At 65.3% G+C, this 50,095-nt stretch carries 42 protein-coding genes and 2 pseudogenes; 32 read left to right on the top strand and 12 right to left on the bottom strand.

The genetic code is table 11. The annotated features are described in order from the left end of the window. Positions 1-60: 60 nt before the first annotated feature. From G3N64_RS19140 to G3N64_RS39795, 5 genes and pseudogenes are all read left to right on the top strand, one after another. A complete protein-coding gene (locus G3N64_RS19140) occupies positions 61-273 on the top strand; it encodes a DUF1656 domain-containing protein (RefSeq protein WP_011350409.1) in 213 nt (70 codons plus the stop codon). Between the two features lies 1 nt (position 274). After that, positions 275-1,270: an HlyD family secretion protein gene (locus G3N64_RS19135; protein ID WP_205785337.1), complete on the top strand. Its 996-nt coding sequence runs from the start codon at positions 275-277 to the stop codon at positions 1,268-1,270. Further along, complete coding sequence (locus G3N64_RS19130) at positions 1,267-2,766, top strand: efflux transporter outer membrane subunit (protein ID WP_205785336.1); 1,500 nt, start codon at positions 1,267-1,269, stop codon at positions 2,764-2,766. The genes G3N64_RS19135 and G3N64_RS19130 overlap by 4 nt, the downstream gene beginning before the upstream one ends. Positions 2,767-2,955: 189 nt before the next feature. After that, positions 2,956-3,381, top strand: coding sequence for a TOBE domain-containing protein (locus G3N64_RS19125; protein WP_205785335.1), 426 nt, complete (start codon positions 2,956-2,958; stop codon positions 3,379-3,381). A gap of 84 nt (positions 3,382-3,465) precedes the next feature. Further along, positions 3,466-3,693, top strand: a pseudogene (locus G3N64_RS39795) (nitrogen fixation protein NifQ); the annotation flags it as partial. A gap of 101 nt (positions 3,694-3,794) precedes the next feature. Here the strand turns inward: G3N64_RS39795 and G3N64_RS19115 are convergent. Beyond that, positions 3,795-4,856, bottom strand: coding sequence for a DMT family transporter (locus G3N64_RS19115; protein ID WP_205785333.1), 1,062 nt, complete (start codon positions 4,854-4,856; stop codon positions 3,795-3,797). A 500-nt stretch (positions 4,857-5,356) separates the two neighbouring features. Beyond that, positions 5,357-6,019 carry a ProQ/FinO family protein gene (locus G3N64_RS19110; RefSeq protein WP_205785332.1) on the bottom strand — a complete coding sequence of 221 codons (663 nt, stop codon included), beginning with the start codon at positions 6,017-6,019 and terminating at the stop codon, positions 5,357-5,359. A gap of 743 nt (positions 6,020-6,762) precedes the next feature. Between G3N64_RS19110 and G3N64_RS19105 the strand changes: the two genes are divergently transcribed. Continuing rightward, the gene (locus tag G3N64_RS19105) at positions 6,763-7,347 is read left to right on the top strand and encodes a DUF2889 domain-containing protein (protein ID WP_205785331.1); all 585 of its coding nucleotides are present in this window, start codon (positions 6,763-6,765) and stop codon (positions 7,345-7,347) included. Positions 7,348-7,458: 111 nt separating this feature from the next. Here the strand turns inward: G3N64_RS19105 and G3N64_RS19100 are convergent, their stop codons facing one another. Both G3N64_RS19100 and G3N64_RS19095 read right to left on the bottom strand, forming a co-directional pair. Further along, entirely contained in the window at positions 7,459-7,950 is a 492-nt protein-coding gene (locus G3N64_RS19100) for an NAD(P)H-dependent oxidoreductase (RefSeq protein ID WP_205785330.1), read from the bottom strand. Positions 7,951-8,260: 310 nt separating this feature from the next. Next, on the bottom strand, positions 8,261-8,914 hold the full coding sequence (locus tag G3N64_RS19095) for a TetR/AcrR family transcriptional regulator (RefSeq protein ID WP_205785329.1): 654 nt from the start codon (positions 8,912-8,914) through the stop codon (positions 8,261-8,263). An 83-nt stretch (positions 8,915-8,997) separates the two neighbouring features. Here G3N64_RS19095 and G3N64_RS19090 point away from each other — a divergent pair, with 83 nt between their 5' ends. The 4 genes from G3N64_RS19090 to G3N64_RS19075 all read left to right on the top strand — a co-directional run bounded on the left by G3N64_RS19090 (position 8,998) and on the right by G3N64_RS19075 (position 14,803). After that, on the top strand, positions 8,998-10,122 hold the full coding sequence (locus tag G3N64_RS19090; RefSeq protein WP_205785328.1) for an MBL fold metallo-hydrolase: 1,125 nt from the start codon (positions 8,998-9,000) through the stop codon (positions 10,120-10,122). Between the two features lie 126 nt (positions 10,123-10,248). After that, positions 10,249-11,265: an AraC family transcriptional regulator gene (locus G3N64_RS19085; protein ID WP_205785327.1), complete on the top strand. Its 1,017-nt coding sequence runs from the start codon at positions 10,249-10,251 to the stop codon at positions 11,263-11,265. A 1,818-nt stretch (positions 11,266-13,083) separates the two neighbouring features. Then, entirely contained in the window at positions 13,084-13,779 is a 696-nt protein-coding gene (locus G3N64_RS19080) for a ParA family protein (RefSeq protein ID WP_085042974.1), read from the top strand. After that, the gene (locus tag G3N64_RS19075) at positions 13,772-14,803 is read left to right on the top strand and encodes a ParB/RepB/Spo0J family partition protein (RefSeq protein ID WP_205785326.1); all 1,032 of its coding nucleotides are present in this window, start codon (positions 13,772-13,774) and stop codon (positions 14,801-14,803) included. Before G3N64_RS19080 ends, G3N64_RS19075 begins: the two co-directional genes overlap by 8 nt. A 94-nt stretch (positions 14,804-14,897) precedes the next feature. Here G3N64_RS19075 and G3N64_RS19070 read toward each other — a convergent pair whose 3' ends face one another. Continuing rightward, on the bottom strand, positions 14,898-16,214 hold the full coding sequence (locus tag G3N64_RS19070) for a replication initiation protein (RefSeq protein ID WP_021163671.1): 1,317 nt from the start codon (positions 16,212-16,214) through the stop codon (positions 14,898-14,900). A gap of 1,643 nt (positions 16,215-17,857) precedes the next feature. On the opposite strand from G3N64_RS19070, the gene G3N64_RS19065 reads away from it, so the two are divergent. Together G3N64_RS19065 and G3N64_RS19060 are read left to right on the top strand one after the other, a co-directional pair. After that, positions 17,858-18,004 (top strand): hypothetical protein, encoded by a 147-nt coding sequence (locus tag G3N64_RS19065; protein ID WP_205785325.1) that lies wholly within the window; start codon positions 17,858-17,860, stop codon positions 18,002-18,004. Between the two features lie 814 nt (positions 18,005-18,818). Continuing rightward, positions 18,819-19,127 carry a hypothetical protein gene (locus tag G3N64_RS19060; protein WP_069258116.1) on the top strand — a complete coding sequence of 103 codons (309 nt, stop codon included), beginning with the start codon at positions 18,819-18,821 and terminating at the stop codon, positions 19,125-19,127. 182 nt (positions 19,128-19,309) lie between these two features. Here G3N64_RS19060 and gcvA read toward each other — a convergent pair whose 3' ends face one another. Next, a complete protein-coding gene (gene gcvA / locus G3N64_RS19055) occupies positions 19,310-20,215 on the bottom strand; it encodes a transcriptional regulator GcvA (RefSeq protein WP_205785324.1) in 906 nt (301 codons plus the stop codon). 140 nt (positions 20,216-20,355) lie between these two features. Here gcvA and G3N64_RS19050 point away from each other — a divergent pair, with 140 nt between their 5' ends. The 3 genes from G3N64_RS19050 to G3N64_RS19040 all read left to right on the top strand — a co-directional run bounded on the left by G3N64_RS19050 (position 20,356) and on the right by G3N64_RS19040 (position 24,146). After that, positions 20,356-21,654 (top strand): adenylosuccinate synthase, encoded by a 1,299-nt coding sequence (locus G3N64_RS19050; RefSeq protein ID WP_205785323.1) that lies wholly within the window; start codon positions 20,356-20,358, stop codon positions 21,652-21,654. 299 nt (positions 21,655-21,953) lie between these two features. Further along, positions 21,954-22,895 (top strand): LysR family transcriptional regulator, encoded by a 942-nt coding sequence (locus G3N64_RS19045; RefSeq protein ID WP_205785322.1) that lies wholly within the window; start codon positions 21,954-21,956, stop codon positions 22,893-22,895. A gap of 282 nt (positions 22,896-23,177) precedes the next feature. Beyond that, on the top strand, positions 23,178-24,146 hold the full coding sequence (locus tag G3N64_RS19040) for an aliphatic sulfonate ABC transporter substrate-binding protein (protein ID WP_205785321.1): 969 nt from the start codon (positions 23,178-23,180) through the stop codon (positions 24,144-24,146). A gap of 178 nt (positions 24,147-24,324) precedes the next feature. Here the strand turns inward: G3N64_RS19040 and G3N64_RS19035 are convergent, their stop codons facing one another. Next, positions 24,325-25,293 carry an AraC family transcriptional regulator gene (locus tag G3N64_RS19035; protein ID WP_205785320.1) on the bottom strand — a complete coding sequence of 323 codons (969 nt, stop codon included), beginning with the start codon at positions 25,291-25,293 and terminating at the stop codon, positions 24,325-24,327. 597 nt (positions 25,294-25,890) lie between these two features. On the opposite strand from G3N64_RS19035, the gene G3N64_RS19030 reads away from it, so the two are divergent. The 4 genes from G3N64_RS19030 (at position 25,891) to G3N64_RS19015 (ending at position 32,971) form a co-directional block, all read left to right on the top strand. Further along, a complete protein-coding gene (locus tag G3N64_RS19030) occupies positions 25,891-26,775 on the top strand; it encodes a LysR family transcriptional regulator (protein ID WP_205785319.1) in 885 nt (294 codons plus the stop codon). Positions 26,776-27,005: 230 nt separating this feature from the next. Beyond that, positions 27,006-28,244, top strand: a complete 1,239-nt coding sequence (locus G3N64_RS19025; protein ID WP_205785318.1) for an efflux RND transporter periplasmic adaptor subunit — start codon at positions 27,006-27,008, stop codon at positions 28,242-28,244. 15 nt (positions 28,245-28,259) lie between these two features. Further along, positions 28,260-31,448 carry an efflux RND transporter permease subunit gene (locus G3N64_RS19020; RefSeq protein WP_205785317.1) on the top strand — a complete coding sequence of 1,063 codons (3,189 nt, stop codon included), beginning with the start codon at positions 28,260-28,262 and terminating at the stop codon, positions 31,446-31,448. 2 nt (positions 31,449-31,450) lie between these two features. Next, positions 31,451-32,971, top strand: a complete 1,521-nt coding sequence (locus G3N64_RS19015) for an efflux transporter outer membrane subunit (protein WP_205785316.1) — start codon at positions 31,451-31,453, stop codon at positions 32,969-32,971. A gap of 132 nt (positions 32,972-33,103) precedes the next feature. Here the strand turns inward: G3N64_RS19015 and G3N64_RS19010 are convergent, their stop codons facing one another. From G3N64_RS19010 to G3N64_RS19000, 3 genes are all read right to left on the bottom strand, one after another. After that, on the bottom strand, positions 33,104-33,817 hold the full coding sequence (locus G3N64_RS19010) for a dienelactone hydrolase family protein (RefSeq protein WP_205785315.1): 714 nt from the start codon (positions 33,815-33,817) through the stop codon (positions 33,104-33,106). A gap of 323 nt (positions 33,818-34,140) precedes the next feature. Continuing rightward, positions 34,141-34,452 (bottom strand): DUF4148 domain-containing protein, encoded by a 312-nt coding sequence (locus G3N64_RS19005; protein WP_241021092.1) that lies wholly within the window; start codon positions 34,450-34,452, stop codon positions 34,141-34,143. Positions 34,453-34,762: 310 nt separating this feature from the next. Beyond that, positions 34,763-35,728 carry a GlxA family transcriptional regulator gene (locus G3N64_RS19000; RefSeq protein ID WP_205785314.1) on the bottom strand — a complete coding sequence of 322 codons (966 nt, stop codon included), beginning with the start codon at positions 35,726-35,728 and terminating at the stop codon, positions 34,763-34,765. A 213-nt stretch (positions 35,729-35,941) separates the two neighbouring features. Here G3N64_RS19000 and G3N64_RS18995 point away from each other — a divergent pair, with 213 nt between their 5' ends. The 5 genes and pseudogenes from G3N64_RS18995 to G3N64_RS18980 all read left to right on the top strand — a co-directional run bounded on the left by G3N64_RS18995 (position 35,942) and on the right by G3N64_RS18980 (position 38,706). Further along, positions 35,942-36,583, top strand: coding sequence for an HD domain-containing protein (locus tag G3N64_RS18995; protein WP_011349307.1), 642 nt, complete (start codon positions 35,942-35,944; stop codon positions 36,581-36,583). Positions 36,584-36,745: 162 nt separating this feature from the next. Then, positions 36,746-36,993: pseudogene (locus tag G3N64_RS39790) on the top strand (catalase); the annotation flags it as partial. Positions 36,994-37,248: 255 nt separating this feature from the next. After that, positions 37,249-37,452 (top strand): DUF1289 domain-containing protein, encoded by a 204-nt coding sequence (locus G3N64_RS18990; RefSeq protein ID WP_205785313.1) that lies wholly within the window; start codon positions 37,249-37,251, stop codon positions 37,450-37,452. 322 nt (positions 37,453-37,774) lie between these two features. Beyond that, positions 37,775-38,230, top strand: coding sequence for an antitoxin Xre/MbcA/ParS toxin-binding domain-containing protein (locus G3N64_RS18985; RefSeq protein WP_205785312.1), 456 nt, complete (start codon positions 37,775-37,777; stop codon positions 38,228-38,230). After that, complete coding sequence (locus G3N64_RS18980) at positions 38,227-38,706, top strand: RES family NAD+ phosphorylase (RefSeq protein WP_205785311.1); 480 nt, start codon at positions 38,227-38,229, stop codon at positions 38,704-38,706. The genes G3N64_RS18985 and G3N64_RS18980 overlap by 4 nt, the downstream gene beginning before the upstream one ends. A gap of 36 nt (positions 38,707-38,742) precedes the next feature. On the opposite strand, the gene G3N64_RS18975 is transcribed toward G3N64_RS18980, so the two are convergent. After that, positions 38,743-39,681: a site-specific integrase gene (locus G3N64_RS18975; RefSeq protein ID WP_205785310.1), complete on the bottom strand. Its 939-nt coding sequence runs from the start codon at positions 39,679-39,681 to the stop codon at positions 38,743-38,745. A gap of 81 nt (positions 39,682-39,762) precedes the next feature. Beyond that, complete coding sequence (locus G3N64_RS18970) at positions 39,763-40,275, bottom strand: DUF2165 domain-containing protein (protein WP_205785309.1); 513 nt, start codon at positions 40,273-40,275, stop codon at positions 39,763-39,765. Positions 40,276-40,773: 498 nt separating this feature from the next. On the opposite strand from G3N64_RS18970, the gene G3N64_RS18965 reads away from it, so the two are divergent. The 8 genes from G3N64_RS18965 to G3N64_RS18930 form a co-directional block, all read left to right on the top strand. Beyond that, positions 40,774-42,759 (top strand): gamma-glutamyltransferase family protein, encoded by a 1,986-nt coding sequence (locus G3N64_RS18965; protein WP_205785308.1) that lies wholly within the window; start codon positions 40,774-40,776, stop codon positions 42,757-42,759. A 103-nt stretch (positions 42,760-42,862) separates the two neighbouring features. After that, positions 42,863-43,207 (top strand): hypothetical protein, encoded by a 345-nt coding sequence (locus G3N64_RS18960; protein ID WP_241021090.1) that lies wholly within the window; start codon positions 42,863-42,865, stop codon positions 43,205-43,207. A 310-nt stretch (positions 43,208-43,517) separates the two neighbouring features. Then, positions 43,518-44,060, top strand: coding sequence for a hypothetical protein (locus G3N64_RS18955; protein ID WP_205785307.1), 543 nt, complete (start codon positions 43,518-43,520; stop codon positions 44,058-44,060). A 392-nt stretch (positions 44,061-44,452) separates the two neighbouring features. Then, positions 44,453-45,220, top strand: a complete 768-nt coding sequence (locus tag G3N64_RS18950) for a hypothetical protein (RefSeq protein ID WP_205785306.1) — start codon at positions 44,453-44,455, stop codon at positions 45,218-45,220. A gap of 124 nt (positions 45,221-45,344) precedes the next feature. Continuing rightward, complete coding sequence (locus G3N64_RS18945) at positions 45,345-45,953, top strand: hypothetical protein (RefSeq protein ID WP_205785305.1); 609 nt, start codon at positions 45,345-45,347, stop codon at positions 45,951-45,953. 78 nt (positions 45,954-46,031) lie between these two features. Then, positions 46,032-46,574 (top strand): CbrC family protein, encoded by a 543-nt coding sequence (locus tag G3N64_RS18940; RefSeq protein WP_205785304.1) that lies wholly within the window; start codon positions 46,032-46,034, stop codon positions 46,572-46,574. Positions 46,575-46,638: 64 nt separating this feature from the next. After that, complete coding sequence (locus G3N64_RS18935) at positions 46,639-47,889, top strand: DNA repair exonuclease (RefSeq protein WP_205785303.1); 1,251 nt, start codon at positions 46,639-46,641, stop codon at positions 47,887-47,889. Positions 47,890-47,892: 3 nt separating this feature from the next. After that, positions 47,893-50,095 (top strand): YhaN family protein (locus tag G3N64_RS18930; RefSeq protein ID WP_205785302.1); only part of this gene is annotated, 2,203 nt, incomplete at its 3' end.

Raw genomic sequence — 50,095 nt, 5'->3', positions numbered from 1 at the left:
GAGCACGCGCATGAGCCCGCGCATGAGCCCGCTTTCCCATCCGTCTTTCCGACCGCGACCATGATCGGCGAAATCGACATCTTCGGCGTATTCGTGCCGGCCCCGCTCGTGCTGATGCTGATCGCCTACCTGATCAACATCGTCGTGCGCGCCGTGCTCGAGCGCGTCGGCTTCTACCGCCTCGTCTGGCACCGTTCGATCTTCGACCTCGGCATCTACGTGTTCGTGTTTGCCGCCGTCGTGATCGTTTCCCACCATCTCGTGGCTACCTAACGTGAAAAAAACCTGGCTCTCGGCAGGGCAAATCCTGCTCACCCTGATCGTCGTCGTCGTGGCGGCCGTCGTGCTGTGGCGCATCGTCAACTACTACATGTTCTCGCCGTGGACCCGCGATGGTCACGTGCGCGCCGACGTGATCCAGGTCGCGCCGGACGTGGCGGGCCTCATCACGTCGGTTCAGGTTGCCGACAACCAGGAGGTCAAGCGCGGCCAGGTGCTGTTCGTGATCGACCAGGCGCGCTACACGCTCGCGGAACGGCTTGCCGAAGCCACGCTCGCGCAGCGTCGCGCGACGCTCGCCCAGGCGAAGCGCGAATACGCCCGCAACCTGCAGCTCGGCAACCTGGTCGCGAGCGAGCAGGTCGAGGAAAGCCGCACGCGTGTCGAACAGGGCGAAGCCGCCGTCGCCGATGCGCAGGTGTCGCTCGACACCGCGAAACTGAACCTGCAGCGCACGACGATCGTCAGTCCCGTAGACGGCTACCTGAACGACCGCGCGCCGCGCGTCGGCGAATACGTGCCGGCCGGCCGCGCGGTGCTGTCGGTCGTCGACCGCAATTCGTTCCGCGTCGACGGCTACTTCGAGGAAACCAAGCTGCGCGGCATTCACATCGGCCAGCCGGTCGACATCATCGTGATGGGCGAGCCGCATGCGCTGCGCGGCCATGTGCAGAGCATCGTCGCCGCGATCGAGGATCGCGACCGCACGCAGGGCGCGAACCTGCTGCCGAACGTGAATCCGGCATTCAGCTGGGTGCGGCTCGCGCAGCGCGTGCCGGTGCGCGTCGTGCTCGACGAGGTGCCCGACGATTTCCGGATGATCGCGGGCCGCACCGCGACCGTCTCGATGCGCGAAGCCAACACGCGCCGCAACGACAACGGGAAAGCGGCAGCCGGCGCGTCGGCAGCGACCGTTAGCACGGCGTCCGCCGTCACGCCGGTGTCGACGGCTGCCGGTAAGGCCGCCAGCGCAGCGGGAGCATCGCAATGAAACGGCACGGTCTGCACCTCGCCGCGACGCTCGCGCCGCTTGCGCTCGCACTCGGCGCATGCAAGTCCGTCGGCCCCGATTACACGCTGCCGCAACAGGCTTACGTGAATGCGCCGCTCGCGAACCATGCGCTCGACGATGCGAACGGTACGCTCGTGTCGCGCGACGCCGTGCCCGGCAACTGGTGGCAGCTCTACGACGACCCCGTGCTCAACGGGCTCGTGCGCGATGCACTGAAGTCGAACACCGACCTGCGCGTCGCCGCGGCCAACCTCGCGCGCTCGCGCGCGGCGCTGGAAGTCGCGAGCCAGCAGGGCGGCTTCTCGGGCGGCGCGGAAGCCGCCGTGCAGCGTGCGCAGGAATCGGCCGAGCAATACCTGCTCGAGAACAAGCTGCCGGTCGTCAACGAAGGCACGGTCGGCATCAACGTGTCGTACGAGATCGACCTGTTCGGCAAGCTGCGGCGCGGCGTCGAAGCCGCGCGCGCGGACAGCGAGGCCGTCAGGGCCGCCGGCGACCTGGCGCGCATCACGGTCGTCGCCGACGTCGTGCGCGCCTACGTCGAATCGTGTTCGTCCGGCGACGAGCTGGCCGTCGCGAAGCAGTCGCTCGCGCTGCAGCAGCAGCGCGTGAAGCTGTCGCAACGGCTGCGCGATGCCGGGCGCGGCAACCAGACCGACGTGACGCGCGGCGTGACGCAGGTGCGCACGCTCGCCGCCGATATCCCGCGCTTCGAAGGCCGCCGCAAGATCGCGCAATACCAGCTCGCCGCGCTGCTCGCGCGCGCGCCGGCCGATCTGCCGAAGGCCGTCGCCGAATGCGAGCGCCTGCCGAAGCTGCGCCAGCCGATTCCGATCGGCGACGGCGCCGCGCTGCTGCGCCGCCGCCCCGACGTGCGCGAAGCCGAGCGGCAACTCGCCGCCGCGACCGCGCGGATTGGCGTGGCGACCGCCGCGCTGTATCCGTCGATCAGCATCGGCGCATCGGCCGGCTCGGTCGGTGTCGCCGCCGACCTGTTCTCGTCCACGACGAATCGCTGGTCGTTCGGCCCGCTGATCAGCTGGTCGTTCCCCGTCAACGGCCAGCGTGCGCGCGTGCGCGAAGCCGAAGCCGCAACGGGCGGCGCGCTCGCGCACTTCGACGGCGTCGTGCTGAACGCGCTGCGCGAAACGCAATCGAGCCTCGCGACCTATGCGGCCGACGTGCAGCGCACGGAGGCGCTGCGCACGGCTTACGAATCGGCACGCAATTCCGCCGATGAAACGCATCGTCTCTATCTGGCCGGCCGCGAATCGTTCATCTCCGATCTCGACGCGACGCGCACGCTGACGAGCGTGCAGGCGCAAGTGGCGGCAGCCGAAGGCCAGGTCGCGGCTGACCAGGTGCGGCTCTTCCTCGCGCTCGGCGGCGGGTGGGAATCCGACCGTACCGCGACGGCACCCGATACCCAGCCCGCTGCGACACGGGCCGCCGCGACACCCGCGTCCAGTGAATAATCGCAGCAGCGACATCACCGTCCGGACATAACCTTTGCCTGGCGGAATGCCCGGTGGCGGCGGGATTTCCAGATTCGCGCCATAGCATCCCGAGGACGACGTGCCCCCTCGTCGACGGTAAACTGGTCGACGCATTTCCATTCATCTTCCGCTGCCGAACCGGCAGCGGCATCCATCCGGAGATCCATCATGCGAACCAGCGCCCGCAACCATTTCGCCGGCCAGGTCAGCGCCGTCAAGGCCGGTGCCGTCAACGACGAAATCACGCTCCGCACGCAGGACGGCCTCGACATCGTCGCCGTGATCACCCACGGCAGTGCGGCTTCGCTGGGCCTCGCGGCCGGCTCGAAGGCGTTCGCGCTCGTGAAGGCGTCGTCGGTCATCGTGATGGTCGATGTCGACAGCAGCAAGGTGTCGGCCCGCAACTGCGTCTCGGGCACGGTAGCGTCGGTCACGAAGGGCGCGGTCAATTCGGAAGTCGTGGTCAAGGCCGCGGGCGGCGCCGAGATCGTCGCGATCGTCACCAACGACAGCGTCGATCGCCTCGGCCTCGCGAGCGGCGCGGCTGCGTCCGCGATCTTCAAGGCGTCGAGCGTGATCGTCGGCGTCGAGTGAACGCGTGACGATCGCGATGGCAATCCGTTTGGCACGGCGCACTCACGCGGATCGCGCGGTGCGGCTGTCAGGCCGATGCACGCGATGACAGCCGCGTTCGATCACGTTCGACAACGCGCGCTGCAGGCGTTGCTGTCCGCAGCGGCCAACGCCGACACACCCGATGCACGCCTGTTCGGCGCGCTCGTTGCGGCACGCGCGCGCCGCAGCGAACTCGGGCTGCTCGGTCTGTCTCATGCACGGTTGGCCGGCCTGCTGGCACGGCAGTTTTCGTGCCTGCCGGTGGCCGATACCACGGCACTCATGCCGACGACCGCGATCGGCCGGCACAGCAAACCGATGCGCGCGCGATGCGGCGCACGCCCCATAAACGGTCACCTTGCGATCCGTTTCGTCCACCGCTCACGTCGCGGTCAATGCCGGTGCCGGTGATGAATGTCCGGAAAATGCGCATGGCTGTGCGTGATCGGCAGATGCACGTGCGGATGCGCGTGCGGCTCGTTGCCGTCGTACGCAAAATCGTGCGCATGCTGGTGATGTTCATCGTGCCGATGCCGGTGCGTGTGCTCGAGCCGCTCGTGTGTATGCGCATGCTCATGCCGTTCGCGAACGTGCAGCCAGATGCCGAGCGCCATCAGCGCGGCAGCGATCCAGAACGTCGCGGGCGGCAGCGCGGGCCAGATCAGCAGCGACAGCACGACGCCGAACAGCGGCGCGATCGAGAAATACGCGCCCGTGCGCGCGCTGCCGAGATGACGCAGCGCGACGACGAACAGCACGAGGCTGATCCCGTAGCCGCCGAGCCCCGTCAGCATCGCGGCGGCCGTGACCGGGACCGCCGGCAGCGTCGCGCCGGTCGCCAGCGCGATGCCGATGTTCACCGGTCCGGCGATCAGCCCCTTCGCGCACGCGATGATCATCGCGTCGTTCGCGGCAACCTTGTGAGTCAGGTTGTTGTCGATCGCCCAGCACAGGCATGCGCCGACGATCAGCATCGCGCCGACCGGCACGCCGGCCCGGCCTGGCGTCCACGACAAAAGCGTGCCGCCGGCGACGATCGCGACCATCCCGAGGAACACCTGCGCATCCACGTTCTCGCGAAACACGACCCACGCGATGACGGCCGTCAGCACGCCTTCGAGATTGAGCAGCAACGCGCTCGTCGCGGCGGGCGTGCTCGACAGCCCGAGCATCAGCAAAGCCGGGCCGGCCACCCCGCCCGCCGCGATCGCGCCGGCCAGCCACGGCAGATCGGCGCGCTGCAGCGGCGCAGCGTCTGAGGCCGGTGCGCGGCGGTTGTGCAGGCGGCGAAGCAGGATTCCGATACCGAGCCCGACGCCGCTGCCGAGATAGAACAGCCCGGCGACCATGAACGGCGACATCGCACCGACCAGCGCCTTGGCGAGGGGTGTCGCGGCGCCGAACAGCGCGGCAGCGGTGAGCGCGACGAAAATCGCGGAATGTCTCGGGTTCATGATCCGGTTTGAATTGACGTTGAAAGGTGTGGGCCGTGGCTTCGGGTCGTGTCGCAACTGGCTTTCCGTGCCTTTCGAAATGCAAGCTGCATTGCCCCGGCCAGCTTGCGCGCGAACGGACGGTCTCGTCGAGATTATCGCGCGTCGTCATGTCGCGACGACCGGGCGCGAGCACCCATACGCCAGTCAGTGGTCCCGGCGTTGCTCTATTTTAGGAAAACGAATTAATTGAATGAAGTATTGCCGCATTCAGGAGATGCGTACCGTCCATGCGCAAACGACAAAGTCGACATATCGCGCATACAGCACAGATCGACGAACTTTCTTCGTGTGGTCGCGTGGTCGGTTCGAGTCGGGACAGGTACGGGCCCGGCGCGCCGAGCGCCGGTGAGAGCAGTCCTGACCTGCCTCTGTCGAGGCAGGTCAGGCTGTCGTGTCACTTACCGCACGCGATGTGCATGCGGGCCGGCGCCGCGCGGTATGCAGCGGCGCGGTGCCGGTTACTCGTTTCCGGCCGTTTGCTGCTCGACCTGCGGCGCTGTGTCGACTTGCGCTTCCACGTTTGCCTGTTGCGGCTCGGCCGCTGCCTCGGCCTGCTGCTCCGCCTTCGGCTGCTGCTGCGTGCCCTTGGCCGCTTGCGCCGCGCCCTTGCCGGGGCGGCGAGCCTTCAGCCGGCGCGCCCGCGCTGCGTCGTCATGCGTGACGCGCCCGGCTTCGTTGCCCTGCAGATCGACCCGCACCGCGTCTTCGACGAGACACGACCAGTAGCGGTTGCCACGGCACCACGTCGACATCGCTTCGCGCAGTTCGGCTTCGCTGAGCCCGACGGCCTGAGCTTCGCGTGCGAGGTCGTCCCAGATACCGACCTTGAGCGGCACTTTGGGGGCCGGATTCTTCGGGAACGCAAGCGGAAACTTACGCTGCAGTTTGCCGATCGCAACGATGACCGGATCGACCGGTGCCGACGGCTTCGCCGAAGCAGGCTTCGCGCGATGCGGTGTTTTGCCGCCAGCCGCAGCCGGCTTGGCACCACGCTGCGGACGGTCGCCGGACTTCGGCTTCGCGCCGGTGTCCGCCGGCGCTGCCGGCCGCTTCGCGTTGCGCTCCTGCTTGGCCTTCGCTGCGAGCTGCGCCCGCAATTCGGCAAGTTGTTCAAAACCCATAAATTCAATCCACCAGGAATATAAGGTGTGGTTCGTGCGGCCATGCCGCGCGGCGCAAAAGCTTCGCCGCCATGCGGGCGACCCGTCTGCCGCCGACGCGGAACACTACGGGGCCGCATCGCGCACGCCACTCTGTTTTCGGGCACCCGGCCACGATGCCGGACAAGGCAGGAGTGGAAGTATACCGGTACGCGCGGCAGCCGGTTGACTCGCCGGTCTGCATTGGCCCGATTCGGGGCACCGGAAATGCATCCGTGCGGTCGTGATGCGCATTATATGGATACGTTTCCGGAAGTCACGTCGTTCACCGTCGTCCGCGGAAATCGGGGCCATCTTGCGCACCGTGATGGCCCCGGCGGCGGCACTGGTCGATGCGCCACGCGTCGTGTCTCGCCTCGGGATGTCTGACGCAATCGTGCCGCATCGGTGCGTCGCGGGCCTCGGCTGCGATTCGGCATCCCTGACTGCGCCATCGGCTGCGTGCGATTCAACGATCACGGCGATGGATCCGCGCAAGTGCCACGACATGCGGCTGCTCCCTTCGATTGCACCCGTGCCCGCGCACGACTCGTTGCGTCCGCATCGATCCCGTAGCGGACGAAGATACCGAAAAATGCGTAGTATGCCTGGATCGATGTCGCCGGCAGCGAACCTCGGCCCGCTTCGCTGCGCCTCCGGCCAGCCGCCGACATCCCGCTTGCCGGCCCAAGGAACGACCCGGTTGTACGAAACGGAGCAGATACATGGTTCCCCCACACGACACCCCGCACGACGGCATCACGCGCGAGGAGATTCACCATCGGCAGATCGACATGCGCGGCTATCGGCGCAGCGACGGCCAGTTCGAAGTGACGGCCTGCCTCGCGGACCGCAAGACCTTCGATTTCACGCCGCCGGGCGGCACGCGGACGGTCGCTGCGCTGTCGCCGATCCACGACCTCGGGGTGACGCTGGTCTTCGACGCCGACATGGTCGTCCGCGCCGTATCCACGTTCCTCCGGTCGCATCCGTATGCGCAGTGTCCGGGGGGCGGCGACTCGCTGCAGGCGCTCGTCGGACTGAGCATCGGTGCCGGCTGGAACAGCGAAGTTCGCAAGCGCCTGCCGTCCTGCGATACGTGCACGCACCTGAAGGAATTGCTCGGCCCGATCGCCACCACGGCCTATCAGACGATGGTCGGCATGCGGAAGTCATCGCTCGAGGCGCGCGACAGCGACGGAAAGCCGCTCAAGATCGACAGCTGCCATGCATATGGCGCATCGCGCGATCTCGTGCAACGTCTTTGGCCCGAATACCACCGGCCTTCGGTGACGGTGAAGGGCAGCTAAGGGTCAGGTATTCGGCCAGTCCCGTGCCCGCAGGATGCATGCGTCGCGTGCACAAACGTGCTTCGCCCCGGCCTCGCTCCGGCCGGTCATCACCGTCAACGGCGCCGCTGATCAGAAAACGCCCAGCGCAAGTCCCGCTGCAAGGCCGGCGCCCAGCTCGGCGCAGCGCGCGAGATCGTCGCCGTCGATCGTCTTCGCCGCGAGGATGCGTTCCGGCGTCTGCGCGTGCGTACAGACGATCAGGCCCGGCGCCACGTTCTTCAATCGCCATCCGGTCGCGATCCGGTCGATCTGGCGCAACGCATTCTGCCCATCGCTTCCCGCGCATATCATCGCCGCATACGGGCGGCCGTTCACGCGATCGAGCGCCGCGTAATAGCAGCGGTCGAAGAAATCCTTCATCAGCCCGGACATTGCCGCGAGATTCTCCGGCGTCGCAAACAGGTACGCGTCGGCGGCCAGCACGTCGTCTGCGCTCGTCGCGTCCGCGCGCTGCAGCCTGACGTCGACGCCGGGCTGCTCGCGCGCCGCGCCGGCAGCCGCTTCGGCCATCTGTTGCGTGCCTCCGGTCATCGTGTGATAGACGATCAACAGCGTCTTCATTCGTCGTTACTCACGTTCGGTTTCAGGTGCACCGGCGGCGTCACCGGTTTGCGCTGGATGGCCAGCTTTCATGTGAGGCTGTTCCGCGTTCGCTTCCGCGGGATCTGCCGGCGGGTTGCCCGTTTGCCCGTTTGCCCGTTTGCCCGTTTGCCCGTTTGCCCGTTTGCCCGTTTGCCCGTTTGCCCGTTTGCCCGTTTGCCCGTTTGCCCGTTTGCCGGCTCGTCGGCTCGTCGGCTCGTCGGCGCCTGGCGCGCGTCGATCATGCGCCTGGCGCCGGCTTCGATTCGTGCAAGTTCGACCGGATGCACGATCAGTGCGTTGCGGCACGCGATGCGTCGGTGTCTTCCGGTCGCGCGTAGTACGCGAGGAACATGTCGGCCGCGGATTCCGCGACTTTTTGTTGCTCCGGCGCCTCGAGCGGCGGCTGGCCCATCGTGATCTGCGGCCAGAACGCGAATACCTTCACAACACCGTGCAACTGATGCGCTGCAAACACCGGATCGGTGACGGACAGGCGTCCGGCCGCCGCGGCCGTCCGCACCCAGACGGTCATGTCCTCCTCGCGCTCGCCGAGGCGCTCGACCATGTCGCGCGCGCGTTCCGGCGAATGGATGGCCGCACCGATCGCGACACGTGCGAGCGAGAGAAATGCCTCGTCGCTGAGCAGGCGCAATTTGCGGTCGAGTAACGCGAGCAACTGCTCGCGCAGCGGCACGTCGGCACGATAGGTCGGCGAGCTGCCGGTTCGGGTCGCATCCCACAGTTTTTGCAGGATCGCGGCGAACAACGTTTCCTTGCCCGGGAAGTGGTTGTAGACCGTGCGCTTCGACACATCCGCGCGCGCAGCGATGCGGTCCATGCTGGTCGCGTCGTAACCCGACGCAAGAAATTCCTCGATGGCCGCGTCGACGATGGCCGCGCGCTTTCGATCGGTCAGGCGCTGAGGGGGAGTGCTGGTATCCATTCAGAAATTTTACACCGGGTAGTTTACTTATCCCAAAAATAAACTACACTGCTCAGTGTACTTTATCCATCGGACGAACCGGCATGGCGTCACCTCTCGTTTTGATTCACCGCATTCTGGGTTTTGCGGCCGCCCGACGTGGCCGCGCGTTGTCTGGCGGCTCGCCGCAGCACAATGGCGAGCGCTTCAGCAATGTCGCGCCGCGTCCGGTCGAGGGGCTGGGCAAAACGCTCGGGATCGCCTGGAACATGTTGTTCAACAAGCCGCGCAATACCGTGCCTGCAGGCGCGCTGCCCGTCGATTCGCTGACCCGCGCGGAACTCGACGCGGCCCCCGATCGCAGCCTGTACCGGCTCGGCCATTCGACGCTGCTGCTCAAGCTGCGCGGCGAATTCTGGCTGACCGACCCCGTATTTGCCGAGCGCGCGTCGCCGTTTCGGCGCGTCGGCCCGAAGCGTTTCCATGCGCCGCCGATCGCGCTTGAAGATATTCCGCCGCTGCGCGGCGTGATCCTGTCGCACGATCACTACGATCATCTCGATCGCGACACGGTGCTCACGCTCGCGGCCACCACCGGTGTGTTCGTGACAACGCTGGGTGTCGGCGACCGCCTGATCGAATGGGGCATCGACGCGAAGAAAGTCCGCCAGCTCGACTGGTGGCAAAGTGTCGACGTGGCCGGCCTGACGCTGACCGCAACCCCCGCGCAGCATTTTTCCGGGCGTAGCCTGTTCGACGGCAACAGCACGCTGTGGGCGTCCTGGGTCATCGTCGACGACGACTTGCGCGTGTTCTTCAGCGGCGACACGGGCTACTTCGACGGATTCCGGACGATCGGCGAGCGCCTCGGGCCGTTCGACGTCACGCTGATCGAAACAGGCGCCTACGATGCGCAATGGCCGTACGTGCACATGCAGCCTGAAGAAACCGTGCAGGCGCACATCGATTTGCGCGGACGCTGGCTGGTTCCGATCCACAACGGCACGTTCGATCTCGCGATGCATCGCTGGCAGGAGCCGTTCGAGCGCGTCACCGCGCTGGCGATCGTCCGGGGCGTCGAACTGTCGACGCCGAGGATGGGCGAGCGCCTCGCTCTCGACAAGCCGCATCGCGGCGGACGGTGGTGGCGCACGGTGGACGAGCGCGCGACGGCCGTTGCCACGAAATCGCGCCGCTGGCCGCTTTGCACATCGCAGGCGACGAAATAGGTCCACCGGTCGTTGCACATTTTTCCCCGGGAGCGCGGCAATCCCGCGATTCCGGGAGGCGCGTTTCCTGCGTACCCGCACGTTGACGTACCTGCCTGTAGACCCGATTACCTGAGTAGAGCAGTCATGCATCCGGCACCCGCCCGATCTGCCCCCGGCCAATTCGACGCCGACGCCACCATCGCCGCATTCAACCCGGCAGGCCCCCGATCAAGCGATCAGCGCCGGGAGAACGACCTGCGGCAGACGCTCGCAGAGCGTGTCGGGAGATGGACGGAAGGCGTCGACCACCTCGTCACCGCCATTCCGAACCTGAGCCTCCATCGAAGGGAGACGCCAACGCAGCCGATGGACTGCATGGTCGAGCCAAGCTTCGGTCTCGTCGTTCAAGGCACGAAGCGGCTCATTCAGAGCGGCGACCTGTATCTCTGCGACGCCAGCCGTTTTCTGATCACGTCGCTCGACTTGCCCGGATCGACGCAAGTCGTCGAGGCCAGCCGTGAAAGGCCGTTTCTCGGAATCGGACTCAAGCTTGATTTTCGCGTCATGGCCGAACTGATGGCACAGGTCGCCCCGGATCACGAGGGGGCCCCCGCAGGCCGCGGCCTCGTCGTCGGCGATATGACCGAGCCGCTCTACGACGCAGTGAACCGATTGCTGGCGTTGCTGGATGACCCGGGCGCCATTGCCGTGCTTGCACCGTACGTCGAGCGGGAAATCTACTATCGGCTGCTGACGAGCGACCAGGGTGGCCGCCTGCGTCAGATCGCGTCCGCCGGCAGTCAGGGCAACCGCGTGTCGCGGGCGATCCAGTGGTTGCGGACCCATTACGGCGAGTCGCTGCGAGTCGACGATCTGGCTGCGCAGGTTCAGATGAGCAGTTCGACCTTCCACCACCACTTCCGCCAGCTCACCGGCATGAGCCCACTGCAGTACCAGAAATGGATACGGCTCAACGAAGCACGTCGGCTGATGCTGTCCGAACGGCTCGACGCCGCGTCGGCATCGTTCAGGGTCGGATATGCGAGCCCGACCCAGTTCAATCGCGAATACAGCCGGCTGTTCGGCAATTCGCCGCGGAGAGATATCGATAGCCTGCGGAGCGGAGCAGACGTCGTTCTGTCTGTAGCGGCGACTTATTGACCGCGGGGGCGGTATCGGAGATGCAGGATGCCGAGTTAGGCGGTCTCCGTAGAACGGTTGAATCGGCTTCGCGCACGAGGGATCGATCCGGGTGAAGCAGACGTGCGCAACGGGATGCACGCTCTTTTTCATCTTGCCAACTCAGGATTGATGAGTCGGCGGCCGACCGGAAACTTCTCATAGAGAGTCGCGCAACGGGTGAGCGCCGCTCGAAGTCAAACGCATACCCAACCTCGCAAGCATCAATCGGCCACATGCAAGCCGTCCCATACCCACCTCATGAACTGGTGGGGACTTCACGCCCTCTTCAACGACCGAAACGCCTTACTGTCTTTCGGTCGCCTGGCCGCAAATTCTCTGATGCCAGGATTCTCGCGTCACAATGCAATTCAACGAATTGTGCGGCCGCAGTGTGCGTTGTCACGTGACAACTATATCGGCGCGGCGCATCTGATCAGAGACACGGTCGTTCGTTGAAGTCGATCTGATCCGCAGCAATTCGATTTGTCTTCGGCGTCGGGCTGCGCGAGAAACGTTTTGAATACCACACAATACGTATCAAACAAGACAATTCTCAGTAGTTTCGCGTCAACTCCCGCGCTCGGAACCTGAAATGATCATACGCCCCTATTTACAGGGATGATCTTGCTGATTTTGCGTGAAACAACATGAAGAAAATGGCGCAAGCCATTGCCGGACAAGGATTTCCGAGAACCCCTCATTTCGTGAAAATGTTTCACGATCCGGCCCGTTTGAGTAGCCGGCCGGCCTTCAACACGGGGTTTGTCGCAAATTTGACGCTCATATGAGCGGCAGTCGCGTAGAGGCGCGACTGCATTGGTCACGGCACACGATACGCGTGACAAAGCCTATACCCTCCCCTGCCGGGCAAACACACACGCGAAGTCGATCCGAACATCCCGAATAAATGGGGCCACATCTAAGGTGCTCACGAAACACATTTTAAGGTGTCACCTAGCAAGTTGATCGGCGTCTTTCGGCCGAGACGTGAATACGGATAGTCCATGATGAAGGCCCCGGATCTGCGGGCCGATTGGTGACTCAGACTCTGAGACAAAGATGTGTGCCGAACAACACGCGATGCTACGCGCCACTTCGACACTCCAGTTCCCCCGATACAACACTCCAGTTGTTACGTGACAACTCAACCACCAACCGGCCAGGAGAACTGCATTTGCAACGAGCCATGGGTAGCGAATCCCGTCTTTAACGATCTCCGTGCTCGGCCTCGATGGAGTTCGATCAAAACTCCTCCTGAGAAGCGACTCAGTGCTCATGTCGCCTCTCGCATCGACTCGATTGTCACGTGACAACTCACATCACTTGAGGCAGTCGCACCAAGCCAAAGACCGGATATCAGGCATTGAAATGATCTCGCCAAAACCGTAAATGCAATCGAATCAAAGGGCTTCTGGTATCGGATAGCACCGAGAAAGATCAAATCTCTGCGACTTGTCACGTGACAACTGAGTTTCCCGGCGACGCACACGAAATCGAGTTACTGGAGACACAATGCGTCCATCAGGAACAAAGCGAGATCAAGCGGCCAGCGTCTATACGTCAACTCCCCGTTGACGTTGAAATCCATAGAAATCTCTCTCGAACTTTGTACGTGTTTTGTGACCGAGATCGTCAATTTTTTTACTCGATCATCAGTCACGGCTGGCGCATTAGCCATTTGGCCCACTTGTCACGTGACAACCACATCGATCATCAAGACATACGTCGAGTCGAAGTCTTTTCTAGACATTTTGACAATATCTGCATATATTACGCAAAACTCCGTGGAGGAATTTAATGGCTTTCAAGATCGCCGTCAGTAATCAAAAAGGTGGGACTGGAAAGACAACCATCTCCGTCAATATCGCGGCTGCGTTCGAAGCTGGCGGCAACAAGGTCGCCCTGATCGATGCCGACCCTCAGGGCACGTCCGTCCGATGGGTGACGAGCGGCGAGAACACGCTGCCGATGACAGTTCTTTCGCTGGCCCCTGCCGGCCGTGGCATCGGCGGCGAGATCAAGAAACAGGACGCGAACTTCGACGTGATCGTGGTCGACTGTCCCGGCAACCTCGAAGATCCGCGAATTGCATCCGTACTCGAAGTCGCCGATTTCTGCCTCGTGCCGCTGTCGCCGTCGCCGGCCGATCTCTACAGCACGGTCGCGATGATCCGCATGATCGAGTCGATGCGGTCCGTTCGTAACCCGAGTCTTTCTTCCGCATTAATGCTGAATAGTGTTAATGGAAAGACTAAAATGCGTGAAGAAATTTTAAAAATTCTAAGGGCTGAAGAAATAGGGGAGCATCTGCTCGACAGCCAGATCGCGCAACGCGAGGTCTACCGTCAGACGTTTGCGCTCGGCACCACGATCCATCATCACAATCGATACCTGAAGGGTCTGAAAGAAGCCCGTGCGGAAATCGAAAAGCTGGTCACGGAAATGGCCCAATACATCGCGTCGACGCGCGCTACCGGAGCCGCCCATGGCTAAGGACACATCGAAAGACAAGAAGCCGACCGGTAACCTGCATCTCGCAGCCGGCCTGCTGCGCGGGCTCGCGCAGGAAAATGCGGCCCTCGAAACGCGGCTGCCCGAACCGGCGGCCGCACCAAACATCGGCGGCGAAACGGCGCCCGCCAGCGCCCCGGCTGCGGCCACGCCCGCCGGCACGGCAGATCTTGGCGCGCCGCAAAAGGTACTGGTCAAGGATTGCATCCCAAACCCGTTCAACCCGCGCGTGTTCTACTCGGAGTCGAGCCTGCACGAGCTCGCCCTGACGCTGAAACGGGAAGGGCAGATCGAACCGATCAAGGTGACGCGCCTCCCGGAGTTTCCCGGCAAGCTCGTGGTGATCGACGGGCAACGCCGGCTGCGCGCGACGAGCATCAACGGCGATGAAACCATCAACGCCACGTTCCGCACGGACCACACGCCCGAGCAGCTCTATACGATCGCGTATCGCGCGAACCACGATCACGAACGACAGACGATCTTCGACGATGCGGTCGCGTGGAAGCGTCTTCTCGACGAGAAGGTCTTTTCCGACCAGAACACGCTGGCGGAAAAGATCGGCAAGGACAAGGCGTCGATCAGCAAGACGCTGTCGCTCAACGCGCTCCCGAACACACTCCTGGAACGGATGGCGAGCGCGAACGACGTGGTCGGCCTGCAGGCGGCGTACTTCCTGAAGCTGATCTTCGAACGCCTGGGCGAGCCGACGGCCGACCGACTGCTCACGGCCGTGATCGACCGGAAAAAATCCGTTCGTGATCTTGAGAATTTCCTGCGTGCACAGAGCGATGGCAGCAAGAAAGCGGGACGTACGCGTTACAGCGTTCGTCACGACTTCGCGCTCGAATCGCGAGCAATCGGCCAGTTGAAGACTTATCCGGACGGGCGTCTGGATCTGCAGCTCAAGGGCGTCGACGCAGCGCACCAGGAGGCGCTCGCCGACAAGCTCAAGACCGTGATCGACGCGTACGTTGCCGAACTGGCAACGGCCACGCAACGGTAACGCGCGAAAAGCAGAAGGCCTCGCAGCCGCATTGCACCCCGCAGCCGGACGACGATGTCCGGCGCGCGACGCGCGCCCGGCTGCGAGGCCTCGTTCAGTTGCCTGCGAGACTGCTTTTCAGCAGGAATTCCAGCAAGTCGTCCGAGGTCGGTTCGCCCCACGTATCCAGCGCGAGCCATCGGAAGAAGCTGGTCTGCGCGAGCTTGCTCGCCTTCTTCTTCGGCGACAGCGTCAGGTCCTTCGAGCCTGCCACCGTCTCGTTGTAACGCTCGATCAGCTTGGTCTGGTCGTCGATCTCCAGTTCGCGGAAGTACGCACCGGCTTCCTCGACCTTCGCCGCCAGATATTTGTCGCGAATCTGCTCCTGCTTGCTTTGCGCAGATTCCTTCGCCGGTGCGGCCGCCTCCGTTCCCTGCCCGTCGGCCAGCGTGTAGCCGTGCGTCAGCGCCTTGCGGAAATACGCGGCTACGTTGTCGACCGGGGCCGCATTCTTCTTCGTAGTCCGATTGAGCGTATAGGCAATCGCCGCCTTGATGCGCTGCACGCCGTATTGCGTGATCAGCCGGCGCGCTTCCGAACGCGGAATGCCGAACTTGGCGACCTCCTCGACCAGCGCTTCGTTCTTGACGTCGCCATCCTCCACCGTATCGGCACTCTGCTTGCGCGTCACCTTGAACTGGACGGCTTCCACGCTCCGGCCGGACTTGTGTTCGATCAACTCGAGCGTGTGATCCGAAACTTCGTTCACCTCCTGAATGCACGGCACCAGGACCTTGCTCTTGAACAGCTTGTATTCCTTGTACGACTGCGACGCCTTGTCCTGGCCGAGAATGAGGTCACGAAATTTCGGCAGCGGAATCTTCGCGGTGATGCCGATCCCTTCGTAGCGCACCGTGTTTTCCCACAACGCGAGCGAGTGCGACCGCCGGAACTCGCGGGCGATCCGCATATCGATCAGTGCGTAGATCTCGGGGTTGAGCAACTCGCTGCGAATCTGGTCGGAGAAGCTGTACTTCAGCACCGATTGCTCGAGCTCAGCGCCGGCGAGCAGGCCCGACGCTTTCCAGACCGTCGAGCGATCCGCGGCCAGGTAATCCCAGTTGACGACGGTACTGATCAGCGAATTGACCGTGTCCTTCACGTATTTCGTGTTGTTGCTGTTCAACCCGCTCTCGTGCGAAAGCGACGCGATCGAGATCGAGAAGCTCGTCCGGCCTGGCTCGAATGCCTCCTGCCGAAGCGCGTTCTTGATCAGCGAGCTGAACATCTTGCGCTGCTGCAGACCGATCTTTCCGGACTTGGGCGCGATATGAATCGCCTGGACCGCCTTGCGCAGCAAGTCGGGAGGCTCGGGTGTCTGAAACAGCGAAACCTGTTTGTCTGAGCCTTTGCTTGCGGGCTTGCGCGGCATCGTCATGTCCGGATAAGGTCACCTTGTTGAGAGCGGACTTTATACCTTTTCGTGCCGAGGAGCAACGCCCTTGTTCCTGTTTTACTTGCACTATCGAGGCTAACCTTCAGATACATAAGGAAAATCTACGATCAGACGATCTGTGCGGAACCCCATAGCCATCTACCTTTCGGCCAAAAATGCTTCCCACAAGCCGCTACCTTTCATACCCGGACACGAAAACCCGGCACGGGATTTGCCCTCGGCAAGGTAACCATCCATGGGAAACAAATGTGCAGAATCGAGATCGCTGGGCAAATTGATGGTGCCCTGCAGCACAGTCGCGTTTTCATCCCATAACTTGCTACCTTCATCGATTCCCACAGAAGGCTACCTGTCGACCGGGCTCGGCAGCATTGGCTACGTCGATTTTGGCGCCGAAGGTAGATATCGCTCCCATAAACGGCAACCCATCGTTTTCCCCATAAGAGGTTACCTGTCCGTGATATCGATCCTGTCCATGGGAACCCGCAGCAGGGAATCTTGGAGAAATGCAATCGAGCGGCCCCAAATGCTACCCATAACCGGGTACCTTTGAGGCTCCCCATAACCGACTACCCAAGAAAAATCACTGTGTGCGGCAGCATCCACGAATCGAAAAAAGCGCCCCATAAAAGGTTACCTACAGGCATTCCCATAGACGACTACCCAACGCGTTTCCAGGTCTATTTCCCATAACCGGGTACGCTTGCCCCATATCCACAACCCTGATTCCCCACAATCCGGTACCCCAAACCCCAAATCCACAGACCTGAAACCCCAGACCCTTACACCTGTGCTCCCATAAATGGGTACCGAACACCCTTCAAACCCTTATCGGACAAGGCTGTGAGCCGTCTAAAAGTAGTTAAAGAAGTAAACGTGGTTAACAAAAGATGTAAACACACGTGTGCTGCCACAGAAAGACGAACCCCATAAACCGCTACCAATGGGAGCCGTCTATGGTGCAGCAAGCACCGCATACATCGGTTCCGGCTTGGAAAACAATGGCCTGGATCCGCGTTTTGCACAGGCTTCAGGCCCGACAAGGCTTCCAGAAGAGGTGAGTACATACTCACATCGGCGTAAACGTAGAAACCTATGGGAGAAAAACGGGAAGAAAACCCCCATTTCCAGGCACAGGTTCCCGTTTATGGGGCCCAAAACCCGGCCCAGCAACCTCCCGAGCGCCTGTTATCAATCGGCAACGCCAATCGGCGGCCGGAAACACCAATCTCTTCGGTTTCGTTCACAGCAGTTCGAAATCATCCGAGACCGCAGGCGAAGGGTTTTTTGCACTCAGGCTTCCTGGTCTGCGGACAAGTTTTTCCGATTGCCTGCCCACGCCTCTCGACAAATTTAGCCTGCGGGCTGTGAACAGCAGAAATCGACGCGCCTCGCTTCACCGTCCAAGGGGCTTCCAACTTTCTACCTTTGGAGCCATGAACCGAAGATGAATGCTGTGCCTTCGGGTCGCAAGGAGATGTCCTGGAACGGCTTCCCGAAGATCCATTCAGCGCCATGCCATCTGCTGCGTCACCGGCTCCTGGGTCGATCCAGCGCACGCCGCGAGCCAACGTGAAGATCCGGACGATCACGAGGCTCACCGCAATGGAATTCGAGCGATGATCCCGAACATTCTCACCTTCCGGTACGCACGAATCCCGAAAAAGCTCACCGGCCGGATGAGGCCACAGGTATCGGCAAACTGTGCCGGCAGCGATACGCGTCCGGATGCCGGCGGCCAAAGCCACGAAATGAAAAACCTGTGATTCGCATACGTTGCGCGATGCGTTGCCGAGCAGGATTGGACGGATCGCGAGCGTTGCCGCGACATCGCAACGCTACGTGCCACACTCACCAGACGGGCATCGCTGCATCGGTGCGGGACCATCGGTGTAGTCGTGACGCGATTCCGGCCGATGCCCTCACCAGACGAAACGCGTCTGCGCTTTTCCTCATACAGACCGCAGGAGCGCGCGGCGACGAGTTTTGCCAGCACAGATCACTCTCGGTATCACCGCGCGGCGATTGGTTGCCGGATCGAACGCTGCGCGCGGTGGCGACGCAATCGTGGATGCCTTGAACACCGTAAAACCGAATCGTGGTCGTTTATGGGAGGAACCGTCGCTTAAACCACGTCGACCATCAACGTGACACGGGGTTCGACGGCTGCTGCTGCAGTGATCACGATTGGTCAGATAACGGTCGCATCAACCGTGTGCACGCCGGCAACACCACCAATGAAACAGTCATTGGTCACTCACGTCGCATCGCGCCTCGCGTCCATAACCCATCCTCGTCGCTGAAGCACGGATACACCGACCGTTTCCCGTCGCTGCCACGATGCGCTTCGCATCCCCGCCCGACACGCGATACACAGTGCCTGTCCCGCCAACGACAGTCGAGCGGCGTCCCCGCTTTCTCCCATACGTGTATCCCCAATTCTGCTGTCACGTTGGCACCACATTTTTCGAGACGCGGTTATGATGCACAGGTCCCGAACATGGCATGACAACCGTTCGGGGCAGGGGCGGTATCTCGTGGTCTTTCAATCCGTGATAAACCAGAAAAGAGAGTTCAGCGATGCGAATCCAGATCAGAAAACTCACGCTGGCTGCTACCGCAGCCGCGTTCCTGTTCGGCTCGGCAGTTCCCGCGTTTGCGCAGACCGACGCCAGCGCGCCTGCTGCACAGGACGCCAAGGCTGCGAAGAGCCAGGCACGCAAGGCGGCCAGGGCCCAACACAAGGCAGAGCGCAAGGCAGCGCGTGCGAAGAACAACGCCGAGCTGAAGAAACTCGAAGACGCCGGTTACAAGCCGGCGGCCAATGATCCGAACTATCCGCAGAATCTGCAGAACGCGGAGAAGAAGGCCGCCGGCGCCAGCCAGTAAGCGCCGTCCGGTGGCGGCAAGCCGCGGTTCGGTCCGCGGTTTGCCGCGTGCGTCGCGGCCCCGCGGCGCACATCGAATGCAGCATTCCCGGTATCGACGAAGGCAAACGCGTTCCATCCGCGTACGCTATTTGATTCGCATTCCTGCATGTCTTGGCGCATACGACCCGCACACCGCCCCGGTCAGTTCCGCCCGGCCGGCACAACCGCGTTTCCCGTCACCTTCAGCCAGTCCTTGAATGCCCGCACCGCGTCGTCGTTCGCGCGTGCGGAGGCCACGTACGTGAAGTAGCGCCACGGCGGCAGCGCCGGTTCGCTGAACGGCTGCACGAGCCGACCTTCCGCGATGTCGTCTGCGACGAGCGCGATCGGCCCCATCGCGACGCCGAGCCCGTCGAGCGCACCTTGCAGCGTCAGGTAGAAATGCTCGAGCGTGAGCGAGTGTCGCGGCACGAGATTCGGATGTCCGGCTGCCGCGAGCCATTCGGGCCACATGCCGGGATAGGTTGCCGCGTGCAGCAGCGTGAATCCGGCGAGATCGGCGGGCGTATGCAACGGTCGCCCGTCCAGCAGCTTCGGCGCACACACCGGCAGCCGCACTTCGGACAGGAATTCCTCGGCAACGTAACCGTCGATGGCCTGCGGGCCGCCGCGGACGATCAGATCGACCTTGTCGCGCAGCTTTTCGATCGGCTCGTTCGACGTCGACAGCCGCACCTCGATGGCCGGATGGGCGACCTGGAACGACGACAGCTTCGGCACCAGCCAGCGCAACGAAAACGTCGCGGGTGCGCTGACGCGCAGCACGCGCTGCTGCGCATGGCCGAAATGCTGCGCGGTGGCGAGCGCGATCCGGTCGAACGACGCCCCGACCTCGGCGAGATACGCGCGGCCCGCGCCGGTCAGTTCGACCCGCCGGTTATGGCGTTCGAACAGCGGCCGCCCGAGCCACGCCTCCAGTTGCTGCACGTGCCGGCTGATCGCGCCGTGCGTCACGCACAGTTCGTCGGCGGCCAGCGTGAAGCTGCCCAGGCGCGCGGCGGCTTCGAACGCACGGAGCGAATTCAACGGAGGGAGGCGTCGGGCCATTGCGTCGTTTCGTGTGATATTTACTCACACTAGAGTTCAGGTTTAATCGTTTGATCGGGGGCTTGAGCTCCGCCAATATGGCACACAAACGGCCGGCTCGGCCGAACGATTGTCTGAATTTCTCACATGGAGTACGGAGCATGCCGAACGTGGTGGTCGTGGGCGCCCAATGGGGCGACGAAGGTAAGGGGCGCGTCGTGGACTGGCTGGCGGCACAGGCCGATCTCGTCGCACGCTACAACGGCGGCCACAACGCGGGACATACGCTGGTCGTCGGCGGCAAGACGTACAAGCTCGCGCTGCTGCCAAGCGGTGTCGTGCGCGGCAAGCGCGGCGTGATCGGCAACGGCGTGGCGCTCGATCCGGAAGCGCTGCTTGCGGAAATCGGGCGGATGGCCGAGCTCGGGCTGTCGATAACGCCGGACAACCTGTCGATCGCCGAGAACGCGACGCTGGTGCTGCCGATCCACCGCGCGATCGACCAGGCGCAGGAGCGCCTGCGCCGCGAGCCCATCGGCACCACGCTGCGCGGGATCGGGCCGGCCTACGAGGACAAGGTCGGGCGTCGCGGGCTACGCGTCGGTGATCTCGCGGAACCGGGCCAGCTCGCCGCCAAACTGGATGGGCTCGTCGACCATCACAACGCGTGGTTCCGCGGCCTGGGGCTCGACGCGTATTCCCGCGACGCGATGCTGGCGACGCTGGTCGACCTCGCGCCGCGGATCCTGCCGTTCGTGCGCCCCGTCTGGGCTGATCTCAACGACGCGACCGACCGCGGCGAGCGCATCCTGTTCGAGGGATCGCAAGCCGTGATGCTGGACATCGACTGGGGCACGTACCCGTTCGTGACGTCGTCCGGCACCGTTGCATCGGCCGCCGCCGCTGGCACAGGGCTCGGCGCGTCGAAGCTCGGTCACGTGCTGGGCGTCACCAAGGCGTATGCGACGCGGGTCGGCGGCGGCCCGTTCCTCACCGAGCTGTCCGACGCGACCGGCGAAACACTGCGTGCGCGCGGGCAGGAGTTCGGCGTGAATACCGGCCGGCCGCGCCGCTGCGGATGGCTCGATGCCACGCAGTTGCGTCAGGCGGTCAGGATCTCGGGCATCGATTCGCTGGCGCTCACCAAGCTCGACGTGCTCGACGGTTTCGAGTCGATCGCGCTGTGCGTCGGCTACGAACTCGACGGCGTGCGGGTCGACCACCTGCCGGCGAGCCTCGATGCGCAGTCGCGCGCGAAACCCGCGTACGAGCGGTTCGACGGCTGGCGCGGCACCGTGAAGGGGATACGCGAACGGGCGGCGCTGCCGCGCGCCGCGCAGGATTTCATTGCGCGCATCGAAGCGGTCGCGGGCGCACCGGTATCGATGATCACGACCGGCGCGGAGCGCGACGACACGATCGTGTTGCGCAATCCGTTCGATGCGGCCGCCGCGGCCTGATGCGTCATACATGACGTGAAACGCGGGGCGGCACCGTGGTCACCGGGTAGTTTTTGCCGATCCGGTGCCGTCCGCGTGCTGGCGCGTCCGGTCGCGTATGCGCCTGCGCCGTACGCCGTGCGCACGGCAGCTCGGCGACACGATTCGGCGTCCGGATCACGCCGTGTATGGCGAACTGGACACGTCTGCACGGCTGCTGTACTGTTCCGCACAATTCGCGCCAGACCGGCCTGCGCCGGAGCCGCCGGCACCATGGCCACATGGTGGCGCGACGTGATCTCAATCCCGGGGACAGGTCGATGGACACGTTACAGATGATGCGTATTTTCGTCCGGGTCGCGGAGGAGGGCAGCTTCACGAGCGCGGCCCATCGCCTGGACATCACGACGGCCTACGCATCGCGGTCGGTCGCGCAGCTCGAAACGCATCTGCGCACGCGCCTGCTCAACCGCAGCACGCGCCGCATCGCGCTGACCGACGCCGGGCAGCGCTATCTCGACCGCTGCCAGCGCATTCTCGGCTATATCGAAGAAGCGGAAGCCGAGGCGGCCGACGCACAGGCGAAGCCGTCCGGACGGCTGCATGTCCATGCGACGACGAGCTTCGGCCAGGCCTACGTGGTGCCCGCGGTCGTGCGCTACCGGCAGCGCTATCCATCGGTCGCGGTCGAGCTGACGCTGTCGCAGCACGTGCCCGACATCATCGACGAAGGCTACGACGTGTCGCTGCAGTTGAGCGCGACGGAGCTGCCCGATTCGGGGCTCGTGTCGCAGCGGCTCGGCGAGGTGCACAGTGTGCTGTGCGCGTCGCCCGCATATCTGAAGGAGCGCGGGACGCCGCGCACGGCGCGCGAACTCGAAGGCCATGCCTGCCTGCAGATCCTCACGCCCGTGTTCCCGCGCGATCGCTGGCATCTCGATGGCCCCGACGGCCCCGAGACATTCGACCTGCCGTTGCCGGATTTCCAGGTGAATATCGCCGACGCGCTCGGCGCCGCATTGCGTGCCGGCCTCGGCATCGGTTCGCTGCCGATGTCGTCGGCACTGCCCGCGCTGGCGAGCGGCGCGCTGGTGCGCGTGCTGCCTGACTACCGGTTGCAGAAGCTGACGGTCTACACGCTGTATCCATCGCGCCAGTATCTCGATGCGAAAATCCGCACGTTCGTCGATTTCCTGCGCGAATGCGTGCCCGAGATGCTGTCCGCCGACGAGGCTGCGCTGCACGCTTCCTGCTCGCCCTGAGGTCTCGCCGTCGGCGTGTGACGGCGTATGAATACGAGGCTGCGCATCAATCGAACAAATAATATGCAGTCCTGTATTTGAAGAAGATATCGATTTTATCTTCACGACCGACCCGGGCAACGATGCCCGATTCACTGGCGTGCCCTTATGAAAGCCCTTGCTTTCGATATCGAACATCGTTGGTTCGATGCGTCGTGCCAACCCCATAGAATCGGTTCGACCGGCTTCATCACATCACATGCGTGCGCGAAGCAGCATCCTCTTCATCGAACCCGATACGACATGGCAGACCACCACTCCACAACCCGCCGCCGGCTTCTGCATGCCGGCCTGGCGATCGCGGGCGCCGCCGTGTGTTCGGGCTTTGCGCTGGCGAGCACGGCCGGCGCGCGGACGTTGCGCATTGGCTATCAGAAAGGGCCGCTCAGCCTGCTGAAGGCGCGCGGCACGTTGCAGAGCAGGCTCGCGACACTCGGCGTGACCGTCACGTGGGCCGAGTTTCCGTCGGGGCCGCCGCAGCTCGAGGCGCTGAACGCGGGATCGATCGACTTCGGCGATGTCGGCGAGGCGCCGCCGATCTTTGCGCTCGCAGCCGGCGCGCCGCTCGTCTATTACGCGCAGACGCCGGCCGGCCCCGCGGCCGAGGCGGTGGTGGTCGCGAAGGATTCGCCGGTCAAGACCTTTGCGGACCTGCGCGGCAAGCGCATCGCGCTGGTGAAGGGATCGAACACGCACTTCCTGCTGGTCCGTCTGCTGCAGGCCGCCAAGCTCAACTATGCGGACGTCACGCCGGTCTGGCTGTCGCCGTCCGACGCGCGGGCCGCGTTCGAGAACCGCTCGGTCGATGCGTGGATCATCTGGGATCCGTTTCTCGCGGTGGTCCAGCAGGCGTTCGGCGCGCGCGTCGTCGCGGACGGCACCGGGCTCGTCGAGAATCGCGGCTACTACTTTGCGTCGCGCACATATGCGCAGCGTAATGCCGACGTGCTGGACGCGGCCGTGTCGGAATTGACGGCGGTTCAGCGATGGCTCGATGCGAACCGTGCGCAGGGCGCAGCCGAGTTCTCGAAGCTGTGGGGGATTCCGGAGCCGGCGGTGGCGCTCGCGTTTCGCCGTGCGCGCTTCGGTGTCGAGCCTGTCACGCGCGACACGCTCGCGTATCAACAGCGCATTGCCGATGCGTTCTACCAGGCCGGCGTCCTGCCGAAGCGCGTCGACGTCAGCCAGGCCGCACCGCCCGCGCTTGCGTGAAGGTGCAGCCAGGCAACGGCACAACGGCAGCGCGATATCGTCCGGAATCGGGCACGCGTACGGCCGGCCGCCGCGCCGGGCAGGTCGATCGCGGGCGCGCCCAACGTGTTCGCTGCAAGCAGCATCGCCTTGGGCGCGACCCGCTGCCAAGCGTGCGTCGCGCGCGTGAGGTGCCGGCCTACGGCGCGACGCGGGACAGCGGCACGGCTTCGTCGCGCAGCTTCAGGACATCGCGGCCCGGCGCATCGCCGAAGAGGCGTGCGTATTCGCGGCTGAACTGCGACGCGCTCACATAGCCGACACTGCGGCACGCCTGCCGCGCGTCCATCGCAGACAGGCACATCAGGCGGCGTGCCTCCTGCAGCCGCAGCACCTTCTGGCATTGCAACGGGCTCATCGACGTGACCGCACGGAAGTGGTGATGGAAGGTCGACGGGCTCATGTCCACCTGTCGCGCGAGCGATTCGACCGTCATCGGATCGAGGTAGTGGTCGCGAATCCAGGCGACGGCACGCGAGATGCGCTGCGTCGTCGAATCGCCCTGGCCGATCTGCGCGACACGCGCACCCGACGGACCGCGCAGCAGCCGAATGAGGATCTCGTCGACGATCAGCGGCGCGAGCAGGTCGAGGTCGTCGGGTTGCGCGATCAGTTGCATCAGCCGCACGACGGCATCGACGATTTCAGGCGGTGCATCGTGCGTATCGAGTGCGCCGCAGTCGACGGCCTTCGGCAGCCCGAGCGGAAACACGCGGGGTGTGAGTGCCGCGATCCGGGCCGGGTCGAATTCCAGCTGTGCATAGAGGAACGGCTCGGCCGGGCTCGCGCGCGTCACGCGGCCGGTGACGGGCAGGTCGGCAGTCGCCACCAGCATCCGCGATTCGTCGATCACGTAGGTGTCGTCGCCGACCCGTGTCGATTTCGCGCCTTGCCCGACGATGCTCAGGCACGCGTGGTGCACGCCATGGTTCCAGTGCGGTGGCGACGCGGAGGCGCGCGCGATGCGCATGCCGCGCACCGGGAGCTCGAACGTGCCGTCGTGCGGCGCGTAGGCGGCGATCAGCGCAGCAAGCCGGGCCGTAGGCGACCGAGCGTCGTGATCGGGCGTGATGCGCCGTAGCGGCGGCGTTCGGGCGTCGATTTCCATAGTGCATGAGCGAATGGCGGAGTGGCCGGTGCAAGGTGCGCGGCGGCAATTCCCTGTGGGTGTCCCGGCAGGGGTGCCGGCACGGCGGTCACATCGTACGGCGAGTTGCGTGCACGTGATTGCCCAAACCTGTCGGAAATTAGCCCGATCATCCGGATCTGCACGGCCGGCGACCGCATCGCCCGTCGTTGCACGGTGTGCAGCGCACAAATTCGGAAATTAAGGCAAAACAATCGCAGGATCGGGCAAGCCAATCTCCGGTGGTTTTCATACCATTGCACCTGCTGACAGAAACGTGTTCCAGTGCGCTCGGGTGAGGCGGGCATGACCGTCGCACGACCGGCGGATGCCGCCGGCCGTGCCGTTGAGAACCGCTGGAAAAGACTCAGGACTGCTATTCGAATGTTCATGCATCGGGCCGGCCGAGGCCGGCTTGCGTCCGTTGCATGCCGGCGCGCGTCTGGCGCGAGCGTGCCGACCGACCCGGCGTGGCCGGCGTCGGTGCCGCCGCATTGGCCGGGCCGTTGCATGACGGCGCGCGACGCGGCGACGGGGGCGCGCGTCAAGGCGGTCGACCGCGCAGGGGAATCCGGACAAATGGACCAACTTCAATCGATTCGGGCATTCGTGACGGTGGCAAGGGAAGGCGGGTTTCGCCGGGCGGCAACGCGGCTGCGCGTGTCGACGGCGATGGCGAGCCGGCTGGTCGATGCGCTCGAGACGCGCCTCGGCGCACGCCTGCTTCAACGCAGTACCTGCCACCAGTCGCTGACGGAAATCGGTGAGCTGTATCTCGCGCGCGTCGAGCGGATTCTCGGTGCGATCGACGAGATCGACGGCCGTTTCGTCGCGATGGGCAGCAAGCCGGAAGGCGCGCTGCGCATTGCCGCGCCGGTCGCGTTCGGGCTCAGCCAGTTGAGCGCGTTGCTCGATCGCTTCGTGAACCGGTTTCCTGACGTGCGGCCGACCGTGACGCTGACCGATGCCCATGTCGACCTGACGTCCGAAGACATCGATGTGGCGTTCCTGACCGACGGCATGCCGGTTACCGGTGCGCACGCGCTGCACACGCTGGCCGCGTACGAATCCGTGCGCGTCGCGGCGCCGGGATATGTCGATGCGCACGGCGGCGCGGCTGCGTCGGGCGACTGGCCGGACATCACGGCCGTGCGGCTCGATCTGCCGGCGGCCGGCGATGACGATGCAACTGCGTTTCGACCCGACGCGGCGCCCGGCGGTAGCCCGGGCGTCGGCCATCTCGAGATGGCCCGGCGGTTGGCCGTGGCCGGCATGGGCGCCGCGGTGCTGCCCGCGTATCTCGTCGACGCCGATCTGGCCGCCGGCACGCTGGTGCGCGTGGGACCGGTCTGCCCGCTCGCGCCCGTGACGCTGAAGCTCGCGCATGCGCGCACCGCGCATCTGCCCGCCGCTGCACGGGCATTCATCGAATTCGCCGGCGCCGCGTTCCGGCCCGCGAGCTAGCGGCCCGGTTGGCCGTTGCGGTAACCCGTGCCCTTCGTGGCCGCGGGCTCACGGTTTCTTTTCCACGGAAGCAGTTCGACGAACGAACGCTCCGCAGGGCGCAACGCACGCCCGAAATACGCGGCCGCATCCGCGGCAACAGGAAGCGACAGCATTCCGGCCGCGCGTGCAGGTCACGAGGAGATCTGGTGATTCCCATTGAAGGTCGTCTATTTGTGAGAGGTCGCTCCATGCGCGTCGAACGGGTTCCATACCGCTTAATCACTGCTGCAACGGCTGCCGTTTTCCTGGCCGCGTGCGGGAAAAAAGAGTCGGCACCGCCGCCGCAAACGCCGGAAGTCGGTGTCGTGACCGTCCAGCCGCAGGCCGTGCCGGCGGTCACCGAACTGCCGGGCCGCACCAGCGCGTTTCTCGTTGCACAGGTGCGCGCACGGGTCGACGGCATCGTGCTGCGTCGCGAATTCACCGAAGGCACCGACGTCAAGGCCGGACAGCGCCTCTACAAGATCGATCCGGCGCCGTACATCGCCGCGCTGAACAGTGCGAAGGCGACGCTCGCGAGGGCGCAGGCGAACCTCGTCACGCAGAACGCGCTGGTCGCGCGCTACAAGGTGCTGGTGGCCGCGAACGCGGTCAGCAAGCAGGACTACGACAACGCGGTGGCGACGCAAGGGCAGGCCGCGGCGGACGTCGCAGCCGGCAAGGCGGCGGTCGATACCGCGCAGATCAACCTCGGCTATACCGATGTCGTGTCGCCGGTTGCGGGCCGCGTCGGCATCTCGCAGGTGACGCCGGGCGCATACGTGCAGGCGAGCCAGGCGACGCTGATGTCGACGGTGCAGCAGCTCGACCCGGTGTACGTCGACCTCACGCAGTCGAGCCTCGAAGGCCTGAAGCTGCGTCAGGACGTGCAGAGCGGCAAGCTGAAGACGAACGGCCCGGGCGCCGCGAAGGTGTCGCTGATCCTCGAAGACGGCAAGACCTATGCGGAAGCCGGCAAGCTGCAGTTCTCGGACGTGACGGTCGACCAGACCACCGGCTCGGTGACGATCCGCGCGATCTTCCCGAACCCGGGCAAGGTGCTGCTGCCGGGCATGTTCGTGCGCGCACGGATCGAGGAGGGCGTGAACGAGAACGCCTTCCTGGTGCCGCAGATCGGCGTCACGCATGACCAGAAGGGCCAGGCGATCGCACTGGTCGTGAACGCGGCCAACAAGGTCGAGTCGCGTCCGTTGACGACGGCCGGCACGTACGGCCAGGACTGGATCGTCGAAGGCGGTCTGGAAGCGGGCGACCACGTGATCGTGCAGGGCGTCGACAAGGTGCGCCCGGGTGCGACCGTGAAGACCGTCGCGGCGCAGCTCGCTCCGGCGCCGGACGCTGCGTCCGGCATACCGGCAAGCGCCGCGCCGGCGAGCACCGCCGCCCATGCTGCCCCGCGTTCGACCGCTGCGTCGGCCGCGCAATAACAAGGAGTCCGTTTCATGGCCAAGTTCTTTATCGATCGCCCGATCTTTGCGTGGGTGATCGCGATCGTGCTGATGCTGGCCGGCGTCGCATCGATCTTCAAGATGCCGATCGCGCAGTATCCGACGATCGCACCGCCGACGATCCAGATCCAGGCGAACTATCCGGGCGCTTCCGCGAAGACGGTGGAAGACACGGTGACGCAGGTGATCGAGCAGCAGATGAGCGGTCTCGACAACTTCCTGTACATGTCGTCGACGAGCGATGACTCGGGCAACGCGACGATCACGCTGACCTTCGCGCCGGGCACGAATCCGGACGTCGCGCAGGTGCAGGTGCAGAACAAGCTGTCGCTCGCGACGCCGAACCTGCCGCAGGTCGTGCAGCAGCTCGGCATGCAGGTCACGAAGTCGAGCAGCAACTGGCTGATGTGGTTCGCGTTCAACTCCGAGGACGGCAGCATGTCGAAGGAGGACCTGACGAACTACGTGGCGTCGCACGTGCTCGATCCGTTGAGCCGCGTGAACGGCGTCGGCCAGACGCTGCTGCTCGGTTCGCAGTTCTCGATGCGCATCTGGCTCGACCCGGTCAAGCTGACCAACTACAGCTTCACGCCGATCGACGTGTCGACGGCGATCACGCAGCAGAACGTGCAGATCGCGGGCGGCCAGATCGGCGGCACCCCGGCGAAGCCGGGCACCATGCTGCAGGCGACGATCACCGAATCGACGCTGCTGCGCACGCCCGAGCAGTTCGGCAACATCCTGCTGAAGGTCAACCAGGATGGTTCGCAGGTTCGCCTGAAGGATGTCGGCCGCGCGGCGCTCGGCTCCGAGAACTACACGTTCGACACGAAGTACATGGGGCAGCCGACGGCCGGTCTCGGTATCCAGCTCGCGACCGGCGCGAACGCACTGGCCACCGCGACGGCGCTGCGGGCCAAGGTCCAGGAGCTGTCGAAGTACTTCCCGCACGGTCTCGTCGTCCACTATCCGTACGACACGACGCCGTTCGTGCGCCTGTCGATCGAGGAAGTGGTCAAGACGCTGCTCGAAGGTATCGTGCTCGTGTTCCTCGTGATGTACCTGTTCCTGCAGAACCTGCGGGCGACGATCATCCCGACGATCGCGGTGCCGGTCGTGCTGCTCGGCACGTTCGCGATCATGGGCCTCGCCGGCTTCTCGATCAACACGCTGTCGATGTTCGGTCTCGTGCTCGCGATCGGCCTGCTGGTCGACGATGCGATCGTGGTGGTCGAAAACGTCGAGCGCGTGATGGCGGAAGAGGGCCTGTCACCGAAGGAGGCGACCCGCAAGGCGATGGGCCAGATCACCGGCGCACTCGTCGGCGTGGCGCTCGTGCTGTCGGCGGTGTTCGTGCCGGTGGCATTCTCGGGCGGCTCGGTCGGCGCGATCTATCGTCAGTTCTCGCTGACGATCGTGTCGGCGATGGTGCTGTCGGTGCTCGTTGCGTTGATCCTGACGCCGGCGCTGTGCGCGACGATCCTCAAGCCGATCCCGCAAGGGCATCACGAGGAGAAGAAAGGCTTCTTCGGCTGGTTCAACCGGACTTTCGACCGCAGTCGCGATCGCTATACGAGCGGCGTGAACCACGTGATCCGGTGCTCGGGCCGCTGGCTCGTGATCTACCTGGCCGTGTTCATCGCGGTCGGCGTGATGTTCGTGCGCCTGCCGAAGTCGTTCCTGCCGGACGAGGACCAGGGCTACATGTTCATGATCGTGCAGACGCCGTCCGGCTCCACGCAGGAAACGACCGGCAAGACGCTCGACAACATCAACACGTACCTGACCACCGCCGAGAAGGATGTGGTCGACTCGGTGTTCACGGTCAATGGCTTCAGCTTTGCGGGCCGCGGCCAGAACGCCGGTCTCGTGTTCGTGAAGCTGAAACCGTACGAGCATCGCCAGCGTTCGGACCAGAAGGTGCAGGCGCTGATCGGCCGGACGTTCGCGCACTACTCGCAGTACAAGGACGCGATGGTGATCCCGTTCAACCCGCCGTCGATTCCCGAACTCGGTACGGCTGCCGGCTTCGACTTCGAGCTGACGGACAACGCCGGTCTCGGCCACGAAGCATTGATGGCTGCGCGCGGACAGTTGCTCGGGATGGCCGCGAAGGATCCCGCATTGGCGCTCGTGCGCCCGAACGGCCTGAACGATACGCCGCAGTACAAGGTCGACATCGATCGCGAGAAGGCGAACGCGCTCGGCGTCACGGCCGCCGCGATCGACCAGACGTTCTCGATTGCGTGGGCGTCGCAGTACGTGAACAACTTCCTGGATACGGACGGCCGGATCAAGAAGGTGTACGTGCAGTCGGACGCGCCGTTCCGGATGACGCCGGAAGACCTGAACATCTGGTACGTGCGCAACAGCGCGGGTGGCATGGTGCCGTTCAGCGCGTTCGCGACCGGCCACTGGAGCTACGGTTCGCCGAAGCTCGAACGCTACAACGGCGTGTCGTCGATCGAGATCCAGGGGCAGGCGGCGGAGGGCAAGTCGACCGGCCAGGCGATGGCGGCGATGGAAGCGCTCGCGAGCAAGCTGCCGGAAGGTATCGGCTACTCGTGGACGGGCCTGTCGTTCCAGGAGATCCAGTCCGGCTCGCAGGCGCCGATCCTGTATGCAATCTCGATCCTCGTCGTGTTCCTGTGTCTCGCGGCGCTGTATGAAAGCTGGTCGATCCCGTTCTCGGTGATCATGGTGGTGCCGCTCGGCGTGGTCGGCGCGCTGCTCGCGACGATGCTGCGCGGCCTCGAGAACGACGTGTTCTTCCAGGTCGGCCTGCTGACTACCGTGGGCCTGTCCGCGAAGAACGCGATCCTGATCGTCGAGTTCGCACGCGAGCTGCAGGCGGGCGGGAACATGGGGCCGGTGCGCGCGGCGATCGAGGCGGCACGCCTGCGGCTGCGTCCGATCCTGATGACGTCGCTCGCGTTCATGCTGGGCGTGCTGCCGCTTGCGATCAGCAACGGCGCGGGCTCGGCCAGCCAGCATGCGATCGGCACGGGCGTGATCGGCGGGATGATCACGGCGACGTTCCTCGCGATTTTCATGATCCCGATGTTCTTCGTGCGAGTTCGCGCGATCTTCAGCGGCGAGACGGAAAACGTCGACGACGCATGGCGTCTCGTGCAGGGCGACCTGCAGCGCGGTCACGACGCACACGATTCGAAGGGGCAGTAACGATGCAAAAACACGCTTTGACTGCAATCGCGGTCGCGCTCTTTGCCACGGGCTGCACGATGGCGCCGCATTACAAGCGGCCCGATGCGCCCGTCGCGCAGGCGTACCCGGCCGGCGGCGTCTACGCGACGCAGCCGGGTGCGGCCGGCGCGCGCAGCGCGAACGGGCAAGCTGCGACCGCCATCGGCTGGCGCGAGTTCTTCGTCGATCCGCGCCTGCAGCGGCTGATCGAGATCGCGCTGAACAACAACCGCGACCTGCGCGTGTCGGTGCTGAACATCGAGGCGGCGCGCGCGCAGTACCAGATCACGCGCGCGGGGTTGTTCCCGACGCTCGACGGCACGGGCACCGGCAACATCCAGCGTGTGCCGCAGGGCCTGTCGACGACGGGCGCGCCGTACATCTCGCGTGCCTACAACGTCGGCCTTTCGGCGTCGTGGGAACTCGACCTGTTCGGCCGCGTGCAGAGCCTGAAGGACCAGGCGCTCGCGCAGTACCTGTCGACGTCGTATGCACGGCAGGCGTCGGAGATCTCGCTGGTGTCGCAGGTGGCTGACCAGTACCTGACGCTGCTGTCGACCGACGACCTGCTGAAGGTCACCGAGAACACGCTGAAGACGGCGCAGGACTCGTACAACCTGACGAAGCTGCAGTTCGACAACGGCACGGGCTCCGAGCTCGAACTGCGTCAGGCGCAGACGGTGGTCGAGACGGCGCTTGCAAACCAGCAGGCTCAGGCACGCGCCCGCGCGCAGGCGCTGAACGCACTGGTGCTGCTGATCGGCGAGCCGCTGCCGGACGATCTGCCGGCCGGCATGCCGCTCGACGCGCAGAACCTGCTGACGGATGTGCCGGCAGGCCTGCCGTCGGATCTGCTGACGCGTCGTCCGGACGTGATGCAGGCCGAGCAGACGCTGTTGGCCGCGAACGCGAACATCGGTGCGGCCCGCGCGGCGTTCTTCCCGAAGATCTCGCTGACGGGTGCGTTCGGCACCGGGAGCCCGACGCTCGGCGGCCTGTTCAAGGCCGGTACGGCCGCATGGTCGTTTGCGCCGCAGATCACGATGCCGATCTTCGAAGGCGGGCAGAACATCGCGAACCTGAACCTTGCGCACGTGCAGAAGCGCATCGAGATCGCGAACTACGAGAAGGCGATCCAGTCGGCGTTCCGCGAAGTATCGGACGGCCTCGCCGCGCGCGGCACGTACGACCAGCAGATCGCGGCACTGGAGCGCAACGAGCACGCGCAGCAGCGTCGTTTCGACCTGTCGGATCTGCGTTACAAGAACGGTGTCGACAGCTACCTGTCGGTGCTGACCGCGCAGACGGATCTGTACTCGGCGCAGCAGACGCTGATCAGTGCGCGTCTGGCACGCTGGACGAACCTGGTCGACCTGTACCGCGCACTGGGTGGCGGCTGGATCCAGCGCGCAGGCGAAACGCCGCGCGCGCCGGATACGCCGGCCGACTACGACAAGGCGGCCGCTTCGGTGCCTGCGTCGGCAACCGCGACGAACGGGTAAGCACGACAAAGGGCAGGGTCAAGCTATTGCCCCTGTTCGCAGAGCCTGCTCTACGCGAAAACGAAAACGCCACGAACGAAAGTCCGTGGCGTTTCTTTTTACGCAGCCGCCCGCGTTGGAAGCGGCGTTACGTTACCCCTGCTTTTCCCAAAGCGTACGGCCGAAGAACGTCAGCGTGCGATCCCATGCGATTTGCGACCACACCGGATCGAACTGCGTGCCGGCGATGCGGCCGGGGCCGACGGCCGTTTCGTTCGCGAACGCATGATGTGCGAGATAGCGATGAAATTCGAGAGCGACCTTCGCATCGGTCAGCTTCTTCTCGAGCGCATCGACCTGGTCGATCGTAAAGAAAGCGTCCTGCGTGCCCCAGTGGCCCATCAGCGGCACCTTGAGTTTCGCCGGATCGATGTAGTCGAGCGGCGGCAGCCCGTACCACGTGACGCCCGCGTCCGCATCGGCGAACTGCAGCGACAGCAGCGTGAGTGCGCCGCCCATGCAGTAACCCGTCACACCGACGCGCGAGGCGAGCGTCTTCAGGTACGTCACGGCGCCCGGAATGTCCTGTGAGGCCGCGTCGCCGAAATCGAGCCCGGTCATCAGGTGGTGCGCTTCCTCTTCCTCGACCGTCGACTTGCCGCGATACAGGTCGGGCACGAGCGCGAAGTAGCCGCAGCGCGCGAGGCGATCCGCGACGCCGCGGATCTGGTCGTTCAGCCCCCACCACTCCTGGATGACGACGACCGCGGGCGCGCCTTCGGTCTTGGCCGGCGTGGCGAGATAGCCTTGCAGTTCCTGGCCGTCCGGGCGTCGAAACGTGATCATGGAACCGGATGTTTGAGACATGAAACCGCTCCTTTTCGAAAAATGCGATGAGTGCGGCATCGGGGCCGGCCTACGGGCGCGGCGACGATCGGGCAAGCCGGGCGTCGTGGTTCCGCTCGCGTTCGTTTCGGCCGGCGCCGACCACGCGGCCATTCTATGCGCAAACACCGGCGGCCGGCGTGAACGGCGCTGTGCGGCATGTGGTCCGCAAGATCGCATCGAGCGACGCGCGCGATCCGTTCCGGGAGCGGACGACCGGTAAACGAAACACCCCGCTCCCGTTCATCGGGGCGGGGTGTTTCGTTTACCGGTCGCGTATCGGAATACGCAGGCGCGTGTCCGGCTTACTGGCCGAAATACACGGAGTCGCGGCCTTCCTGCTTGACCGCGATCGCGCGACCGGCGCGTACGCCGGCGGCGGCTTGCGCGCCATAGCCGGTTTCATCGGCGTTCGTCACGCGGGCCTGTGCGGTCTGCAGCGCGCGCGGGTAGTACGGATCGGAGACTTCGGGCTTGTAGCCGGCCTGTTCGAGCTGGACGAGTTCCGCGCGCACCTCGGCACGCGTCAGCTGACCCGACGGGTTCGATTGTGCGAATGCACCGTACGAGGCGGACAGGGCGGTTGCGGCGGCGACAGCGTAGATGAACGACTTCATGATGACCTCCGGTTTCATTGATTTCGCGCTTCGCTTGTTGCGTTCAGCGGTTGATTGCATCGTAGCGATCACGTTACCGGTCGGAAATACGCGTTCCAGCGAATAATTATTGCAACTGGGTAAACGATCTGCGCGGGCGGGTGTTTTTGTCTGATGATTGCATGGCTGTCCCGGCTTGATAGAGACCTCGAACGAGGCTTCCAGTCGGGCGATGTCGTCGATCGGCCCATGTTCGAACAACGATCAGTTAGATCGTATTCCGAAGTATTTGAACAGGGAGGTTGACACGTATCGCGCGCAAACTGCCGCGTCACTCGGTCAGGACCGCCTGCCGCTTCCTGTATTCGGCCGGCGTGATTCCGACGTGCCGGGTGAACGACCGCCTGAGCGTATCGACATTCGCGAAGCCGCATTTTGCGGCGACCTGCTTCGGCGTGTCGTGGCCGTTCTCGAGCAAGTGGCGGGCGGCCGAAATGCGGGCCGCCTCGACCCATGCGGCGGGCGTCATGCCGACTTCCGCGCGGAACAGCCGTGCGAAGTGGCGCGGGCTCATGCCTGCATGCTTCGCCATCTCCGCCACCGAATGCTCGAGTTCCGGATTCGCCGCGATCCAGCGCTGGACCTCCTGCAGTACCGAACGCCCGGCGGGGCGTGCCTCGCCCTTGCGGCTGAACTGGAGTTGCCCGCCCGGGCGTTTGAAGAACATGACCAGTTGCGCGGCGACGCGCCGCGCGATCTCGCGGCCGAGATCTTCCTCGACCAGCGCGAGCGCGAGATCGAGCCCGGCCGTGACGCCGGCGCCGGTGCGCAGTTTGCCGTCGCGCACGTACAGCGCGTCCGCGTCGACGGCGAGCGACGGATAGGCTTCGGCAAGCGCGTCGGCCGCAGCCCAGTGCGTGGTCAGGTGACGCCCTTTCAGCAGGCCGGTGGCCGCGAGGATGAACGCGCCGGTGCAGATCGAGCCGTAGCGCTTGCTCTGCACGGCCGCCGCGCGCAGCCACGCGAGCACGTCGGTGCGCAGTGCGATCCGGCCGGCGCTCGGCGCGCCGGCGACCAGCAGCGTGTCGATGCGCTCAGGAATGTCGGGAACGATCCAGTCGGGCAGCAGCTGCGCACCGGACGAACTGCGGATCGGGCCGGACTCGCTTGCAATGATCCGCAACGTATAGAACGGCTTCCCGCATTCGGCGTTCGCTTGCGCGAAGACGTCGAGCGGTGCGGATACATCGAGCAGTTGAACGCCAGGAACGGCGAAAATTCCCACGACCTTGGGCATGATCGATTGCGTGTTGTGTGGAACGTGACGGATCGCAGTATAGAGGCGCCAGCGGTGCATGGGGCGGGCGGCGGCCCCTGTTTCAGGCGTTCCTTTTGCCGCGCGGCACCGTGTCCGTCCGCCGCGCAAAATGGCAGGATTTGACGTAACACGACTATTGAAGCCAGCTATCGGACTCCGGAGAATCAGGGGTGTTTTCAATGGAGGTCGATCATGACTGAGAACGTTGCAGGCATCACCATTCCTGATAGCCAACTGACGCGCGAGATCACCGAGCTCGTTCGCGATACCGCGTCTCCTTTGCTGTTCCATCATTCCAGCCGCGTCTTCTATTTCGCGGCGCTCGCGGGCCAGCGGCGCGGGCTCAAATACGATCCCGAGCTGCTCTACTGCGGCTGCATGTTCCATGACATGGGGCTCACGCACAAACACAGCAGCGCGTGCGAGCGCTTCGAGGTGGACGGTGCCAACGCCGCCCGCGATTTCCTGAAGGGCAAGGGCATCTCGCAGCAGGATATCGATGTCGTCTGGACTTCGATCGCACTGCATACGACGCCGGGCATTCCGCAGCACATGCATCCGGTCATCGCGCTCGTTACCGCAGGCGTCGAGATGGACGTGCTGGGCCTGACGTATCCGGAATACAGCGACGTCGAGCGTGAGGCCGTCGTTCGTGCGCATCCGCGTACGCCGCACTTCAAGGAAGACATCATCCAGGCGTTCTACGACGGGATCAAGCACAAGCCCGACACGACGTTCGGCAACGTGAAGGCCGACGTGCTTGCAGACAAGGATCCGCATTTTCACGCCGGCAATTTCTGCAGCGTGATCAGGTCGTCCGCGTGGGCCGGCTGATGGTAGGGGGCACGATTCCAGGTATTGAGCGGGGATCGTGCGCGCAACGTTAAGCGTGGATCATAAATTGATCAGGAGTGCGATCATGTATGGAAAATTGCACGATCGAACGCGCGCCCGCGGGCCCACGCGAACGGCGCGACGGTCGGCGACAAGGCCAACATCCAGACGGCCGGCCCGGGCGCCCCAGCGCAGTTGCAGGACGTCTGGCTGATCGCACAGTGATCCCGGGTGCGGCACGTGCATGCGAAGGGTGCCGGCGCGTACGGCGCGTTTGCCGTGACGCACGACTTCGGCTGATACACGAGGGCGGAAATCTTCTCGGCATTCGACAATCGACAATCGGCAAGCAGACGCCCTTGTCCGTACGCTTTTCGACAGTCACCGGCGGACGTGGTGCGGCAGGCGCTGTTGGACAACTGCGCGTGTCAGATCGCCGGGATGTCGCAAGACATCCTTCAGCGGCAAATCGATAACTGTGCGAAGTCCGGGCCGGCTGATGGCGTGGGAATCGCCGCGTCACGGGCGCGGCTGGCGCAGTCATCGAAGCAAGCAAGCGAAGCGGGCTGCCGGTGCGGCATCAGTCGCATCGACGGAAAAAGGTACCCATTTATGGGGGCGTGATTCGCTGCGCCGCCAGAGTTTCAACCGATACGAGTGTTCCAATGGCATCCACGCTTCACGACGTACCCGACAGCCCCGGTGTCGGCGTGTGCTTGACGTTGTTCGACGATGTCTGCAAGGGGGGCGGACGAACGGCCGGCGAGGTCTCGCACTGGGTGTTCATGAACGACGACGAGAAACGTGCGATATGGGAACGCAGCCGGCGTGAGGGCACGGCGATGCGTTTCCGTCGTGACGGAAGGTGAATCGCCGGGAGCGGTGTTCGGGGTGACGGAGGCCGCGCTGACGAACCTATCCTTGTCCTGATCGAGCCGCTCGGCCTTGTCCGGAAGGATGGGGCGGCGGAATGGGAGCGAATGAAACCAGTATAAAAAGTTGTTACGTGACAACCGTACGATATTCTTCCGTACTTTATATACTGAAAGATTGCACCCACTCACCCAGGCGAATCGAAGATTCGCGACCACAGCAACATGCGTCCAGACGGGCGAGTCACGCCTGCCATCCGCCTCCCGCACGTTCCCGGCAAAACGCCTATAATAGTTGGGCAAATTGCCGGGAGAGGTCATGAGCACGATTGCTTTTCATCCTTCGGGCGTCGCGCATCCGCGTCAGGCCGAATTCACGATTCTCGAGCAGCTGCTGGCGATCCCCGTCCGATCGGGGGCCGATCTTGCCGAGCTGGCGAGCGCACGCGTCGACGTCTCGGTGATCGACCGGCTGTCCGAGCGCGGGCTGAAATCGGACGAGCTGGCCTTCATCATTCCGCGCCGCACGCTGAGCCATCGTCGCCAGGCGCACGAACGCCTGTCGCCGGAGGAATCCGACAAGGCGATCCGTCTCGCGCGCATCGTCGCGCAGGCGACGGCCACGTTCGGCGACCAGGACAAGGCGATGGCATGGCTGCGCAACGGGCTCCAGCGCTTCGGCGGCCGCACGTCGCTCGACATGGCGAGCACCGAGCATGGCGCGCGGCTCGTCGAGGAAGTCCTCACGCAGATCGACGAGGGGTACTTCGCTTGACGACGCTGTGGCGGATCAGCAATTTCGCCGACCTGAAAGGCATCGGCGGGTTGCGCGCCGGCGGGCGCTGGCATTTTGCCGGGCAGCCCGTCGTGTATCTCGCCGAGCATCCGGCGCTCGCGCTGCTCGAGACGCTCGTTCATTTCGAAATCGCCACGGTCGCGCAATTGCCGAGCGGATACCAGTTGCTTCGCATCGAGGTGGCCGATTCGGTCGATATCGCCGAAATCGCGGAGGGCGACGCGCCGGATGACTGGCGAACCAACGTCGACTGGACCCGCAGCGCCGGCACCGAGTGGCTGCACACGCAGCCGAGCGCGCTGCTGCGCGTGCCGAGCGTCGTCGTGCCGCACGCGCACAACTTCCTGCTGAATCCGCTGCATCCCGCCGCTTCCGCGGCCCATATCGCGGAAGTCATGCAATCCCCGTACGACACCCGGATTCTGCGGCTGATCGAGTCGAAGCCAGACAAATAACCGGACGGCACGCGGCGGTCCGTGCCGAGCGCGGGATCAGCGCTCGCGTGCGGCGCGATCCGCGGCCGCGTCGGGCGACAGCGTCTGCCGGATGCGCGTAACAGTTCGCGTACTGACGAGACCGAGCATCGCACTGACGTCGGCATGCGCGTGGCCGGCGAGCAACTGGCGGCGCGCATACGTATTCCGCAGCACGCGCGGGCTCATGTCCGCCGCGTGGAAGCCGATCGCGGTCAGCGCGTCGCGCACCACGAGCAGCAGGAACATATCGTTCATCGCACCACCGCCGCGCGGCGCGGGAAACAGCAACGCGGATGCCGGCGCGCCTGCCGAGCGCGCGCGCCAGGTACCGAGCGGCGCCAGCGCGAATTCGGCGAGCGCGATCCGGCGTGCCGGCCGTGCGCGATCGCGCGGCACGGATAGCGCAGGCGGCCGCGCGTCGAGATCGGGCGCGTCGTGCGTCGCCGCGCGTATCTCGGCCGACGTGATGCCGCTCGCAAGCAGCAACGCGACGATCGCGCGATTCCGGCAGTCGGCCGGCATGTCGCCCGGTCGCGGCTGCACATGGCGCTGCAGCGCCGCGTCGGCATCGGGCGACAGGTAGCACGGCTCGGGCTCGCCGTCCGGCCAGGCGAGATCGCGCGTCGTCCGGCCGGCCGGATGGATCGTGCGCACGCCGGCTTCGACCAGATGCCGGCCCAGCCGGTCGATCAGCTTCGCGTAGCGCACGCGGGTCGACGTGCCGGGCGCGCAGGTGCGCTCGAGTTCCGCCAGGAAGGCCGCGACGTGGTCGGGCCCGAACGTGGCCAGCGACACGCGTTGTGCGATCAGATGGCGCAGGAACCGTTCGAACATCGCGACGTGCTGCACGACCGATCGCGGTGCGAACGGCCGGCGGTCCGCGCCGGTCGCGGCGGTTTCCTGCCACGCGCGGAAGGCGCCGACGGGGTCGTGAATCCAGCGATTCGTGTCCATGCACGAGTTATAGCCGGACGCGGTCACGCCGGCAATCGTCCCGATGCCTTTCCGGCCGCCCGGCCCGATGCAGGCTGTGCGTCAGTGCGCGACACGCGTGTCGTCGATACTGTCGTTGTTCATCGTCAGGTAGACGAGCACGAGCAGCAGCGTGATGAAGAAGCGGAACGCGTCCGGCACGCCGTTCCATTGCTTCGACATCCACATGCCGAACCACTCGCCGCCGACCGACATGAAGGCGACCTGCCACGTGAGGAAGCCGAGCGTCAGGCCGGCGATCGCATACGTCTTGGCCGCGCGGAACGCAGTATCGCCGTCGCGCCGCGCGCGCAGCAGACGGATTCCGCCGATCCAGCACAGCACGGCCGTCAGCGTTTCCATCGAGATGATGCCGATATAGCCGGCGTGATGAACCCACGTCGTGCCGATCGCGCGATACATGATCCCGTTGCCGGGGAACGTCGTGTCCATCAGGAACACGTGATGCACGAATGCGAAATTCGTCGCGTAGTCGGTGATGTTCCCGAACGCGACGAGCGATGCGAAAAAGGCCATGGCAAGCACCATGGCTGCCTTGGAAAGACGAACAATCATCGTGGACTCCGAAATGAATGAGCAGGAGAAAGCGCGACAAAAGCGCGACCGCGCGGCGATCAGCCGGCGTTCGGGGCGATACCTGCGCGAGTGTATCCGGCGGGGCCGGCGGTTTGCGTGCGTGGCACGGCGGCGCGGAGATCGGGACTGGAAAACCTGAAGCCGGGGCGGCGTCGAGGAGACGCACGCGCCGGCTGGATCGAGTGCCCGCGCCAGGAGGGAGCGGCGATTGTCGGTCGAACCGCGGGTGTCGTCAAGCAAGCGCCGTCGGGCAGCAAAATAAGGACGTCGCGACTTAACGACATCGGTCACGCAAGCGCATCGCACTGCGATGCAGTGCAACACGCGAACCCGCACGCAACGTCCGGTCGCAATACGTCATTCCCTTATTGCGAAAAAAATTGTGTTCATGGGACTATCGAACGCGTTGCCGGCGCACCGAGGGGGCGCAGGCAGCGTGATGTCCATCGCAACGACCCACAAGAACATCGGCTGACAATGAACAGAACAGCGATTTTTCCGTATGCGTCCGCGTTGCTCGCGGCGGCCCTGTTGACGGCATGCGGCGGCGACGTCGAGAACGAAGCAGGCCGCACGCCGGCACCTTCTACCGACGCGAGCTGCCTCGCGGTCGACAACAGCGGCGCGACGGTCGTGGTGGGCTCGAACCAGCCGGGCGACCCGTCGCTGCCGGAAGCGTCGTCGGGCTATCGCACCGGGATGAAGCCGGTCTATGCGAAGACCTATCTGGTGGCCACGTCGAACGCGTACGCGAGCGCGGCCGGTTGCGCGGTGCTGAAGAAAGGCGGCACGGCCGCCGACGCGGCGGTTGCCGTGCAGGCCGTGCTCGGCCTGACCGTGCCCGAAGCGACGGGGCTCGGGTCGGGCGGCGTGCTGCTCTACTACGACGCGCGCGGCAAGACGCTGCAGGCGTACGACGGCCGGGAAACCGCGCCGGCCGCCGCGACGGAGAACTACCTGCGCTACGTCGACGACGCGACCGACCACTCCGTGCCGTTGCCGAACGCACGCGCGAGCGGCCGCTCGATCGGCACGATCGGCGTGCCGAGGCTCATCGAGGCGCTGCAGCAGGATCACGGCCGGCTGCCGTGGCAGAACCTGTTCGGCGATGCGATCACGCTCGCGACCAACGGCTTTCCGATCGGTGGCCGGCTCGCCGACGCGATCGCGGCGAACGCCGCGAACCTGAAACGCGACCCCGAGGCCGCCGCGTATTTCCTGAACGCCGACGGTTCGCCGAAGACGCTCGGCACCGTCCTGAAGAATCCCGCGTATGCACACACGTTGACGCTGATGGCGCAGTCGGGCGCGAACGCGCTGTACACCGGGCAGATCGCGCAGGACATCGTTGCGAAGATCGCGACGACGAAGGGCGCGGACGGCTCGACGCTCACGCCGGGCAAGACGACCGTCGCGGATCTGGCCGCGTACCAGGCGAAGCGCCGCGATCCCGTGTGCACGACCTATCGCAGCTACTGGGTGTGCGGAATGCCGCCGCCGTCGTCGGGCGGCATCGCGGTCGCGTCGGCGCTCGGCATTCTCGAGAATTACGACCTGAAGTCGCTGAAGCCGACGGCGATCGATCTCGAAGGCGGCAAGCCGACCGTCGCGGGCGTGCACCTCGTCACCGAGGCCGAACGCCTTGCGTATGCCGACCGCGACAAGTACGTGGCCGATACGGATTTCGTGCCGCTGCCGGGCGGCACGTGGAACACGCTGCTGAACAAGCCGTACCTGAAATCGCGCGCGGCGCTGATCGACACGACCAAGAGCATGGGCACCGCACAGCCCGGCAATCTCGGCGCGGTGCCGCTTGGCGTCGACACGACGCTGATCGAGCACGGCACGAACCAGTTCACGATCGTCGACGGCGACGGCAACGTGCTGAGCGCGACGACCACGGTCGAATCGAGCATGGGCTCGTTCCACATGACCAACGGCTTCCTGCTGAACAACCAGTTGACCGATTTTTCCGCGAACCCGGTCGATAGCGCGGGCAATCCGGTGGCCAACCGTCTGCAACCGGGCAAGCGGCCGCGTAGCTCGATGGCGCCGACGATCGTGTTCGGGCAGGCCGCGGACGGTTCGCGCGGCGATTTCGTGATGGCGACCGGTTCGCCGGGCGGCGGCACGATTCCGCAATACGTGGTCAAGACGCTCGTCGGCGCGCTCGACTGGGGCCTCGATGCGCAGCAGTCCGCGGGGCTCGTCGACTTCGGTGCGAGCAACAGCCCGACGACCACGATCGGCGGCGAGCATCCGAACGTCAACACGGCGAACAACGGGGCGAACGATCCGCTGATCACGGGGCTGCTCGCGCTCGGGCACAAGGTGTCGACGTCCGCGCAGGCGAGCGGCGTCAACACGGTGATGCGCGTGACGGTCGGCCAGTCGCCCGCGTTGCAGGGCGGTACCGATCCGCGGCGTGAAGGCGTCGTGCTCGGCGATACGTTCCGGCCGTAACCGGGCGGAACGCACGCGGCCCCGAACTCCCCGTATTCACCCACGGGCGGTCGGGGCCGCGCATCGCGAAGGCGTCGCCATGACGAACGCGCATCTGCTTGAAATGGACGCCATCCTGTCGGTACCGGGCTTTTTCGATTTCCTCGGAGACCTCGATTGCGACCGCGCGCTCGACAGTCGCGATGCCGAGCCGTTCGATGCACAGTGGATGGCATCGTTCGACGAAATCGACGGCGATCCGGGTGCAGCGGCCGACCGGCCGGCCGTGGACGCGCTGAGGGAAAAGGCGTTCAAGCTCGCGTTCGGTGCATCGGGGAACGCCGCTGTTGCAGCGTGCGTGTCCGACGACATCGAGCTGATCGCGAGAAGCCGGTTGTCGGGCTGCGCTGATGGCTGGCCCACACGCATCCTTTGGAATGCTTATGGAAGCGGCCGGTTTCCCTGCTAGCCGTTTTGCCGGCCTGGTTCCCGATCCGTGGCGATCGGCCGCGTCACCGTCGCGGAATGCTCCGCGCGGCACGCCACCACGCTCATCCCGTCCGTCGGCACATACCGTCCCGATTCCGCCGCGAGTCCCCGATTGTCAAACACTGTGAGTCAATCGTCAGCATTTGCAACGGAAGTAACAGTCCCCGCAAATCAATCGTTTTGCGCGTCCGCGCCGCTACATTAGCTCCACCTGCCGCACGTCGCGGCGAGGCATGCGACAAGCCGCACGAAGGCGGCCCGCAGCAACAACGTCTTTGGGGAGAATGACCATGAACACGATTCGTACGATTCTGGTGGGTGCTGCACTGACGGCGATGGCGACTTCGGCTGCGTTTGCACAGACGGCCCAGACCGGTGCCCAGGGTTCCGCAGGTGTCGGCGCGCAGGTCCAGACGCCGCTGCTCGGCGGCGGCGTGGGCGTGCAGGCTGGCGCCGGCGCGAATGCGGCAGGCTCGGGTTCGGGCGCGGGCAATGTCGTGGGCGGCGCGCTGAACGGCGTCGGCAAGACGGTCGGCGGCGTCGGCTCGGCAGCCGGCAACGCGGTCGGCGGTGCGACGCAGGCGGTCGGTTCGGCAGCGGGCACGGCGAAGGATGCCGCCGCATCGGCCGTCCACTCGACGAAAGCGCACGTGAAGCACGTCGCAGGCACGGCGAAGAGCCACGCGCAAGGCGCGGTGTCGACGGCAGGCGACGTCGCCGCAGGCGCGAAGGCTAAGGCCGGTGAGGCGCTCGAAGGCGCGACGAACTCGGTGCAGGGCGGCGCATCGGTCGGCGTGAAGGGTTCGGCGTCGGCACAAGGCGGCGCGCTGTAAGCGTCACACTTCCCGTCACGGCCCGGCCCGCTTCGTTGCGGGCCGGGCTTTTTCTATTGGCGCGCGCGGCGCGCCGTTCATCCCATCCTCGATACAGGGATGCGTCGAATGCGTCGACGTTCGCCACCGATCCGGCGACGCGACGCGCACGGGCGCCTTGCCTGATGCCCGCCGGCACGGGCCCGCAACGGGCGGCGTGCGCACGCTCTGCCCCCTGCCCATTGCCCGCCCGCCATGCTTAAATAGCGGGGCTCCCGGTTGCCGGGCCGCCGCGATTGCGGCGCCGGCCGATACGGGCCAGCATGTCCGATCGACATCGTGACGACAGACGACACCAAAACGCCGTTCCGGCCAGCCCGGCGCGGCCCGATAACATTCCGAGGCCTCACGTCATGACCCTCCTGTTCCGCCTTCTCGCGCTCGCCTGCGCGCTCTGGCTGGCCGCCTGCGCAGCACCGCCCCCGCCGTCCGCCAGCGCTGGCGCGCCCGCCGCCGCACCGGACGCCAGCGAACGCCGCGGGCTCGGCACTGCGTGGGGCGAGTCGGTGCGATCCGAAACCCGCCATGTCGATTTCGAACGCGCGGATCCGGCGAAGCCGACGGATCTCGCGTCGGTCTACTACAACGATGCGTTGCCCGGCCGTCCTCCCGCGTCCCAGGTTCGCCGGTTGCCGACCCGCGTCGCGCTCGCCAACGGCGACATCGCGCTGTCGTTCACGGACGAAAAGGGCGCGCCGCTGCGTCTCGCGCGCAGCGACGGCCGCTGGCACATGGCGGGCGTCGAAGGTTCGCGCTACATGATCGTGCTGCGCAACCAGGGGCGCCGCACATTCGAGGTCGTGTCGAGCGTCGACGGGCTCGACGTGCTGTCGGGGCGGCCGGGCAGCTATACGAACGGCGGCTACGTGCTGTATCCGGGCCGCACGCTGACGATCGAGGGCTTCCGCAAGAGCCGCGACGAAGTCGCCGCGTTCCGCTTCGCGGCTGTGCCCGACAGCTATGTCGCGAACTCGAAGTACGGCGATGCCGCGAACGTGGGCGTGATCGGCGTCGCGCTGTTCGCGCAAAAGGAGAACGAGGAAGCGCTGCGCCGCAACGCGAATCCGTTCCCCGGCAATGACAACGGCTATGCACCGCCGCCGGTACCGCGCGGCGAGTGACGGCACGTCGTGGATCGGTCGCGTGCGTGGCGACGAACGATGCACGCGGCGCGATCCTGAATCGGGGCTGCCGGAGCGGCATGCCGGCGTATGCGATGCGCTTCACGACAATCCTGCGCGATTCATGCGGACACGAATCAGCCCGACGAAATCGATCGCGTTGAAGCTCGTGGCGCTGGCGCTGCTGGCCTCGAATGCCGCCGTTGCCTTCGCCGAAACGCCGGCGCCCGAATCGGTGCGGCTCGCCAACGGACACGAGATCGAATGGACGCGCCCGAGGTTGGTCGAGTTCGATGCAGCGCGCCACACGAAATCGGCGCTGAGCGTGCCGGCCGCGTTTCGCCGCGCGTTGGCCGATGCATCGAGCGTTGCGTTCCCTTCGGACCGATCGAAGCGGATCGACGGCAACGACTACCTGCTGGTCGTCGCCAACCGCTCATCGAACACCCGTCCGACCGGGTATTGCGGCGCGGGCGAAGAAGGGGCGCTGTACGTGCTGCAACTGCGCGGCGCCCGTGCGGTGCCGCGTTTCTCGCTGCCGGTTCAAAGCTGCCTCGACTCCGTTTCGCTCGAAACCGATGGTGGAGCGCAATCGCCCTACCTGGCGATCGCGTGGCGCGACGGCCCGGCCGGCATCGACATCCGGTGGGAATATCGCGCGCACGGCGGTGCAACGCATCGTTTCTATCGTTTCGCGAACGGCACGTTTGTCGAGGCCGAGGTTCCGCAGTAGCACGGCCTTGCCGCGGTACGATGGCCGTTCGAATGCGCATTGCGTGCTGTCCCACCATCCGGTCCGACGGAGAGCCTCATGTCGTTACCCGCTTTCAGGTACCATCCCGACCCGCTGGCAACGGGCAGCGTGGTTCGTTCGGACGCGCGTTGCGTGTGTTGCGGCGATGCACGCGGTTACGTGTACGCCGGCCCCGTGTACGCGGTCGACGAGTATGAGCAATGCATCTGCCCGTGGTGCATCGCCGATGGCTCGGCGCACGCGCGGCTCGATGCAGCTTTTACCGATACGTACGGCATCGGCGGCGGCGAATGGGACGAAGTGCCCGACGCGGTCGTCGACGAAATCGCATGCCGCACGCCGGGCTTTCAGGGCTGGCAGCAGGAACGGTGGTGGACGCATTGCGGCGATGGCGCGCAGTTCATCGGCCGTGCGGGCGCCTGCGAACTGACCGCGCTCGGCCCGCGGGCCGTCGCGTCGATTCGGGAATCGACCGGACTCGACGAGGGCGCCGAGTGGAAGCGTTTCTTCGCCGCACTCGACAAGGACGGCTCGCCGACAGCGTATATGTTTCGCTGCATCCATTGCGGTGAACTCGGCGGCTACCAGGATTGCGACTGATGGCCTGGCTGGCGGCATCGCGCGGCGATCGCAGGCCCCATCGTCATGAAACAGAGGAATCTTCGTGAAGTTCATCCACGCGGCAGACATACACCTTGACAGCCCGCTGCACGGCCTGAGCGCGTATTCGGACGCGCCGGCCGCGCAGTTGCGCAACGCGTCGCGCGAGGCGCTGCGGCAACTCGTGGATCGTGCGATCGAAGAGGAAGTCGCGTTCCTCGTGATCGCCGGCGACCTGTACGACGGCGACTGGAAGGACCACAACACGGGCATCTTCTTCGGCCAGCAGATGGGACGCCTGCGCAAGGCCGGCATCCGCGCGTTCGTCCTCGGCGGCAACCACGATGCCGAAAGCGAGATGACGAAGAAGCTGACGCTGCCCGACAACGTCACCGTGTTCGGCCACCGCAAGGCGGAAACCTACAAGCTGCCTGAATTCGACGTCGCGCTGCACGGGCAGAGCTTCAAGGACAAGGCCGTCGTCGACAATCTCGCGATCGGTTATCCGGACCCAGTACCCGGTTACTACAACATCGGCGTGCTGCACACGGCACTCGAAGGCTATGCGGCGCACGCGAACTATGCGCCGTGCACGCTCGCCGAACTGCACGCGAAAGGCTACGACTACTGGGCGCTCGGCCACGTGCACGAATTCCAGCAATGGTTTGGGCCGTCCACGGTGGTGTTTCCCGGCAACCTGCAGGGGCGCCATATCCGCGAGACGGGCCGCCGCGGCGCGGTGCTCGTGACGGTCGAGCAAGGCCGCACGCAGGTCGAGCGGCTGTATCTCGACGTGCTGCGCTGGGAAGCTGTGTCGGTCGATGCGTCCGATTGCTTGACCGTCGCCGACCTGTCGAGAAAGATCGGCCAGTCGCTGGAAGCGCTGCTGACCGTCGACGGCCATGTGCCGCGCGCGGTGCGCGTGACGGTCACGGGGCGTACGCCCGCGCATGGTCTCTTTTTCGGCCGCGCGCCGCAGTTGCGCGCGGAGGTGCTGAACCAGATCGGCATCATCGGCAACGAGCGGCTGTGGCTCGAGAAGGTCCGGCTCGCGACGTCCGCGGCCGATCATCAGCCGGGCGAAAGCGAGCAACTCGAAGCGCTGGAGGACCTGAAGCAGATCCTGGCCGACGCCGCGCGCGATCCGGATTTCCTCGAACTGCTCGAACGCGACCTGAAGCCGTTCGTCGGCAAGGTGCGCAGCGACGTGAAGGAAGAGGTGCCGTTGTTGACGATGGCGCGCGCGGGCGAGCTCACGGCGCTGGTCGAGCAGGTCGGCCCTGCGTTGCTTGCGCGGCTGGCGAGGGGGGAGTAAGCGATGCGGATCAATCAGCTCGATCTGATCAAGTACGGCAAGTTCACCGACGAGACGCTGCGTTTCCCGTCGGCCGGCGAGGATTTCCATGTGATCGTGGGGCCGAACGAGGCCGGCAAGTCGACGATCCGCACGGCGGTGTCGGAACTGCTGTTCGGGATGAAGCTGCAGACGCCGCTCGATTTCCTGCACAGCACGCCCGAACTGCGGATCGGCGGCGTGCTCGAGAGCGGCACGGGCGAACTCGCGTTCCACCGCGCGCGCGGGCGCAGTCCGCTGCGCACGCCCGCCGACGACAAGCTGCCCGACGACTATCTGGCCGCCGTCCTCGACGGCGCCACGCGCGAATTCTTCGAGCAGATGTTCGGACTCGATCACGGGCGTTTGGTCGACGGCGGCCGGAGCATTCTCGATGCGTCCGACAAGCTCGGCCAGGTGCTGTTCGAATCGGCTGCCGGGGTCGGCAGCCTCGGGCCGGTGCGTGAGGAGCTCGATGCGCGTTCGGTCGAGCTCTGGGCGCCGCGCCGTAGCGGCAGCGCGTTTGCGCTCGCCGAAACGTCGTTCAACGAAGCCGTGACCGAACTGAAGACGGTGCAGGTGCGCACGCGCGACTGGGTCGAACGCAAGGACGCGCGCGAAGCGGTCGAACAGCAGATCGAGCAGGCGCGCGCGGAACAGCGCCGGCTCGAAGCGCTGCGCTCGAAGCTCGAACGTGTGCGACGGCTGGCGCCGTACCTGAAGGAGCTGACGGTCAAGGACGCGGCGCTGGCGGAGCTGGGTGCGGTCGTCGAGTTGCCGCCTACCGCGTATGCGGATCTGCTGAAGGCGCAGGGCGATCTCGCGGCCGAACAGAAGGTGCTCGAGGAACGGCGTGCCGACCTGCTCGCGAAACGGCAGGCGCGCGATGCGATCGACGCCGACGCCGACACGCTGGCGCTCGAAGCCGACATCGAAGCGCTCGATCGGCTGCGCGGCGCGTGCATGAATCACGCGCAGGATCTGCTGCTGCTCGGCGCGGACGTCGAGCGGCACCTGTCCGCCGCGTTTGCAGCGGCCGCCCAACTCGACTGGCCGACGGACGAAGCGTCGCTGCGCGCGTCGCTGCCGACGGCGTTGTCGCTGAAGACCGTCGCGAACCTGCTGCGCGAACACGGTGCGTTGCACCAGGCGCTGGCCGGCGCGCGCGAATCGCTCGACGAACGCACGCGCGAGCTTGCGCAGGTGCAGGAACAACAGGCGCGCCTGTCGACCGTCGAAGTGCCGGAAACGCTGCGAGCGGCGTTGGCCGATGCACAGGGCTTTCGCAACAGCGGCCAGCGCGAGCAGGCGCTGGAACATGAAATCGCCGCCGCCGAACGCACGCTGTCCGGTGCACTCGATGCGCTCGGCCAGTGGCGCATGCCGGTCGACGCGCTGCGGGCGCTCGACGTGCCGTCGGCGGCGCGGCTCGGCGCGCTGCTGAAGGAAGACAGCGAACGCGCGAGCGCGGCCGCGGCTGCACGCGACGCGCGGGACGGCGCGCTCGAAGAACTCGAGCGGCTTGAACTGCAGGAGAAGCACTTCGCGGAGAACCACAAGGTCGTCACGACCGCCGACGTGCTGGCGGCGCGTGCGCGGCGCGACGGCGCGTGGGGCGATATCCGCAGCGGCACGGTCGATGTCGTCACCGGTGCACCGGCGGTCGACGACGCGATTCGCCTGGCGGACGAACTCGTCGATGCGCAGCTCGGCGCAACGCAGGCGGCGGCGACGTTGCAGTCGCTGCGTCAGCAGGTCGAATCCGCGCGTGCCGGTGTGGCGCGCAGACAGGCCGCGCTGGACGAGCGCGAGCGTGAGCTCGCCGTGCATCGCGACGCATGGGCCGCGCTCGCGGCGACGGCCGCGGTGCCCGGCATGTCGCTGGCGGCGATGGGCGACTGGCTTGCGAAGCGCGACGCGGTGTTCGCCGCGCAGGCCGATCTCGACCGGCAGCGCCGCGAATTCGACACGATTCGCGCCGCACGGGCCGGTGCCGAAACCGCGTTGCGCGCGGCGCTGCGCACCGTGTCGCGAGGCGGCGAGTCGGACGGCCTGGCGGCGCTCGTCGCGATCGCCGAGACCTTCGTACAGTCGGCCGAGAAAGCGCTGGCGCAGCAGGACAGCCTAGAGGATCGCGCGCGGGAAGCCGAACGCGGATGCGCGATGGCGCAGTTGCGCGCCGGCCACA

This window comes from Burkholderia sp. Ac-20344, from assembly GCF_017104975.1.
Taxonomy (GTDB): Bacteria; Pseudomonadota; Gammaproteobacteria; order Burkholderiales; family Burkholderiaceae; genus Burkholderia.
This window is presented reverse-complemented; position numbering and strand designations above follow the sequence as displayed.

Bases quoted from the DNA above. Each gene is read 5' to 3' on its own strand.
- G3N64_RS18960 (WP_241021090.1), top strand. From the start codon at position 42,863: ATGGACGCCATCCTGTCGGTACCGGGCTTTTTCGATTTCCTCGGAGAC.
- G3N64_RS19070 (WP_021163671.1), bottom strand. From the start codon at position 16,214: ATGCCGCGCAAGCCCGCAAGCAAAGGCTCAGACAAACAGGTTTCGCTG.
- G3N64_RS19060 (WP_069258116.1), top strand. From the start codon at position 18,819: ATGCGAATCCAGATCAGAAAACTCACGCTGGCTGCTACCGCAGCCGCG.
- G3N64_RS19090 (WP_205785328.1), top strand. From the start codon at position 8,998: ATGGCGTCACCTCTCGTTTTGATTCACCGCATTCTGGGTTTTGCGGCC.
- G3N64_RS19005 (WP_241021092.1), bottom strand. From the start codon at position 34,452: ATGAAGTCGTTCATCTACGCTGTCGCCGCCGCAACCGCCCTGTCCGCC.
- G3N64_RS18965 (WP_205785308.1), top strand. From the start codon at position 40,774: ATGAACAGAACAGCGATTTTTCCGTATGCGTCCGCGTTGCTCGCGGCG.
- G3N64_RS19100 (WP_205785330.1), bottom strand. From the start codon at position 7,950: ATGAAGACGCTGTTGATCGTCTATCACACGATGACCGGAGGCACGCAA.
- G3N64_RS19000 (WP_205785314.1), bottom strand. From the start codon at position 35,728: ATGCCCAAGGTCGTGGGAATTTTCGCCGTTCCTGGCGTTCAACTGCTC.
- G3N64_RS19040 (WP_205785321.1), top strand. From the start codon at position 23,178: ATGGCAGACCACCACTCCACAACCCGCCGCCGGCTTCTGCATGCCGGC.
- G3N64_RS19115 (WP_205785333.1), bottom strand. From the start codon at position 4,856: ATGAACCCGAGACATTCCGCGATTTTCGTCGCGCTCACCGCTGCCGCG.
- G3N64_RS18985 (WP_205785312.1), top strand. From the start codon at position 37,775: ATGAGCACGATTGCTTTTCATCCTTCGGGCGTCGCGCATCCGCGTCAG.
- G3N64_RS19020 (WP_205785317.1), top strand. From the start codon at position 28,260: ATGGCCAAGTTCTTTATCGATCGCCCGATCTTTGCGTGGGTGATCGCG.
- G3N64_RS19045 (WP_205785322.1), top strand. From the start codon at position 21,954: ATGGACACGTTACAGATGATGCGTATTTTCGTCCGGGTCGCGGAGGAG.
- G3N64_RS19075 (WP_205785326.1), top strand. From the start codon at position 13,772: ATGGCTAAGGACACATCGAAAGACAAGAAGCCGACCGGTAACCTGCAT.
- G3N64_RS18955 (WP_205785307.1), top strand. From the start codon at position 43,518: ATGAACACGATTCGTACGATTCTGGTGGGTGCTGCACTGACGGCGATG.
- G3N64_RS19105 (WP_205785331.1), top strand. From the start codon at position 6,763: ATGGTTCCCCCACACGACACCCCGCACGACGGCATCACGCGCGAGGAG.
- G3N64_RS18940 (WP_205785304.1), top strand. From the start codon at position 46,032: ATGTCGTTACCCGCTTTCAGGTACCATCCCGACCCGCTGGCAACGGGC.
- G3N64_RS19030 (WP_205785319.1), top strand. From the start codon at position 25,891: ATGGACCAACTTCAATCGATTCGGGCATTCGTGACGGTGGCAAGGGAA.
- G3N64_RS19130 (WP_205785336.1), top strand. From the start codon at position 1,267: ATGAAACGGCACGGTCTGCACCTCGCCGCGACGCTCGCGCCGCTTGCG.
- G3N64_RS19110 (WP_205785332.1), bottom strand. From the start codon at position 6,019: ATGGGTTTTGAACAACTTGCCGAATTGCGGGCGCAGCTCGCAGCGAAG.
- gcvA (WP_205785324.1), bottom strand. From the start codon at position 20,215: ATGGCCCGACGCCTCCCTCCGTTGAATTCGCTCCGTGCGTTCGAAGCC.
- G3N64_RS19095 (WP_205785329.1), bottom strand. From the start codon at position 8,914: ATGGATACCAGCACTCCCCCTCAGCGCCTGACCGATCGAAAGCGCGCG.
- G3N64_RS18950 (WP_205785306.1), top strand. From the start codon at position 44,453: ATGACCCTCCTGTTCCGCCTTCTCGCGCTCGCCTGCGCGCTCTGGCTG.
- G3N64_RS18945 (WP_205785305.1), top strand. From the start codon at position 45,345: ATGCGGACACGAATCAGCCCGACGAAATCGATCGCGTTGAAGCTCGTG.
- G3N64_RS19140 (WP_011350409.1), top strand. From the start codon at position 61: ATGATCGGCGAAATCGACATCTTCGGCGTATTCGTGCCGGCCCCGCTC.
- G3N64_RS18990 (WP_205785313.1), top strand. From the start codon at position 37,249: ATGGCATCCACGCTTCACGACGTACCCGACAGCCCCGGTGTCGGCGTG.
- G3N64_RS18995 (WP_011349307.1), top strand. From the start codon at position 35,942: ATGACTGAGAACGTTGCAGGCATCACCATTCCTGATAGCCAACTGACG.
- G3N64_RS19025 (WP_205785318.1), top strand. From the start codon at position 27,006: ATGCGCGTCGAACGGGTTCCATACCGCTTAATCACTGCTGCAACGGCT.
- G3N64_RS18970 (WP_205785309.1), bottom strand. From the start codon at position 40,275: ATGATTGTTCGTCTTTCCAAGGCAGCCATGGTGCTTGCCATGGCCTTT.
- G3N64_RS19125 (WP_205785335.1), top strand. From the start codon at position 2,956: ATGCGAACCAGCGCCCGCAACCATTTCGCCGGCCAGGTCAGCGCCGTC.
- G3N64_RS19010 (WP_205785315.1), bottom strand. From the start codon at position 33,817: ATGTCTCAAACATCCGGTTCCATGATCACGTTTCGACGCCCGGACGGC.
- G3N64_RS19050 (WP_205785323.1), top strand. From the start codon at position 20,356: ATGCCGAACGTGGTGGTCGTGGGCGCCCAATGGGGCGACGAAGGTAAG.
- G3N64_RS19085 (WP_205785327.1), top strand. From the start codon at position 10,249: ATGCATCCGGCACCCGCCCGATCTGCCCCCGGCCAATTCGACGCCGAC.
- G3N64_RS19035 (WP_205785320.1), bottom strand. From the start codon at position 25,293: ATGGAAATCGACGCCCGAACGCCGCCGCTACGGCGCATCACGCCCGAT.
- G3N64_RS19080 (WP_085042974.1), top strand. From the start codon at position 13,084: ATGGCTTTCAAGATCGCCGTCAGTAATCAAAAAGGTGGGACTGGAAAG.
- G3N64_RS19065 (WP_205785325.1), top strand. From the start codon at position 17,858: ATGATCCCGAACATTCTCACCTTCCGGTACGCACGAATCCCGAAAAAG.
- G3N64_RS19015 (WP_205785316.1), top strand. From the start codon at position 31,451: ATGCAAAAACACGCTTTGACTGCAATCGCGGTCGCGCTCTTTGCCACG.
- G3N64_RS18975 (WP_205785310.1), bottom strand. From the start codon at position 39,681: ATGGACACGAATCGCTGGATTCACGACCCCGTCGGCGCCTTCCGCGCG.